Origin of the sequence: Streptomyces sp. NPDC018029 (assembly GCF_044327655.1) — a bacterium.
In the GTDB taxonomy this organism is placed as follows: domain Bacteria; phylum Actinomycetota; class Actinomycetes; order Streptomycetales; family Streptomycetaceae; genus Streptomyces.
Genome location: NZ_JBIRFV010000003.1, coordinates 394815 through 450240 on the forward strand (window position 1 = coordinate 394815; position 55426 = coordinate 450240).

Consider the following 55426-nt stretch of genomic DNA (forward strand, 5'->3'; position numbering starts at 1 on the left):
TCGGCGGTGAGCCGCTCGATGGTCCGCTTCGTGAACTCCAGGTTCTCCGCCTGGATGGCGATGTCGGCGGTGGTGCCGCCGATGCCCGCGGACGGCTGGTGCATCATGATCCGCGCGTTGGGCAGCGCGAACCGCTTCCCCGCGGTGCCGACGCTGAGCAGGAACTGCCCCATGCTGGCGGCGAATCCCATGGCGAGCGTGGCCACGTCGTTCGGGATGAGCCGCATGGTGTCGTAGATGGCGAGCCCGGCGGTGACGGACCCGCCCGGGCTGTTGATGTAGAGGGAGATGTCGGTCTTCGGATCCTCCGCCGACAGCAACAGCATCTGCGCGCACACGCGGTTGGCGGAGACCTCGTCGACCTGCGTCCCGAGGAACACGATCCGCTGATTGAGCAGTTGCGCGGCGAGATGGTCGTCGAACCGCGACGGAGCGGTGTCCCCATCCTCCCCCCGCGGCCGCGCCGAGTCCCAGCCACTGTCCCGTACAGACATCACGCCTCCCAGAAGTCCGGCGGCCCCGAGGCCGCGCCCTGACTTCACTGTTGACCGACGGGGACCCACCTGTCAGAAATCTCGGCCTGTGGCAGATTCGCTGAGGGCAGAGGAAGCCCGACCGTGGCAGCCACCGGCCTGGACGTAGAAAATAAAGGCTGTATAACGAAACCAAGCCTCCTGCGCGCAGGGTGACTGTCGCGCGACGTCGAGCGTCAAAGAGCTCGGTCGGGCCGGATGAGTCGGATATGGAAGCCAACTCACTTTTGCCACCGACCACTTAGTGCCGGACCGGCAGAGCGGAATGCGTACCCTTCGGCGCGGCCCGCCAAGTAACGTGCCGACCGCAACAGTTGTGCGACCGCACCGCCATAGCGGCGACAACTTGCCTTACATGGCGCCCATTTCGCAGGCGAGTGGCAGCGGAGTGCAGAGGTCCGACTTCAACCCCGAGCGGCACATGTCCGGTTATCTGCCCTAGATGGTGCTTTTATGATCATCAAGTCAGTCACTCCGACGCGAGGGGTGACCTGTTCCCGGCTTGCGTGTTCATGCGCCATGGCCAACCACAGGAAGAAGACGAATGAGATTCAGTGCAATCACCGGCAAGGCCGCGCTGGCGGCAGGAGTCGCCCTCTTGGCTGCGACCTCGGTAACGGGCTCCGCGCAGGCCGCAACTGATGCCCCGTTGGCTGCCGCGCGAAGTGGCCTTTCCTGTAAGACCAGCGCAGGTAAGACAGGCGGATGGGGTGAGTGCACTGGTAACGGCAAATGGCGTGCACGCGCTGATTGCGTGAGCGAGCCCGACGACTACTCGGACTGGATGCAGCAGAGTGGCGGCAGGCACCGCTTGTACGTCGGGTGCACCTTCAAGATTCGCGCCGTCTACATCCAGCAGTAGGAAAACGAAAACTCAGTAGGGGAGAGCAAGTTGAACAAGGTAGGAGCCCTCGGAGGGGCAGTAGGCGCCATGCTGGGAGCACTCGCGGTCGTGGCCGTTTCCACGGCCCAGGCCAGCGCCACCGACATTTCTTCGGGTATTGCTGCGCGTAGCTCTGGCTTCAGCTGCAAGAAGAGTGTGGGTAACACGGGCGGCTGGGCTCAGTGCACCGGAAAGGCCACATGGCGCATCGAATCGGATTGTGTGGCTCAGGCCGACCTGCGTAACGGGTGGTACGGCCAGTCTGGCGGGACCGTGCGCCGGGGTGCCCCGGAGTGCAGGTTCAGCATTCGTGGAATAACCGTAGAGACGCGATAGCAGCTACCTGACACTGATCCACAAGAGCGCCTTGGGGCGGCATCGAAGAGCCGCCCCGGGGCGGTCGGAGAAACGGCAATGACTGTAATTGAGCTTAGGAACCTGACCCAAGCTTACGGATCGCATATAGCGGTGCATCGCGTGAACCTCAGCCTTTCCACCGGCGCCTTCGGCCTTCTTGGCCCCAACGGAGCGGGAAAAACCTCCCTGCTCCGAACTCTCGCCACGAGATTGGCCCCGCGAGATGGTGAGCTGCTGTTCCGAGGAACTGACCTGCGCAGTCAGAAGGCACTACGCGCGGCACGTCGTGAGATCGGATTCCTTCCGCAGTCCTTCCGTTATCCGGGAGACTTCAGTGTCTATGAGTTCGTCTCCTACTGCGCGTGGCTGCGCGAGATACCTGACCGGCAGATAAAGCAGGCGACTTGCACTGCTCTGGAGCGCACAGGTATGTCGGACCATGCCAAGACGCCCATGAGAAAGCTCTCGGGCGGAATGCTCCGACGCGCCGGAATCGCTCAGGCAATAGCAGGAACGCCGGAACTGATCATTCTGGACGAGCCGACAACCGGGCTGGACCCCAGGCAGCGCACAGATTTCCGCAAGCTCATCCGTTACTTGAGCGATAGTTCGTGTGTTGTCCTGAGCACCCATATAGCGGAGGACGTCTCGCACACCTGTGCACGTGTCGGCGTACTGCATGAAGGAGCGCTGCTGTTCCAGGGGGAATCCGCGGAACTGGAAAGCCTGGCTGTGCCCGACAGCGAGGGGGACACTGAGTTCGAACGGGGATACATCTCCGTGATTGAAGGAAGGCGCGAAGCGTGACAGTCCTCTGGGCAGAGATCAGGCGAGGACTGCTATGGCGATGGTCCCCTCTGGTGGCCGTCACCTATTTCGGCATCCTCTACTTCTTCCTCGACTCATGGCGTGGCCTGTGGCCTGAAACGAGTGCAGCCGTCACGCAGCCGGTCGTCGTGCTTGTCGTCACGGGCACGATGGCGGCCGCCCACCGGGGGTTCAAAGCCTCTGAGGCGGAAAAGTCCGATATCTTCAGTGTGGCTGCTCGGCCGGTCGGGATGACTGACCTTATCCGAATCCTCGCGCTCTGCATTCAGATGGTTGGGCTCTATGCGGTCCTAGCCGCCATACCCTTTCTGCATACGGCGTTGTCAAGCCCTCCCGGTGCCCCCAGGATATCGTTCTGGGTAATCAGTGCTCTGGGTCTGGTATCTGTGGTAGGCCTGAGCTATACCGTTGGACGAGTAGCGGCAAGCCGATTTACACCCTTGATAATCGGTGTTCTCTCGTACTGTCTTATAGCAGTCATGCCGCAGTACTCGTCACTGGCCCTTTGGGTGCCTGCGCTGACGATTGTGGATCAAAGCGTGACTGCCTCGGCTTTGGCGGTGAAGGTCCTGCTGGCTGTCGCCGGAGTTCTTTCGGCGTGCACCAGCGCAGCCGCCCGTAATGGTCTCCGTGCTTTGCGTGGACGTACCGCAGGCAGTGAGCCCGTTTCAACAGCATCGCGACTCTCCGTATGCTCCTTCTTCGCTTCGATGGCTTGTTTCGTTCTCGGCGTCCCCATGGCGGCTGGAACAGACCTGCTGCAAGCACGTACGCCGGAAGCAGCAAACGTGGTGTGCGACAGCTCCAGTGGATCACACATCTGTTTCTGGAAGGATCATGCGTCATTCATTCCGCGGATAGCCGGCATGGCGCAGAGAATCCACAAGGTGACGGAAGGGCTCACGTCACAGAAAGCGGTTTACGTCGAAAAGGGCATCAATTCCCAGGATCAGGGCATCGAGGTCGGGTATGGCGGGTCTGCCATCTGGACCGGCCTGATAGACAGTTCCCTCCCTCGCTTTCGAGACTGCCCCGCGGAGTCGGAAACCCAACTCGAAAAGCGCCTTGCCGCCTCTACGCTTACGGCTGCATGGGTGGAAGCAAAAGTGCGAGGCGAGTCGGTGCTGCAAGGAGAGTATACGTACACGGGTTTTGACCCGACTCGTAGAGTGAGGAAGGTCCTGAGGATGAGCGAAGCAGACCAAAAGGCCCAGGTGGCGCGTTGGCTTGAGGTGACTTCCGCGAAGTGCGGCGAGAAATGATCTCTGGTCTCATCGAGGGGCGCAACGTCCGGGTCGGACGGTTTTTGGGCCTCCGCCTCAGAGCCAAGAGCGTGGGCGGGGCGATTGCCGTACTGGCGATTTCCTCATTGGGGATTGCAGTATGGGGGGCTACGGCCTTGTGCGTTCCTTCGTTCACCAAGGATTCTGGGCAGGCCACGACACTGGCGGAGTTTTTCCCGATCGTGACGGGCTCACTCGTTGCCTTCTCGTGCCGGTCCAGTATGGGTGACTTTGAGGATGTAGCGCCTCGTAGAAGAGTAAGAGTGCAGGGGGATTATCTTGCTCTCGCCTTTCTGGTAACGGCCTGCGTGCAGACGGTTGTGCTCATCTTGGGGGGTCAGGATATGGCAGCCACAGGATTCAGGAACTATCTTGGTTATTGCGGTGCTGCGCTTGCTTCGGTGACCTTCCTCGGGTCCGACAAGAGTTGGATACTTCCGCTGGGGCTGGCATTCCCGGCATTCTTTGTGGCCAGCTCGAGCGGAACTCTCCCAGGGGCCCTTTGGTCATGGCCTACGCTTCCGGTCGAGAATCGGACGTCGTGGGCCGTAGCTCTGCTCTGGGCCGTGCTCGGCGCTGCTTCCTTTCTATGCCGCACCAGTCTCCGCATGGCAAGAATGAATGTGCGATGATGGGGTGCGCAGGGCTTATGAAGGAGGAAGATTGAGTAAAAAGCTTTCACGCGGATGGCGCCTGGCGCTGGCTACCTTTGGCGTCACCTCGATCGTCGTTCTGGCTTTCGGCCCTAGTCCGCTCCCGTGGGAGAAGGACTCGAGCGGCACAGTCCAATGTGGCAGTCAGTCCTCGTGCAGCGACAGGTAGAGCGCCTCAACTCGATCTCGATTTTTCGTTACGGCTCATCAGTTCAACTGGTGGGTCGTTTCGGTTTGTTGGGGTGACCGCGGGCCGGGTTGGGGCCCGGGGGCGTCGAGGACGGCGCCCGTGCCGGGACGGGTCGAAGACGACGCGGACCGTCTCCGCATGACCGGCCAGGCCGGAGCACACCTCTTCGGGGGTTTACGGGGTGCCCGCACGGAGGGGCCGGGGGCCGTTAGGGTCGTGTCCTCGTGGAGTGGATATCGCCGGTAAGTACGTTGCTGGGCGCGGTGATCGGCGTCGGCGCGACGCTGCTCGCCGACCGGGCCCGGTGGCGGCGCGAGAGCGCGGACCGGGAGACGGCGACGCGGAGGCAGCTGTACGCGGAGTACACGGCGGCGCTCTCGCGCGTCCGCACGGCCCTGCACGAGTGCGCGCAGGGGGCCGTCGGCGCTACCCCGGGCAGCGAGGAGTACGCGCGTGAGGTCCGGGAGCGGTTTCTGGCGCCGGGTGCCTACGAGATCCGGCACCAGCTGGCGATCATCGCCCCGCGCGATGTCGTGGCTGCCGCCAGGTCGGCCTTCGTCGCGCTGCGGACGACGCGGGACCGCGTCCTCGACGGTGTGACGGCCGACAGCGAGAGCTACGCCGAGCTGGAGGCCGGGAACGACGCGGCGATCGCCGAGTTGCGGCGCGTGATGCGGCGGGACCTCGGGGTCGGTGACTGAGGGTCCTACCAGGTGTACACGTACCGGTTGGCGGGGTGGTCGAATGTGGCGGTCACTCCGTGGGGAGGCAGGGTGAACTCCTCTTCGAGCCACTGGATCACCGCCGCCGCGAGGCCCTCCGGCTGGTAGTCCGTTTCCGGGAACCAGACGTGGTGGACGGTGACCGTGGTGTGCAGGGGAGCGTGCCGGGCCGCCACCGCCGGGGCGGCCAGCGCCACGCCGTGGCGCAGCCACACCGCTTCCTCGGGAGCGAGCCGCCGGCCCGTGCGGTCGGCGGGCGGGTGGGTGAGGACGGGGGAGACGTCCAGCCACACATGCGCGCCGACGCGCTCCGCGTGCGCGGGTGGGACCGCTGCCAGCGAGGCGTCCGCCGTGAGGTCCACGGCGATGCCCCAGGCGGTCTTCAGCATGCGGTACTTGACCGTCCGCCCGGGGCGGCCCCGGCGGGGGAGCAAGGGGGCGGTCAGTTCTGGCTCGGCGCCGGGGCGATGCCCGTCGGGCACGCCCGTCCCCAGTTCGTCTCCGACGGCGCGTCCAGGACCGCGCCCGTGCCGCCGATCCCGCAGTACCCGTCGGGGTTCTTGTCCAGGTACTGCTGGTGGTACGGCTCGGCGGGCCAGAACGGGCGGGTGTCGGCCGGGAGGACCGTCGTCGTGATCGTGCCGTAGCCGGCGGTCGTCAGGACCTTCTGGTACGCCTCCAGGGACGCGGTCGCCGCCTCCTCCTGCGCGGGGGAGTGCGTGTAGATCGCGGAGCGGTACTGCGTGCCGACGTCGTTGCCCTGGCGGAAGCCCTGCGTGGGGTTGTGGGACTCCCAGAACAGCTTCAGGAGCGTGGCGTACGAGACCTTGGACGGGTCGAAGACGACGCGCACGGCCTCGGTGTGGCCGGTGAGGCCGGAGCACACCTCTTCGTAGGAGGGGTTTTCCGTGTAGCCGCCCTGGTAGCCGACGTACGTCGTCCAGACGCCCTCGGTCTGCCAGAACTTGCGCTCCGCGCCCCAGAAGCAGCCGAGCGCGAAGTCCGCGATCTCCAGGCCGTCGGGGTAGGGGCCGAGCAGCGGGTTGCCGAGCACCGTGTGGCGGGAGGGGACCTCGAATTCCGGGGTGGCCCGGCCCTTGAGGGCCTGCTCGGCGGTGGGGAGCTCGGGCGTGCGTCCGAAGATCATGCGGGTCTCCTCGTGGGTGACAGGGGTCTGCGGGGTGAACGTACGGAGGGGGCGGGGCATTCCGGTCGGTCGGTGCCCACCCCCTGCCCCCCGGCGCTCTCGTCAGTGCGGCAGCGTCGCCGGGCTGCCGCCGTTCGCCTCGTAGCCCGCGACGGCCAGGGCGCGGTAGACCGCGTAGTCCGACGCGGGGTCCTCGGACAGGGTCCAGGGCAGCGCGCCGATGTGGCCGTCCACGTGCACCAGCTGGTTCATGGCCTCCGCCCAGCGCTCGGAGCGGACCAGGAAGAAGACCAGGAGGTGGCGGACGTGCGCCAGCATCGGGTCGTCCGCGCGCGCGGAGTGCACCGCGAACAGCGCGCCCTCGACGGCCTTGGTGACGACCTCGCTCTCGTAGAACCCGCGGACGAGGTTGACCTCGGGCAGGTGCTCGTACACCGCGAAGAGGGGGAGCGCCGCGAGCAGGGAGCCGCGGGGCGCGCGGGCGGCCGCGGCCTCCGCGAAGTCGTTGGCGAGGTCGCGGGAGCCGTGCCACTTCTCGCACCAGTAGTGCAGCGCCGCCAGATGCGCGCCCATGTGCGCGGGCGCGCGGTCCAGGATCTTCAGCCACAGCTGCTCGAACTCCTCGCGGGGATACGCCAGTCCGCGCGCGATGGAGAGCTCGATGATGTACGGAACGGGGTCGCCGGGGGCGAGCAGCGCCGCCTGCGCGCACGCCTCCTTCGCCTCCTCCAGAATGATCCGGAATTCGTCCGTCCCCTGCACCGCCGTGCGCCACGCCTGCTGGACGAGGAACTCCGCGTGCACCGCGGCACCGCCCGCGTCCTTGGGCGCCTCGGCGCGCCACACCCGCAGCCACTGCCCGCCCGGGGTGTCGCTGACGCCGCCCGGCCGCCGCTGCAGCTCCAGCGAGGCCGCGCCCGCGAAGGCCTGCACGCGCTGCCAGCGCCGCTCGCCGTGCGTCTCCGTGCCGGCGAGGAGCTGTGAGGCGGCCTTCCACTCCTGCGTGCGCTGCACGAGGTCGAGCACTTCGAGGAGGTCGGCGTCCGGTCCCGGCATGCGGATGTCCAGCTCCTCCTGGCGCAGGAAGCCGTAGTTCGCCGGGTCCGCGGCGTCCGGCGAGCCGGGGGCCACCTGCCGGATCCCGCCGCGCCTGCGCAGCAGTACGGGCCCCAGGACCGCACCGATCATGATCACCGCGAACAGGAACCAGAGAATCTCCATGACACAAGCGAACCAGACGGGTCGGACAATTGGCCAACCTGCCGGGACGTACCCGGACCGACCCGGCAGAAGGGCCCCCGCGCGCACTACGCTCAGGCCGCATGAGTGACTCGCACAGCACGCAGAGCTTCGAGACCGTGGCCATCCACGCGGGCAACACCGCCGACCCCCTCACCGGCGCCGTCGTCCCGCCCATCTACCAGGTGTCGACCTACAAGCAGGACGGCGTGGGGGGCCTGCGCGGCGGCTATGAGTACAGCCGCAGCGCCAATCCCACGAGGACCGCCCTGGAGGAGAACCTGGCCGCGCTGGAGGGCGGCAGCCGCGGACTCGCCTTCGCGTCCGGCCTCGCCGCCGAGGACTGCCTTCTCCGTACGCTGCTCGGCCCGGGTGACCACGTCGTCATCCCCAACGACGCGTACGGCGGCACCTTCCGCCTCTTCGACAAGGTCGTCTCACGGTGGGGCGTGGAGTGGTCGGTGGCCGACACCTCCGACCCCGAGGCCGTGCGGGCAGCGCTGACCGACCGTACGAAGGCGATCTGGGTGGAGACCCCCTCCAACCCGCTGCTCGGCATCACCGACATCGCCGCGCTCGCGCAGATCGCCCGTGACGCCGGCGTGCGCCTCGTCGTCGACAACACCTTCGCGAGCCCCTACCTCCAGCAGCCGCTGGCGCTCGGCGCTGACGTCGTCGTGCACTCCATGACGAAGTACATGGGCGGCCACTCGGACGTCGTCGGCGGCGCGCTCGTCGTGAGCGACGCGGCGCTGGGCGAGGAGCTGGCGTACCACCAGAACGCGATGGGTGCCGTCGCGGGCCCCTTCGACGCCTGGCTGGTGCTGCGCGGCATCAAGACCCTCGCGGTGCGCATGGACCGGCACAGCGAGAACGCCACCAAGGTCACCGAGATGCTGACCCGGCACGCGCGCGTGAGCAGCGTCCTCTACCCGGGCCTTCCGGAGCACCCCGGCCACGAGATCGCCGCCAAGCAGATGCGGTCCTTCGGCGGCATGGTGTCGTTCCGTGTCCAGGGCGGCGAGGAGGCGGCCGTCGAGGTCTGCAACCGCGCCAAGCTGTTCACCCTCGGCGAGTCGCTTGGCGGCGTCGAGTCGCTGATCGAGCACCCGGGCCGCATGACGCACGCCTCGGTGGTCGGCTCGGCCCTGGAGGTCCCGGCGGACCTGGTGCGCCTCTCGGTGGGCATCGAGTCGGCGGACGACCTCATCGCCGACCTCCAGCAGGCGCTCGGCCAGTAAGCACCCGCCGGTCAGCCCCAGCGCGTCAGGGGTGGAGTCGTGTCCGACGGCGGCTCCACCCACGGCCGGGCCAGCGACGCCCACACGACGAACGCCACCGCGGCGGCGAACAGCAGGGTCCAGAACAGCCGCCGTGCCGCCCTGCGGCGCCGCAGGGCCCGGCTGCCCCGCCGCACCGCGTCGTCGTGGAGTTCGGGCGGCACGGAGGGCGCCGTGCCCTCCAGGAGGCGCCGGATGGCCTGCTCCTTGCGCTCGTACTGACTCATGAGGGCACCGCCCCGACCGGCGCCCCGGCCGGCGCGGGGCCGCGCGGCGGGTGCAGGACCGTCGCCGTCGCGCGGGCGCAGATCGCCGCGACCCGGTCGGCGGGCAGGCCGAGGAGCGCCGCCGTCTGTTCCTCGGCGACGCCCTCGTACATCCGCAGGACGAGAATCAGCCGCTCCTGGGGGCTGAGCCGGGCCAGGACCCCGCCGTGGCCGCGGTGGCGCCGCCAGGCGGCGCGGCCGAAGCGGAGGGCGACCTGCTGGCGGGTGCGGTCGTACGGATCCTCGCCGCGCAGCCGGTCCCACGACGCGTACGTGTGCGCGAGGGCGGCGGTCAGCAGGGCACGCGCGCGTGGGTTGTCGTCCGGGGGCTCGGCGGTGAGGAGCGTCGCGGCATGCAGGAGCCGCCCTGCCGCGCCCGCGACGAACGCCTCGAACTCCCGGGCACGGCGGGCGTTCCGCAACGCCTGCCGCTCTCGCACCGCGCCTCCCGGCCGGAGGCCACGAGCAAGCGGCCTCCGGTCTCATATGAGGCCAGACGCGGGTCCGGGGTCAAGACTCCGGAGTGGCCGGAACTTCTCCTCCGGGAGCCGGCTGTGACGTCTGCCGTGCCGAGAGGGCGGAATTGAAGCGTGTGAGGAGCGCGCAGAAGCTCTCGCGCTCCTGCGGCTCCCAGTCCTGCGTCAGCTCGGCCATCAGCTCGCGCCGCGAGGAGCGCACCTCGTCGAGCCTGGCCTGGCCGCGCGGGGAGAGCTGGAGCACCACGGCGCGGCCGTCCTCCGGGTGCGAGGTGCGCTTGACGAGCCCGGTGTCGACCAGCGGGGCGACCTGCCGGGTGACGGTCGAGGAGTCGATGCCCATGCTCGCCGCGAGCGCCTTGACGCCCATCGGGCCTTCTTTGTCGAGGCGGTTGAGCAGCAGATAGGCGGCGCGGTCCATGGAGTTGCGGACCTGTCCTACGCCGCCGAGGCGCGTCTGCTCCGCACGGCGGGCGAAGACCGCCACCTGGTGCTGCAGGCTGTCCAGGAGGGCGGGGTCGCTGGCGGTCGTCATGTCCGGAGTTGTGGGCATGGCCGGGGGCTCACTTCATGCGAGGGCAGTGGGTTGGGGGACAGGGTACGCGGCCGCGGCGCGTACCGTACCTGCGCTGCGCAAACCCACGCTCAGAACGGTCTCGTCCCTTGGTCGCCGCAGGAGGACCCGGACGCCGGCTGCAAGACTTGCCGTCATGAGCTACCGCACGCCCCACTCCTTGCCGACGGTCACCCTCGACGACGTGCGCGGCGCGCAGAAGATGCTCTCCGGAGTGGCCCGGATGACGGCCATGGAGGGCAGCAGGCACCTGTCGCAGCTGGTCGGGGCGCCGGTGCACCTCAAGTGCGAGAACCTCCAGCGGACCGGTTCCTTCAAGCTGCGCGGCGCGTACGTGCGGATCGCGGGCCTGCTCCCCGAGGAGCGCGCCGCCGGTGTCGTGGCCGCCAGCGCGGGCAACCACGCGCAGGGCGTGGCGCTGGCCTCCTCGCTCCTCGGCGTGCGCTCCACGGTCTTCATGCCGGCCGGTGCGCCGCTGCCCAAGGTCGCGGCGACGCGGGACTACGGAGCGGAGGTGCGGCTGCACGGCCAGGTGGTCGACGAGACGCTGGCCGCCGCGCAGGAGTACGCCCACGAGACGGGCGCCGTCTTCATCCACCCCTTCGACCACCCGGACATCATCGCTGGGCAGGGCACGGTCGGCCTGGAGGTCCTGGAGCAGTGCCCTGAGGTGCGCACCCTCGTCGTGGGCATCGGGGGCGGCGGCCTCGCGGCGGGCATCGCGGTCGCGGTCAAGGCGCTGCGCCCGGACGTGAAGCTGGTGGGCGTGCAGGCGGCGGGGGCCGCGGCCTATCCGCCCTCGCTTGCCGCGGGGCGCCCGGTGTCGATCGGCGACCCCGCGACGATGGCGGACGGCATCAAGGTCGGCCGCCCCGGCGACGTACCGTTCCAGCTGGTCGAGGAGCTGGTCGACGAGGTCGTCACGGTCTCCGAGGACGAGCTCTCCAGCGCCCTGCTGCTCTGCCTGGAGAGGGCCAAGATGGTGGTGGAGCCGGCCGGTGCGAGCCCGGTCGCGGCCCTGCTGAGCGACCCGAAGGCGTTCGAGGGGCCGGTGGTGGCGCTGCTGTCCGGCGGGAACGTGGACCCGCTCCTGATGCAGCGCATCCTGCGCCAGGGCATGGCCGCGGCGGGCCGCTACCTCTCGCTGCGGCTGCGCCTGACGGACCGCCCCGGCGCGCTCGCCACACTGCTCGGGGTGCTGTCGGAGGCGGACGCCAACGTCCTCGACGTGAGCCACGTGCGCACCGACCCCCGGCTCGGGATCACCGAGGCCGAGGTGGAGGTCCACCTGGAGACGAAGGGCCCCGAGCACTGCACCGAGGTGGGAGCGGCCCTGCGGGGGGCGGGTTACACGGTCATCGGCTGAAGCTCCCCCTCCGGGACCATCTTTCGAAAATGAGGTGAGCCGACGCGATGTATCGCGTTACGGTGTGCTCTGCGTCACCCGTCGTCGGGCGTACGAAGTCCGGCAAACCTAAGCTTTCCGTAGAAAGTCACCGGAAGTCACCCACACCAGGGGGAATCTCATGCCAGGCGCCATCTACGCCGAAGGTCTGGTGAAGACCTTCGGCGACGTACGTGCTCTGGACGGCGTCGATCTGGATGTCCCGGAAGGTACCGTGCTCGGCCTCCTGGGGCCGAACGGCGCGGGCAAGACCACGGCGGTCCGCTGCCTGACGACACTGCTCACCCCGGACAGCGGCAAGGCGGTCGTCGCGGGCATAGACGTCCTCAAGCATCCGAACGAAGTGCGGCGTTCGATCGGCCTGTCCGGCCAGTTCGCCGCCGTGGACGAGTATCTGACAGGCCGCGAGAACCTCCAGATGGTCGGCCAGCTCTATCAGATGAAGGCCAAGGAGGCGAAGGCAAGGGCGGGCGAACTGCTCGACCGGTTCAACCTCGCCGACGCCGCCGACCGCCCCTCCAAGACGTACTCCGGAGGCATGCGCCGCCGCCTCGACCTCGCCGCCGCGCTCGTCGTCTCGCCGCCCGTGATGTTCATGGACGAGCCGACCACCGGCCTGGACCCGCGCAACCGCCAGCAGCTGTGGGAGGTCATCCAGGAACTCGTCTCGGGCGGTACGACACTGCTCCTGACCACGCAGTACCTCGAAGAGGCCGACCACCTCGCGCACGACATCTGCGTCGTCGACCACGGCCGCGTCATCGCCCGCGGCACCTCCGACCAGCTCAAGGCCCAGACCGGCGGCGAGCGCGTCGAGGTCGTCGTGCACGACCGCGAGCACATCGCCACCGCCTCCGAGGTGCTGCGCGGCTTCGGCAAGGGCGAGGTCGCCGTCGCCGAGCACACCCGCAAGCTGACCGTCCCGGTCGCCGGTGGCGCCAAGCTCCTCGCCGAGGTCATCCGCGAGCTGGACACCCGCGGCATCGAGATCGACGACATCGGCCTGCGCCGCCCGACCCTCGACGACGTCTTCATCTCCCTCACCGGGCACGTCGCCGAGCTGGCCGACGAGGGCAACGGAAAGGAGACCGGCAAGTGAGCACCGTCACCGACACCGCGCGCACGGCGGCCCCCAGGCCCGCCGGCGGCATCGGCCAGTCCGTCAGGGACTCCCTGGTCGTCGCCAAGCGGAATCTGATCCGGATGTCGCGCATCCCGGAGATGGTCATCTTCGGCCTGATCCAGCCGATCATGTTCGTGGTGCTGTTCAGCTATGTGTTCGGCGGCTCCATGATGATCGGCAACAGCACCGATCCGGCGGACTACCGCAACTTCCTGATGGCGGGCATCTTCGCGCAGACCGTCACCTTCGCGACCGCGGGCGCGGGCGCCGGCATCGCCGACGACATGCACAAGGGCCTCATCGACCGCTTCCGCTCCCTGCCCATGGCGCGCGGCGCGGTCCTCACCGGCCGCACCATCGCCGACCTCGTGCAGACCGCGCTGACCCTCCTGGTCCTCGCGATCGTGGCGGTCCTCGTCGGCTGGCGCATCCACGAGGGGATCGGCAAGGCCCTCGGCGCCTTCGGCCTGCTGCTCCTCCTGGGGTACGCGTTCACCTGGGTCGGCGCGCTCATCGGTCTCTCGGTCCGCACTCCGGAGGCGGCGACTTCGGGTGGCCTGATCTGGCTCTTCCCGGTCACCTTCATCTCGAACGCGTTCGTGGACTCCAGCAAGATGACGCCCTGGCTGCGGCATGTCGCGGACTGGAACCCCTTCAGCGCGACCGTCCAGGCCTGCCGCGAGCTCTTCGGCAACCCCGGGGTGTCCCCGTCCGACGCCTGGCCGATGCAGCACCCGGTCTGGGCCTCGGTGATCTACTCGGTCCTGATCATCCTGATCTTCCGCACCCTGTCGGTCCGCAAGTACCGCTCGGCGACGGCCTGAGCGCACACGACCGAGCCCCCGGCACCTCGCTTCAGGGTGCCGGGGGCTCAGTCGTGTGCGGAGCTCTGGGAGCGCGCTAGGCCGCGTACGGCTTCGCGGCGAGGATCTTCACGGAGGCGAACTTGCCGTTCGGCAGTTCGTACTGCGCGTTCTCGCCGATCTTCTTGCCGTTCACGCCGGTGCCCAGCGGGGACTGCGGCGAGTACGTCTCGATGTCGCCGCTCGCGTACTCACGGGAGGCGAGCAGGAAGGTCAGCGTGTCGTCCTCGTCGCCGTCGAAGGCGATGGTGACGACCATGCCGGGCTCCACGACCCCGTCGTCGGCCGGCGCCTCGCCGACCCGTGCGGTCTCCAGGAGCTGGGTGAGCTGGCGGACGCGGAGCTCCTGCTTGCCCTGCTCCTCCTTGGCCGCGTGGTACCCGCCGTTCTCCCGCAGGTCGCCCTCCTCGCGCGCCGCGGCGATCTTGGCCGCGATCTCGGTGCGCGCAGGACCAGACAGGTACTCCAGCTCGGCCTTGAGCTGGTTGTACGCCTCCTGGGTCAGCCAGGTGACGTTCTCGCTGGTCTGGGTCACAGGTGCTCCTCGTAGGTACTGGGAATACAAAGCATCGCCCTACCCAGAAGGATGTTCCTTCACGGGTGGGCGAAACCACGAGCCTAACAATTCAGGCGCCCAAGGGGGAGGACATAAGCCATCAGATTTGCGTCAACGCAGGTGAGCGCGGTAAACGCCGGAATGTCGGCCGATGTCAGTCGGAGTGGCAGCCCAGCAGCTCGACGCTGGTGGCCCTACTTGTCGTACGCAGAGTGACGACCTTGTCGATACGGTCCGTGCGCTGGTCGAAGCGGAAGTCCGCGCGGCCGACCTCGGCGCCGGACTCCGCCTGCGAGCGCAGGGTGCAGTAGCCCCGGGCGTCCGTGTCCTTGCGGACTTCCAGATGAGCCTCGACGGACCGGTCGGACACGACGTCGAACTTGATGACCTCGGCGCTGACCTTCGTACCGTTGACGTAGTCGTAGCCGAACCAGCCGACGACACCGAGCAGCAGCACGCCGAGCACCGAGCCGACGATCTTCAGCTTGCGGTCGGCGGCCTCGTCGGCCGTGCGGGAGCGGCCGTACCGCCCCTCGGGAACACCCTTGGAGGAGCCCTCGGAAGGCCCTTCGGGGAGCTTCGAGCCCACCGCCGCCATGATCGTCCTCCAGGAACAGTGGATGCCGGAATTTTCCGCCCCCCGGTTCCGTCACTATAGAAGCCTCCCGCCCGCCACCCGACCGCCGCCCCTCATCGACGCCCCTGCGGGGCGGCACCTGTTCAACGCGCCGGATCACCGAGGGCGCCCGATTACTTGAGGATCGAGTCTTGACTGAGCAGCTTCGACTGATGGCCGTGCACGCCCACCCCGACGACGAGTCGAGCAAGGGCGCGGCCACCATGGCCAAGTACGTGTCCGAGGGGGTGGACGTGCTCGTCGTGACCTGCACGGGCGGGGAGCGCGGCGACATCCTCAACCCCAAGCTCCAGGGTGACACCTACATCCAGGAGAACATCCACGAGGTGCGCAAGAAGGAGATGGACGAGGCGCGCGAGATCCTCGGCGTCAAGCAGGAATGGCTCGGCTTCGTCGACTCGGGGCTCCCCGAGGGCGACCCGCTGCCGCCGCTGCCCGAGGGCTGCTTCGCCCTGGAGGACGTCGACAAGGCCGCCGGTGAGCTGGTGCGCCAGATCCGCGCCTTCCGTCCGCAGGTCATCACGACGTACGACGAGAACGGCGGATATCCGCACCCCGACCACATCATGACCCACAAGATCACGATGGTGGCCTTCGACGGTGCCGCGGACGCCGAGAAGTACCCGGAGAGCGAGTTCGGCCCGGTCTTCCAGCCACAGAAGCTCTACTACAACCAGGGCTTCAACCGCCCGCGCACCGAGGCGCTGCACCACGCGATGCTCGACCGCGGCCTGGAGTCGCCGTACGGGGACTGGCTGAAGCGCTGGGACGAGTTCGAGCGGGTCGAGCGCACGCTGACCACGCACGTTCCGTGCGCCGACTTCTTCGAGATCCGTGACAAGGCCCTGATCGCGCACGCCACGCAGATCGACCCCGACGGCGGATGGTTCCGGGTGCCGATGGAGATCCAGAAGGAGGTCTGGCCCACGGAGGAGTACGAGCTCGCGAAGTCGCTCGTCGATACATCCCTCCCCGAGGACGACCTCTTTGCGGGCATCCGCGACAATGCCTAGCGTGAACGCACATCTGGCAATGACGCATCTCGTCCCTCTTGCCAAGGAGGTCGACGACGACAAGGTGACTCCGGGTGTCCTGGGCTTCATCGTCTTCGCGGTGATGGCCCTGGCCGTCTGGGGCCTGATGAAGTCGATGAACCGGCACATGCGGAAGGTCGACTTCAAGGAGCCGGCGGAGACGGAGTCCGCGGAGAAGGAGCCGGTCGGCGCGGCGGCGGGCGAGGACGCGGGCGCCGTGCGGCGGGAGTCCGACAGCGGGAAGTAGAGAAGTGCCCCGTCGTGTCAGCGCGCGACGGGGCGGTGGGCTACTTCGAGACGCAGGTGTTGCCGGCCGCCGGGTTGAGGAGGCCGATGACGTTCACGGTGTTGCCGCACGCGTTGACGGACAGGTCGACGGGCACCTGGACGACATTGCCGCTGAGGACGCCGGGGGAGTTCTTGGCCTTGCCGTGGGCGACTGCGCCGGGCGAGGAGTCGGCGGTGGCGGCGCCGGCGCCGCCGATGACGGTGGCCGTGACGAGGGCCGCGGTGATGAGGATCGAGCGCGTGCGCATGGGTGCCTCTCTGCACAGAAGAACGGACCCCACAGACCTCACCGGACCGGCCCGCGGGCAAAACGATCGTGGGCCGTATGCCGGAGCAGAGCCGCCCGTCCGTGGGCACCGGCGGCGAGCGGTCCCCCCATCTCCTCAGTGATCGAGTACGTGCCGCCGGGCGGCTTCTCCAGTGGCGGGGCGCATGAAGCGTGCATAGAACGGGATACACGCTCACGCGCGGGGCGAGGACGTCCCGCTGAAATGGAGAAGAGAAGATGGCCGCTGAGTCATTCTCTGCCGCCGCTGGGGATTCTTCCGGTACCGGCGAACCTCTGGTTTCGACGTCGGTTCACTGGGGCACCGCGCAGCTCGGCGCCCCACCGCGTGACCAGCCCGCCCCGTGGCCCCGGACGGCAGACCCCACAGCCGAACCGACACCCGACCCGACCGTGGACGGAGCCGTCGAGCTCGACCGCGACGTCGTCCCCCCGGACCCGCCCCCGTACGACGTCGACGACGGACCCCCGGCCCAGGTGGTGCCGGAGACCGACGAGGGCGCGGTCGCGGACCTCATACGCGTCGCCGTGGTGTCCAGGCCGCTGGACGATGTCGTCGACCTCGTCACCCGCCTGGAGCAGTCGCCGACCGGCATGCCGACCGCGGCCTCGGTGCTCCGCCTGGCCGCCGTCGCCCGGTCCGTCGACGACGTCACCCGCCTGGTGGAGCTGCTCGGTCCGCCCGAGCACCCCGCCGAGCCCATGAACCAGGCCATCCGGCACGCCGCCGAGGAACGCCCCATTCCGGAGGTGAGCCGGCTCGTCCACCTGCTGTCCCGGCCCCCGCACGATCCGCACAGCGGCGCCGAGGTGGTGCACGCCGCCGGTACGACCAGGTCCGTCGAGGAGCTGATGCAGCTGATCGGCAACCTGAAGGAGCACAGGAACGCCGACGCCGAGGCCGACGCCGAAGCGGCCGCAGAAGCCGCGGCCGCCGGAACCGCGGGCACGGCGGCCACGTCGTCCGACGAAGCCGTCCGGCCCTCGCCCGGCACGGTCCCCGGCGCGGCACCGCTCGCCGCGCGGGACAGCGCACGCCTCGTCTGGCTGCGCCGCGCGGCAGGCGTGCTCCTGCTGCTCTGTGCGGCCGCTCATTTCCCGCTGAACTGGTCGGACGCGCCGAGCCTCGGCCTGCCGGCCGCGATCGCCGTCTCCGCGGTCTGCGCGGCGGCGGGCGTGGCCCTGTTCCTGAGCGGGTCTCCGCTCGTGGCCGTGGCGAGCACCCTCGTCGCGGGCGGGCTGACGCTCGGCCATCTCGTGGACGGCCGGGTCGACTCCACGACCCTCAGGTACGTCCTGCGGCCCGACGGGGTCACCGCACCCCTCCCGACCCTGTCGGCGGCGGTCGCGACGCTGGCCTCCCTGCTGGTCGTGGCGCTCACCGTCGCCGCCCTCAGGGCCGCCGCCGGACGGTACCCGGCGCCGCCCCGATGACCGGCGGCCGATGACCGGCACGTGACAGGCAAGAAGGAAGGCCCCGCACCGGCGGGGCCTTCCTCATGTGTGCGCCGACCGTCAGTTGGTCTTGCAGTGGTTGCCGGTCGCGGGGTTGAGCACTCCGACGATGTCGATCGTGTTGCCGCAGATCGGGACGTCGACGTCGACCGGGACCTGGACCGCGTTTCCGCTGATGATGCCGGGGGAGTTGGAGACCTCCGCGTTGACCGGGTCGGGGTCGGCGACGGCCGCGCCGGCACCGCCGATCACGGTGACGGCGGCGAAGGCGGCTGTGGTGAGGATGGAGCGAGTACGCATGAATACCTCTTCGTAGGAGGAGAAGCGGACTCTGCGAGCGTCACCCGGGCCGGTTCACGGCGACAGCGGTCGTAGGCCGACAGTAGGAATAATGACCTCTTTCGTGTCATTTCGGCTGAAGTCCGATTCTGCAGCGTCGGCTCAGCTCGGCCGGGGCACGTCGACCCCCATCACCTCCCGCGCATGCCGGCTCGGCACCATGCCGAGCCGCCACGCCTGCCAGCCCGTCTCCAGCTCGGCGCCCCGCTCCAGGAGCAGGCCGTACGCCTGGACGTACTCGGCGAGCTTGCCGTCCCGGGTCGGATGGCCGGCCCGGGTCAGCTGGCCGAGCTCCTCCTGGGCGACCGCCGTGCCGATCTCCCAGCCGCCCGGCGAGGCGTACGGCAGCAGGGTGCAGCGCAGGAAACGGGCCCAGTCGCCGCCGCGCCGGTCGCCGTAGGAGGCGAAGAGCTCGATGGCCTCGTCGCACAGGGCGAGCGCCTGCTGGCTGCGGTTGTTGCCCGCGTCGACGACGACCAGCTCCAGACACGTCCAGGCCTCGCCGTGCGCGACGCCGATGCGCTGGAAGTCGGCGCGGGCGTCCACGAGGAGCTGGCGGGCGAAGCCGGAATTGCGCAGGGAGCCCGTCTGGGCGGCCCGCTGGTCGCGGGTGACGCGCGCGGAGTGGTGCCGGGCGCACGCCAGGCCGTACACGTCCCGCATCCGGGAGAACATCGTGCGGGCCCGCTCCAGCTCCCGCACCGCCTGGTCCAGGCTGCCGGTCTCCTCCAGGGCCTGGCCGAGGTAGTACAGCGACCAGGCCTCACCGCGCGCGTCATCGTTGTCGCGGTGCCGGGACACCGCGTGGCGCAGCCCGTCGACGGCGGGGGACGGGTCGCCGTCCACCAGGCGGGCCCGCGCCAGCTGCGTGAGCGCCCAGGCCTCGCCGCGCGCGTCACGCGTGCGGCCGTACAGGTCGAGGGCGGTCCGCAGCTCGCCCTCCGCGCGCGGCACGTCACCCATGCGCAGGCAGAGCTGGCCGAGCTGGAAGTGCGTCCAGGCCTCGCCGTGCACAGAGCCGCTGTCACGGTGCAGCGCGAGCGCCGTCTCCAGCATGCCGAGGGCGTGCGCCAGGTGGGCGCGGTCCCGCTCGACGGCGGCCAGCGCGTGCAGCGTCCAGGCGCGGTCGCCCGCCAGCTCGTCGGCGGCCTGCAGGTCGAGGGCCTCCGTGAGGCGGGCCGCCGCCTCCGTCAGGTTGCCCTGGTGGTGCAGGGTGATGCCGAGGGAGCCGAGGGCGCGGGCGGCGGCCGCGTCCTGGTGGGCCTCGAAGTACAGGTCGACGACGGAGTTCAGCGTCGTGCGGGACTGGTCGAGCTCGCCGAGCTGACGGGCCGCGATGCCCGTGCGCCACTGCACGCTGCGGCCGAGCAGGCCCTGGTCGATGGCCTGCGTCAGTTCGTTGATCTCACCGAGGCGGTAGAGGTCGCCGCGCAGCAGGCAGTAGTCGCACAGCGCGCCGAGGAGGTTGAGCACGGCCCGCTGGTCGACGCCCTCCGCGTGCCGCAGGGACGCCGTGATGAACGTCGACTCGTCGTCGAGCCAGCGCAGGGCCGCGTCGAGCGAGGCGAAACCGTGCTGCCCGAACTGGTTGGCGCGCGTGGACGTCTTGCCGTCGACCAGCCGGATCACCGTGTCGGCCAGCTCTCCATAGCTGGCGATGAGGCGCTCCTGCGCGGCGGTGCGCTCGGCGGCCTCCTCCTCGTCCAGGAGGCGGGCCCTGGCGAAGGAGCGGACGAGGTCGTGCAGGCGGTAGCGGCAGGCCGGGGCCTCGGGGGCCTCACCGGTCCCGTTCCGGGGGCGGGGGCGGTCGAGCAGGCCCGCGCGGGACAGCGCGGTCAGCTGCCGGGCCGCCTCTTCCTCGTCCGTGCCGAGCAGCGCCGCCGCGGCGGCCGTGCCCAGCGAGGCGCGCCCGGCGAGCGCGAGCCGGCGCAGCAGCCGCCGGGCCGGTTCCGGCTGGTCGGAGTAGCGCAGCCACAGGACACGCTCGACAGGACCGACCTTGTCGGCGGGGCCGTACGCCGACAGGTCGGCGGCCAGCTGACGCGGCGTCCGCGGACCGAGCGAGGAGCCGGCGGCGCGCAGCGCCAGCGGCAGCCCGCCGCACAACTCCCGCACCGCGTCCGCCGATTCGGCATCGTAGGGCCCGGAGAGGTCCTCCGCGGACTCGCGGAGCAGCTCCTCGGCGCCCGCCTCGTCCAGCGCGTCGACCGGCAGCCGGTGCACCCAGGCGGGCAGGTCCGCGGGCAGCTCCAGCGGCTCCCGGGCGGTGACGAGGACGAGGCTGTCCGAGCGCTCCGGGACCAGCGTGCGGACCTGCTCGGCGTCGCCGGCGTCGTCGAGGACGATCGTCACCGCGACGCCCGTCAGATACTGGTGGTAGAGCTCGCTGAGCCGCTTGAGCTGCTGCTCCTGCGAGGACCGCTCCCGGAACAGCAGCTGCTCGCGCGGGGCGCCCAACCGGTTCAGCAGATGCATCAGGGCGTCGCGCGTGGACATCGGGGACTCCTGCGGGCTGTCGCCGCGCAGGTCCACCACGCAGGCGCCGCGGAACTGGTCCCGCAGGTCGTGCGCCGCCCGCACCGCCAGCGAGGTCCGCCCGGAGCCCGGCGCGCCGTGCAGCACGACGACCGTGGGCCGGGTGTCGGTGCTGGCGCGCGCCGCGTGCACCCACCGCGCGATCTGCCCCAGCTCGGCCCGCCGGCCCACGAAGGGCGCCGCGGTCTCCGGGAGTTGCGCGAAGGACTGCTGCAGCACGCTGCGCCGCCGGGCCGCCGCGCTCTTGTCCGTGCCGCGCAGCTGGGGCGCCGACTTCTTCGCCGCGTGCGAGCCGGTCGATGCGGCGAGGACCCGCTGCTGGTCGAGGAAGGGCCGGATGCCGCGCACCTCCAGGGCCGTCAGCCACTGCAGCCGCAGCTGCTCGGGCCCGCCGGGCCTGCTGAGCTCACCCGCGCGGCGGCTCGCCGCGGGCACGTGGGAGGCCGTCACCTTCACGACCGTCGCCGCCGCGCCCGCCACGGCGACGACCGCGCCGGTCCCGAGCGCCGTGCCGACGCTCGTGCCGAACGACAGGTCGGACACCCCCGCCGCGAGCGCCGCAACCACCGCCACGAGCAGCGGAGTTCCGGCGCCCTCCTTCGCGTACCGCTGCGCGAAGGTGAGCCGGCCCGCCTCCGCCTCGTCGAGCGCTCCGGTGTACGCCGTGTACTCCTCGGCGGCCGTCTGCGCCATGGCGTCCAGCGCGCCGCGCGCCCGCGAGAGCAGTACGCTCCCGTCGACGCGCCCGCCCGACCGCCGGACCTCCTCCTCCACGGCCCGTGCCAACAGCCGCTCGGCCTCGGCCCGATGGCTGTCCCGCATATGGGTTCCCCCTCCGAGAGCAACAGTTGCCTGCGGTCACAAGTGTCCTGCGTACGGGGCCCCGGCGCGAGGGCGTCCGCCGATCGGGGCCCGGTGTGCGCGAGGATGGGCACCATGCCGAACCGACTGGCCCATGAGACGTCCCCCTATCTCCTTCAGCACGCCGACAACCCCGTCGACTGGTGGCCCTGGTCGGCCGAGGCCTTCGAGGAGGCGCGCGAGCGTGGAGTGCCGGTGCTGCTGAGCGTGGGCTACAGCAGCTGCCACTGGTGCCACGTCATGGCGCACGAGTCCTTCGAGGACGAGGCGACGGCCGCGCTCATGAACGAGAAGTTCGTGAACATCAAGGTCGACCGGGAGGAGCGGCCCGACGTCGACGCCGTCTACATGGAGGCCGTGCAGGCCGCGACGGGCCAGGGCGGCTGGCCCATGACCGTCTTCCTCACCGCCGACGCCGAGCCCTTCTACTTCGGCACGTACTTCCCGCCGGAGCCGCGGCACGGCATGCCGTCGTTCCCGCAGGTCCTCGACGGCGTCCACCGGGCGTGGACGGACCGGCGCGGCGAGGTCGCCGAGGTCGCCGGGAAGATCGTGCGGGACCTCGGGGAGCGGCAGCTCACCCACGGCTCGGGCGAGAAGCCCGGCGAGGACGAGCTCGCGCAGGCGCTGCTCGGCCTGACCCGGGACTACGACGCGACACACGGCGGGTTCGGCGGCGCGCCGAAGTTCCCGCCGTCCATGGCGGTCGAGTTCCTGCTGCGGCACTACGGCCGCACGGGCGCGGAGGGCGCGCTGCAGATGGCCGCCGACACGTGCGAGCGGATGGCGCGCGGCGGCATCTACGACCAGCTCGGCGGCGGCTTCGCGCGCTACTCCGTGGACCGCGAGTGGGTCGTGCCGCACTTCGAGAAGATGCTGTACGACAACGCGCTGCTGTGCCGCGCCTACGCCCACCTGTGGCGGGCCACCGGCTCCGAGCTCGCGCGCCGGGTCGCCCTGGAGACCGCGGACTTCATGGTCCGCGAACTCCGCACGAACGAGGGCGGTTTCGCCTCCGCGCTCGACGCGGACAGCGCGGACCCGGCGACGGGCGCGCATGTCGAGGGCGCGTACTACGTGTGGACGCCGGGGCAGCTGCGGGAGGTCCTCGGGGAGGACGACGCGGAGCTGGCGATGAGCTGCTTCGGTGTGACGGAGGAGGGCACGTTCGAGAAGGGCGCGTCGGTCCTCCAACTCCCGGTCCAGGACGGCCTGGTGGCGGACGCCTCCCGTCTCGCCTCCATCCGGGAGCGGCTGCTCGCGGCGCGCGCCGAGCGGCCCGCGCCCGGCCGGGACGACAAGGTGGTCGCCGCCTGGAACGGCCTCGCGATCGTCGCGCTCGCGGAGGTCGGCGCGTACTTCGACCGGCCCGACCTGATCGCGGCCGCCGTCGGCGCGGGCGATCTTCTCGTACGGCTCCACATGGACCCGCGCGCACGGATCGCCCGCACCTCCAAGGACGGCCAGGTGGGGGCCAACGCGGGCGTCCTCGAGGACTACGCGGACGTCGCGGAGGGCTTCCTCGCGCTGGCCGGGGTCACCGGTGAGGGGGTCTGGCTGGAGTTCGCCGGTTTCCTCCTCGACCACGTCCTCGCGCAGTTCGTGGACGAGGAGAGCGGCGCGCTGTACGACACGGCGGCGGACGCGGAGCGGCTCATCCGGCGCCCGCAGGACCCCACGGACAACGCGGCGCCGTCCGGGTGGACGGCCGCCGCGGGCGCGCTCCTGTCCTACGCGGCCCACACCGGCGCCGAGCCGCACCGCACCGCCGCGGAGCGGGCCCTCGGCATCGTCAAGGCGCTTGGCCCCCGCGTGCCGCGCTTCATCGGCCACGGTCTCGCGGTCGCCGAGGCGGCGCTGGACGGGCCGCGCGAGGTGGCCGTCGTGGGCGACGTCCTCGGCGACCTGCACCGCACGGCGCTGCTCGGCACCGCGCCCGGCGCCGTCGTCGCGGCCGGCCCGGCGGGCAGCACGGAACTCCCCCTGCTCGCGGACCGCCCCCTGGTCGACGGCCGCCCGACGGCGTACGTCTGCCGCGGCTTCGTCTGCACGGCCCCGACGACGGACCCGGCGGAACTGGCGGGGCTGCTCTCCTAGACCGCCGTCACGCACGAGGCAGCCGCCCGGACCGCCGAGCTGTACGCGGATCCGGTCCGGGGGTGCTGCCTAAGCCGTCCGCGCCGCGGACCGGTGCTCCGGTGTGCCGAATTCCGCCATCGCCCGCTCCACGATGTCCTCCAGGCGGTCGTGGTGGGCGCCCCGCCAGAACACGCGGTCGCAGCTCTCGCACTGGGCGAAGACGTCGTACGTGCCGCGGGTGCCGCCCTCCAGGAGGTCCGCGACCTCCTCCTTCGTGGCCGACCGGAGCGTGCCGTTGCACGCGCTGCAGCGGGTCCAGGGGCGCAGCTCGGGGGCGAAGCGGCCGAGGACGTCGCGGAGTTGGTCGTCGGGGCGGTCGCTGTAGACGTACGCCCCGGCCCACAGCTCGCGGCGGCGCAGCAGCCCGCGGTCGCGGCTCAGCAGCACGCGCCGTTCGGCCGCCGAGCGCGCGGCGAGGGCCGGGTCGCCGATGTCCGTGCTCTCGTACGCCGCGTCGACGCCGAGCAGCCGCAAGCGGCGGGCCAGCGTGCCGAGATGGACGTCGAGGAGGAAGCGGAGCGGGGCGCCCGGCACCGGCTGGGGGCGCGTCACCGCGCGCACGGTGACCGTCTCGCCCGCCGCGGGCACGTGTCCGGCGGCGACCCCGCGGCCGTCCACCACGAGCGCGCCGACCTCCGTCAGCGGGACGCCGAGCGACTCGACGACGTGCCCGAGCGTGGACACCCCGTCCGTGACGGCCGCGGTGGGTCCGCCCCGGCGTGTCTGCGGGACGAAAATCCCCAGCTCGGGGGCGAAACTGATGGAGATCTCCGGACCGTTCATGCCGTCAGGATGGCATGCCGGGCCGGGCGTCACCGGGAATTTCCCGCCTCAGGGAACCCGTGCGCCAACATGTCGAGGGTCCGGTCCACGAGTACGGTCAGGTCGTCCTTGTGGTCGTGCTCCGCCCAGTACGCGGCGGTCTCGGTGAGCGCGCCGATCAGCCCCATCGCGAAGGTCCGCACCTCCAGCTCGTCCGCGTCCCGGCCGGTGCGCTCCGCGATGACGCGGCGCAGGATGCCGCCGGTGACCGACATGCTCTCCAGCATCCGGGAGCGCACGGCGGGCACCTCGATCATCAGCTTCGTCCGCAGCCGCGACACCTCGGGCTCCTCCGCGTGACCGAGGCCGACGGCCCGTCGCAGCACGTGCCGCAGGGACTCCACGATCGGTTCGTCGGCGGGACGCTCCCGCAGCTCCTGCTCCAGGAGCGGGTCGAACTCGTCGGTGAGGACGATGTCCTCCTTGGTCGGGAAGTAGCGGAAGACGGTGGAGGGGGAGACCTCCGCCGCCTCCGCGATCTGCTCGACCGTCGTCGCCTCGTACCCCTGGGCCCGGATCAGCCGGTACGTCGCCTCACGGATCGCGAGGCGGGTCTTGAGCTTCTTGCGCTCACGGAGCCCCGGCCGGGGGGCGCCCGTGGGGGCGGAGATACGTGCGGCCGTCATGACCTCATTGTCGGGCATCGGCCCCGGTCCTGGGCAGGAGCGCGGCGACGAACAGCGCGGTCACCAGGGCGGCGACTCCGCTGACCAGCAGGACGAGGCTCATGCCGTGGAGGTACGCGGAGTTCGCGGACTCGATGAGTCCCGGCGCCCCGGTCCGTTCCGCGACCCCGTGCGCGGCGACCACCGAGTCCCCGGCGGCGTCGGCCGCGGGCCCCGGCAGGCCGCCGGTGTCGAGCCGGTCGGTGTAGACCCCGGCGAGCAGCGAGCCGAGCAGCGCGATCCCGAGGGCGCCGCCCACCTGTCGTACCGTCATGAGCAGCCCCGAGCCGGAGCCCGCGCGCTCCACGGGCAGCGCGCCGAGCGCCGAGTCCATGGCCGGCACGATCGCGCAGCCGAAGCCGAGGCCGGCGATCGAGAGCCACAGCGCGGTGAAGCCGTAACCGCTGTCGACGTCCGTGCGGCTGCCCAGTATCGCGGCGAAGGCGAGGACGACGAGCCCGCCGCTGATCACCGCCCGCGCCCCGAAGCGCCGGACGACCGGCTCCGCGCCCTTCGCGGCGACGAGGAGACCGCCCATCATCGGCAGCATCCGCACACCGGTGCCGAAGGCGTCGTTGCCGAGGACGGCCTGGAGGTACTGCGGCAGCACGAACATCAGGCCGGACAGCACGAACATCACCAGCGTCGCCGCCATCGTGTTCAGGAAGAAGCCACGGTTGCGCAGCAGCGACATGTCGAGCATGGGCCGCGTCATCCTGCGCTCCCGCAGCACGAGCGCGGCCACGAGGAGGGCGGCGCCGGCCAGCGTCGCGACGACCAGCGGGTCGCCCCAGCCGCGCCCCGGCGCCTCGATGACGCCGTAGACGAGGGCGCCGAGGCCGGCGGCGGTCAGGGCGGTGGAGACGACGTCGACCTTCGGGGCGGCGGGGTCGCTGGTCTCGGGGAGCAGGAACAGGCAGGCGGTGAGGCCGATCGCGACCATGGGGACGTTGATCAGGAAGATCGAGCCCCACCAGAAGTGGTCGAGGAGCCAGCCGCCGACGATCGGCCCGAGCGGCGCGCCGAGCGCGGAGGCGGCCGAGACGATGCCGACGGCCTTTGTCCGCTCGCCGGGCTCGAAGAGGGCGGGCAGCACGGCCATGGCGAGCGGCATGACGAGGGCGCCGCCCACGCCCATGACGGCACGGGCCACGACGATCAGTGAGACGTCGTCGGCGAGCGTGCCGATCAGCGAGCCGGCCAGGAAGATCCCGAGCCCGGTCATCAGCATCCTGCGACGTCCGAAGCGGTCGCCGAGGAGTCCGGCGGGGAGCATGAGGGCGGCGAAGACGACCACGTAGGCGTCCGCCATCCACTGCTGCTCGCCCGTGCTCGCGCCGAGCTGCTCGGCCATCGTCGGCAGCGCGACGTTGAGGATCGTCATGTCGAAGCCGAGCACGAGCATGCTCGCGACCAGGGCGGCGAGGGCCCACCAGCGGCGCGGGTCCTGCCGCACGGCAGCGGTATCAGTGACAGTCACCATGAAATGAGAGTAACTCTCAAAAGAAGTGCACTGTCAACATCGGGAACCGTCCCGGGCATGAAAAAAGTGGCCGCGACTCGGAAGTCGCGGCCACTGAAAGGGAGAGGGGGAGCGTCAGCCGTGCTGGTAGGCCACCAGGGAGATGCCCACGTAGTGCACGGCGAAGGCCGCCAGGGTCAGCGAGTGGAAGACCTCGTGGAAGCCGAAGAAGCGGGGGGAGGGGTTCGGGCGCTTGATGCCGTAGATCACGCCGCCCACGCTGTAGAGCACGCCGCCGACGATGACCAGGACGAGCACCGCCACGCCGCCCGTGCGCATGAAGTCCGGCAGGAAGAAGACGGCGGCCCAGCCCATCGCGATGTAGCACGGGGTGTAGAGCCAGCGCGGGGCGCCGACCCAGAAGACCCGGAAGGCGATGCCGGCGACGGCCGCCCCCCAGATGCCCCACATCAGCCACCGCCCCTTCGCGTCGGGGAGCAGCAGCAGGGTCAGCGGGGTGTAGGTGCCCGCGATGATCAGGAAGATGTTGGCGTGGTCGAGCCGGCGCAGGACGCCGTCGGCTCTCGGGCTCCAGTTGCCCCGGTGGTAGAGCGCGCTCACGCCGAACAGCAGACACGCGGTCAGGGCGAAGATGCCGCAGGCGAGGCGGCCGCGGGAGGAGTCCGCGAGCGCGGTGAGCACCAGGCCCGCGACCACCACCGCGGGGAACATGCCCGCGTGCAGCCAGCCGCGCATCTTCGGCTTCACGGGGAGCGGCATGGAGTCCGGGGACGGGGCGAGGGAGGGGTTGTCGGAGCCTGCCGAGGGGTCGTCCGCGGGCTGCGGGATCGCTTCGGGGACGTGAGCGGTCATGTGCCGCATCGTACCTACGGGCCCGTAAGTCCGGAATCAAGCGGTGGCTTCTCGGCCAGAGAGGGACGGTTCCGCGCCAGAAGGGGACGGTTCCGCGTCAGAAGGGACGGAACCGCGCCCTCGCACCCGTACCCGTACAAGTGGCGATGCTCACGCCGCTCAGGTGTGAAGCCCTCTGGACAGATGCGCGCGAGCGTCGGATGATCAAATGAGTGCGGTCGGCACCGGATGAGCGCCAAAGTACGTCCACGTGAAGCGTCCGGGTCGCAGCCCCCACGGGGCATACATCCTGAAAACCCCTCGATTAGGAGCAATCGTGGCGCGCGACATCGCGGCTCCCCTGTCCTTGGGCACTGCCCCGACCAACCACCGGGAGCTCGTCTCCTGGGTCAACGAGATCGCCGAACTGACGCAGCCCGACCGCGTCGTCTGGTGCGACGGATCCGAGGCCGAGTACGAGCGCCTGTGCGAGGAGCTCGTCGCCAAGGGCACGTTCAAGAAGCTCGACCCGACTCTGCGCCCGAACTCGTACTACGCGGCCTCCGACCCGACCGACGTCGCGCGCGTCGAGGACCGCACCTTCATCTGCTCCGAGAAGGAGGAGGACGCGGGCCCGACCAACCACTGGAAGGCCCCCGCGGAGATGCGGGAGATCTTCCGCGGCAAGGACGAGCAGGGCGGTGTCTTCCGCGGCTCCATGCGCGGCCGCACCATGTACGTCGTGCCCTTCTGCATGGGCCCGGTCGGCTCGCCGCTGTCCGCGATCGGCGTCGAGATCACCGACTCGGCGTACGTCGCCGTGTCCATGCGCACCATGACCCGGATGGGTCAGCACGTCCTGGACGAGCTCGGCGACGACGGCTTCTTCGTGAAGGCCGTCCACACGCTCGGCGCGCCCCTCCAGGAGGGCGAGGCCGACGTCCCGTGGCCCTGCAACACCACGAAGTACATCTCGCACTTCCCCGAGGACCGCGAGATCTGGTCGTACGGCTCCGGCTACGGCGGCAACGCCCTGCTCGGCAAGAAGTGCTACGCCCTGCGCATCGCCTCCGTCATGGCCCGCGACGAGGGCTGGCTCGCCGAGCACATGCTGATCCTGAAGCTCACGCCCCCGCAGGGCGAGAGCAAGTACGTCGCGGCCGCCTTCCCGTCCGCCTGCGGCAAGACGAACCTCGCCATGCTGGAGCCCACGATCTCCGGCTGGACCGTCGAGACCATCGGCGACGACATCGCCTGGATGCGCTTCGGCGAGGACGGCCGGCTCTACGCGATCAACCCCGAGGCCGGCTTCTTCGGCGTCGCGCCCGGCACCGGCGAGCACACCAACGCCAACGCCATGAAGACGCTGTGGGGCAACTCCGTCTTCACGAACGTCGCGCTGACGGACGACGGCGACGTGTGGTGGGAGGGGATGACGGAGGAGACCCCGGCGCACCTCACGGACTGGAAGGGCAACGACTGGACGCCGGAGTCCGCCCGCGAAGCAAATGGATACCGTCCGGCCGCGCACCCCAACGCCCGCTTCACCACCCCGGCCTCGCAGTGCCCGATCATCGCGCCCGAGTGGGAGGACCCCAAGGGCGTGCCGATCTCGGCGATCCTCTTCGGCGGCCGGCGTGCCAGCGCGGTGCCGCTGGTGACGGAGTCCTTCAACTGGCAGCACGGCGTCTTCCTCGGCGCGAACGTCGCCTCCGAGAAGACCGCCGCCGCCGAGGGCAAGGTCGGCGAGCTGCGCCGCGACCCCTTCGCCATGCTGCCGTTCTGCGGCTACAACATGGGCGACTACATGGCGCACTGGGTCAAGGTCGGCGCGGACAAGGACCAGTCCAAGCTGCCGAAGATCTACTACGTGAACTGGTTCCGGAAGAACGCGGACGGCAAGTTCGTGTGGCCCGGCTTCGGTGAGAACTCCCGCGTCCTGAAGTGGATCGTGGAGCGCCTCGACGGGAAGGCCGAGGGCGTCGAGACCCCCATCGGCATCCTGCCGACGGTCGACTCGCTGGACACCGACGGCCTCGACCTCGCCAAGGACGACCTGGAGTTCCTGCTCACGGTCGACAAGGAGGTCTGGCGCGAGGAGGCCTCCCTGGTCCCCGAGCACCTCAACACCTTCGGCGACCACACGCCCAAGGAGCTGTGGGACGAGTACCACGCGCTGGTGGAGCGCCTCGGCTGACGTTCCGCTTGACGTCTCCCGCGCATCCCGGAGGGGCCCCGCACAACGGCGTGCGGGGCCCCTCCGCGTGTCCGCACGCGCCCCCGCCCACCGGTCCTCGCAACTTATACACCTTGCCTTCACACGGATCTCACATGTTTCAATGACCCCCACGGGGGCCGGTGATCGTCACGGGCCGTCAAAACAGCCTGTGGGGGGCCAAGTTGAAGAAGACTCAGCGGTTGAGACGCGTGACGGGTGCGGCGGTCGTGGCGGCGCTCGGCTCGGCGGGGCTCGTCGCGGCGGGCACGCCCGCGGCGCACGCCGCCACCGCGTCGGACGAGGTCGTGAAGCTGCCGATCTCCTCGTACTCGGCGATCGCCGTGGACTCCGCGCACGAGCGGGTCTACGTCTCGGACAACAACCGCGGCAACTGGGACAACAAGGGCGTCATCGCCGTCTACGACTTCGAGGGGCACCTCGTCTCCAAGATGACCACGGACACCCGCGTGTCGGGCCTCGCCCTGAGCGCGGACGGCAACACGCTCTACACCGGCGAGCGCGCCAGGATCGTGACGTACGACGCGACCACGCTCAAGCCGACCGTGGTCTCCAACGCGTACGAGGAGACCTGCGGCCGCGAGGTGGCCGTCACCGGCGACAAGGCCTGGTGGACGACCCAGTCAGGCTCCTACGTGTCCGACTGCCCCGAGACGCGGAGCGACCTGGACGGCCTGGTCGGCGGCGTCCACGGCCGGACCGGCTGGAACGCCAAGGGCAGGCTCGCCCTGGAGGCCGCCCCGGGCGACACGAAGCGGTTCTTCATGGGCCAGGAGCCCAGCTCCACGGAGAAGGACCCGTTCCTGGCCGCCTTCGACGCCGAGGGCGACAATCCCGTGCGCGACGCCGTGCGCCGCTTCGGCGACAGCGAGGGCAAGGGGGCGCTGCGGCTGAAGGATCTGGCGGTCAGCGCCGACGGCAAGCGGGTGGCGGTCGCGGACGCCGCGTACGGCACCCGGCTCCTGAACGCCGGTGACCTGTCGGACGCCGGCACGCCCTACCAGGCGCTGCCGGAGGGGGCCACGTCCTCCGCGGTGGCGTTCAGCGGCGACGGGAAGTACGTGGCGCGCGGTGCGGCCGCCGCCGGGAGTACCGCCGATCTGCTGGTGCAGCCCGCCGATCCGGCGGACGGGGTGACGCCGTTCGAGTTCGCCTTCGAGGGGCCGCTCGACGGTGACCGTGTCGTGCCGCGCGGTCTCGACTGGTCGAAGGACGGGAAGCGGCTGTTCGCCGTCACCGCCAACGCCGCGGGCCACGAATACTGGCTGCACATCATCCAGCCGCCCGCCGCGCAGTACGACTCGCGCTTCACCGGCACGCTCGGCACCACACCGTCGAAGCCCGTGGTCGGTGAACCCCTCGGCATCCGGGGCAGGCTGGAGCTCGACGGGCCCGCGCCCGCGGAGCCCGTGAAGGTCGCCGCGGTCCGCAAGGACGCCGACGGCACGCAGGAGGTGGCGGCGGCCAAGGTCGCGGCCGACGGCAGCTTCACCGTCCTCGACGTGCCGGACCGGCTCGGCGAGGCGACGTACACGCTGCGGTTCCTCGGCGACGTCACCCACCGCCCGGCCGAGGACGTCACGGTCACGGTGGACGTGGCCAAGGCCCCGACGGCGGTCGAGCTGACCGCGCCCGCCGAGGCGACCCGTGCGGGCGGCGTGGAGATCACCGGCAGGCTGACCGGGCAGGGCCGCGCGCTGCCGTCCGGGATCAGCCTGAAGGTGACGCGGACCGACCGCTTCGGCACGACGGGTGAGCTGACGTCCGCGCCGGTCGCGGCCGACGGCACGTTCAAGCTCAGGGACCTGCCGAGCAAGCGGGGCAGGACGGTCTACGAGGTGAGCTACGGGGGCGACGCGCTGCACGAGGGCTCGGCCGCCCGGGCCACCGTGAGGATCACCGGCTAGGCGGCGGGTACTCCCAGCCGCCGCCAGGTTGGTGGCGCCCGGTCCGCGGCCTTCCCGGCCGCGGACCGGGGCCGATCAGGGGGCGCCGACCAGGCGCGTGGCGTCCGCGTGGGCGTCCATGCGCCCGGCGGCCAGGATCGCCGCCGCGGTGTCGGCGCGGGAGGCCGCCACGACCAGGGCGCGGCCCGCGAGGGCGTGGGCGCGCTGGTGCAGGGCGGAGAGGTGGGGTTCGTGGATTGCGGCTGCGACCGCGGACCTGGGCGGGAGCGTGCCGCCGCGCAGGCGCGCCACCTGGTGCGCCAGTTGCTCGGCGGCGTCGTCCAGGTCGGCGGACGGGGTCAGGGCGCGCAGCTCGTCCGTGACCGCGAGCAGGGCGGCGAGGTGTCCGGCGAGCTGGATGTCCAGCTCCTCCTCGCGGGAGCGGTGGGGGTAGCCCGCGTCGTCGGCCATGGAGTGGACCGACTTGGTGCGGATCGGCTCATACATGGGACGGCCTCCAGACGGTTGCTTGAAAGCCATCCTAGCTTAGATCCTGTCTAAAGTTGAGTCGGTCCCAATACCGGTGGGTCACGGCTGGCTGTAGCCGTCCAGGAAGCTGCCGATCCGGGTGACCGCCTCCGCGAGATCCGGCGCGCTCGGCAGCGTCACGACGCGGAAGTGATCGGGCTCGGGCCAGTTGAAGCCCGTGCCGTGCACGACCATGATCTTCTCGGCCCGCAGCAGGTCGAGGACCAGCTGCCGGTCGTCCTTGATCTTGAAGACCTTCGGGTCGAGCCGCGGGAAGAGGTAGAGCGACCCCTTCGGCTTCACGCAGCTCACGCCGGGGATCTGCGTCAGCAGGTCGTACGCGGTGTCGCGCTGCTCCAGGAGCCGGCCGCCCGGCAGGACGAGGTCGTTGATCGTCTGCCGTCCGCTCAGCGCGGCGACGACGCCGTGCTGGCCCGGCATGTTCGCGCAGAGGCGCATGTTGGCGAGGATCGTCAGGCCCTCGATGTACGAGGAGGCGTGCGCCTTCGGGCCCGAGATCGCCACCCAGCCGACACGGTAGCCCGCCACGCGGTACGCCTTCGACATGCCGTTGAACGTGAGGGTCAGCAGGTCGGGGGCGATGGCGGCGGTCGGCGTGTGTGTCGCGCCGTCGTACAGGATCTTGTCGTAGATCTCGTCCGAGCAGACCAGGAGGTTGTGCCGACGGGCGATGTCGGTGAGGCCGCGGAGCATCGCCTCGTCGTAGACCGCGCCGGTCGGGTTGTTCGGGTTGATGATCACGAGCGCCTTGGTGCGGTCGGTGATCTTGCGCTCGATGTCGACGAGGTCCGGCATCCAGTCCGACTGCTCGTCGCAGCGGTAGTGCACGGCGGTGCCGCCGGAGAGCGAGACGGCCGCGGTCCACAGCGGATAGTCCGGCGCCGGTACGAGGACCTCGTCGCCGTCGTCGAGCAGGCCCTGCATGGCCATCACGATGAGCTCGGAGACGCCGTTGCCGATGAAGACGTGCTCGACGTCGGTCTCGATGCCCAGGGTCTGGTTGTGCATGACGACCGCGCGGCGGGCGGCCAGGAGGCCCTTCGCGTCGCCGTAGCCGTGTGCGTCGCCGACGTTGCGCAGGATGTCCTCCAGGATCTCCGGCGGGCACTCGAAGCCGAAGGCCGCGGGGTTGCCGGTGTTGAGCTTGAGGATGCGGTGCCCGGCCGCCTCCAGCCGCATCGCCTCCTCCAGCACGGGGCCGCGGATCTCGTAACAGACGTTGGAGAGCTTCGTCGACTGGATGACCTGCATGTCCGCGAGCTTACGGCCGGGTAGGACGTGCCGCTTCGTGTTTTCGGACACAAGAGGGGCGCGCGGGGGCGCTGGGGGAGCGTCCTGTCAGCGGTCGGTTGTGTCCGTTCGCGGTCTTGTCCTCGCGGCCCGGGACCTCAACAATGCGCATGACAAAACCGAAAGAACTTCGGTCACTCAGTCATTCAGAGGGGACCCCCCACATGAAGAAGCCTCTCGTCGGTGTGTGCTTCGCCGCTCTGATACTCGGAGCGACGGCGGCACCAGCGGCGGCCGTCGGCAACGAACCACCCGCCGCACCGAAGGCCGCGGCCGAGGTCAAGGCCAAGGCCAAGGCCGTCAACTTCGCGGGCACGGTGGCGCTCAGCAACTGCTCCGGATCCGTGGTCCGCGTGCCCTCCTCGCAGCCCGGCGACCCGGCGCTCGTCCTGTCCAACGGGCACTGCCTGGAGGGCGGCTTCCCCGCGCCGGGCCAGGTCATCGTCAACAAGGCGTCGTCCCGCAGCTTCACCCTGCTCAACGCCTCCGGAGGCAACGCGGGAACGGTCCGGGCCAGCAAGATCGCGTACGGCACGATGACCGACACGGACATGTCGCTCTACCAACTCACCAGCACCTACCGGGACATCGAGAGCCGGTACGGCATCAAGGCGCTGGAGCTGAACGCGGCGCGGCCCGAGCAGGGCCGGGCGATCACCGTCGCGTCCGGCTACTGGAAGAGGCTGTACAAGTGCAACATCGACGGCTTCGCCTACCGCCTCAAGGAGGGGAGCTGGACCTGGAAGGACTCCGTCCGCTACACCCCCGCCTGTCAGACGATCGGCGGCACCTCGGGCTCCCCGGTGATCGACGACGCGACCGGCAAGGTCGTCGCCGTGAACAACACCGGCAACGAGAGCGGCGGCAGGTGCACGGACAACAACCCGTGCGAGGTCGACGAGAACGGCAACGTCACGGTCCGCGAGGGCATCAACTACGCCCAGCAGACCTACTGGATCGTGCCCTGCGTCGGCGCGGGCAACAAGATCGACCTGAGCCGCGCGGGCTGTCAGCTGCCGAAGCCCGCCGGGCTCAAGTAGCCGCAGTCATGGGCTGAGCCACCGCGGCCGCGGGTGCCGCCCGGAAGCCCCGTTCACCGGGATTTCCGGGCGGCACCCGTGCGTCAGGCCCTCAGGCGGCCGGCGCCAGCTCGGCCCGGCCGAACAGCAGGGCGTAGCCGGCCGGCAGCAGGCAGAGCAGGCGGTCGACGAGGTCCGCGTCGACCGTCTGCGCCACGGCGGTGAGGACGGAGCTGACGTCCCATCGGGCGGTCGCCGGCGTGGCGCCCTCCAGGTTCAGCGCCACGCTCTCGACGAACTCCGCGGCCGTGAGGGGCCGCACGGCGGGAATCCGGTCGGCGATCAGCCTCGCCGCCTCCGGGGGCAACTGCCGCGCCAGGTCGACGCGTTCGTCCCCGATGACGTGGCCGCCGAGGGCGGCCAGCACGACGCGCGTCACGCGCTCGGCCTCCGCGGCGCTCGCGTACTGGCCGGTTTCCCTTACCGTCTCGATGAGTTCGCTCCACCCCATCGTGCCCTTCTCCTCCGTTTCGTCGAATCGTTCGCGTCGGCCGTGCGGTCAGCTGTCGATCTGCTTGCGGTCACTGCCGCCGCTGATGTGGATCTTCCGCGGCTTGGCCCGCTCGGCCACCGGGATGCGGAGCGTCAGGACACCGGCCTCGTACGAGGCGTCGATCCGCTCCGTGTCCAGGGTGTCGCCGAGGAACAGCTGGCGGGAGTAGCTGCCGGTGGCCCGCTCGGCCGCGATCATCTCCACGCCCTCGGGGGCGGGGGAGCGGCGCTCGGCCCGTACGTTCAGCACGTGGCGCTCGACGTCCAGGTCGATCGACTCGGGGTCGACGCCCGGCAGGTCGAAGTGGACCACGAACTCGTCGCCCTGGCGGTAGGCGTCCATCTGCATCCCGGCCGGGCGGGCGCTGGTGAAGACCTGCTGGGCGAGACGGTCGAACTCGCGGAAGGGGTCGGTACGCATGAGCATCACGGGTCACTCCTCTCTTCGGGTGCTGGGTGCGATGCCCTACGGATTTCTATATAGCCCGAAGGAGAAAAATTGACAAGCCCCGACTCAGGTCTGGCTCTGAGGCGGGGCTTGTCGGCAGGAGCGGTCGTGGGTTTCGGATCGGCTGTGGGAGGGGCCGGTCAGCTGTCGGAGTAGCTGAGGTCTCCCACGGTCCAGGCGCTCACGTCCCGGAGGGCGATGCGGTACATCCCGCCGGTCTCGGGCAGGCCCACGCTGCCCTGGAGGATCCGGGCGAGGTGGAAGTGCAGGTGGGTGGGCGGCTCGGTGTCCCGCGGCGGGCCGGAATCCGCTTCCGGGGCCACGAACGCGGAGGCGAAGGGGGCCAGCCGGTCGGAGTCCTTCAGGACTTCGGCGACACGGCGCCGCCACAGGGCTTCGGGGGCCAGTCGTCCGGTGATGACCGCGCCGGCGACGACCACGGTGAGGGACATCTGATTGCTGTGCTCGGACTCCACCAGGGCGGCGATGTCAACGAGCAGCTCGTCAGGCTTCGACATGACTGGTCAGCCTACCGACGTGGCGGGGCCGGTGGGTGCTCGGATACCTCCCCCTCCGCTTCCGAAAATCTATCGCGGCTGGAATAGACATGCGGAAGTCCCGTTGTTAGAGTTCTTGGCATAGCCATACGAAGAGCAGTGCCCGTCCGTTCAGCCGGGCGCCCATGCGGTAACAGATGTCCGGCCCGCGGGGCCGGTAGATGGCGTGAAAACCCCTCGGGGCCTGGTGCTGTACGGCACCAGGCCCCTCGACGCGTTCCAGAAGAGGTGCAAATGCCCCCAGAGAACCCCTCGCACGGCAACGACAGGTTCGACGACGACGACTACCCCGCCTACACGATGGGCCGGGCCGCCGAGATGATCGGCGCCACGCCCGGCTTCCTCCGGGCGGTCGGCGAGGCCCGCCTGATCACGCCGCTGCGGTCCGAGGGCGGCCACCGTCGCTACTCGCGCTATCAGCTGCGGGTCGCGGCGCGCGCCCGCGAGCTCGTCGACCAGGGCACGCCGATCGAGGCGGCCTGCCGCATCGTCATCCTCGAGGACCAGCTGGAGGACGCGCTGCGGATGAACGAGGAGCTGCGCCGTCCCGCCGGATCCGAGTCCGAGGGGGCGCCCGCGTCCTGAGGCCGGGCCGTCTCCCCGGCCTTCGCCCGCCAAACGCTGTCTCGCGCCGACCGCATATCTGTGACGGCAAATGGAGAATTTCGCGTGATGCGCGATGAAGGTTTATCAGCCGACCGGCGAGCGATATGGAAAACCATGCGCCGGGCGCGATGCCGTGCTACTGTCGTTATCAGTTGCAGTTGTGGTTTCCAGAGACTCCAAGTGCTCCCGTCGGCTTTATGTGCCGGTTGGGGCACTTTGTATTGCCGGTCATTTCCGGACGGGGTAATCATCGCGGCGACGCGGAGTCCGCACAGTGTGGACTCCACAGGGCACTGCCCCGAAGGAGATATGACATGGCTACTGGCACCGTGAAGTGGTTCAACGCGGAAAAGGGCTTCGGCTTCATCGAGCAGGACGGCGGCGGCGCCGACGTCTTCGCTCACTACTCGAACATCGCCACCCAGGGCTTCCGCGAGCTGCAGGAGGGCCAGAAGGTGAACTTCGACGTCACGCAGGGCCAGAAGGGCCCGCAGGCCGAGAACATCGTTCCCGCCTGACGCTGACGCTCACGCGCACTTCGTAGCTGGGGCCCGCACCTTGGGTGCGGGCCCCAGCTCGTTGCGTTTCCGGGGAGTACGCCTCCCCGAAAGACTGATGGTTTGAGGTTCTAAGCGGTCGGCACCCCGGTGGTCCCATCGGAGAGTGCGACGCTTTTCACCGGTCGAACCCGGAATTAAACACCGGCGGCCGGGAATGTTTTTTCATTTGCCCCGGCCGTTCCAGCGATTCTCGGCACCGGTCGGTGCCTCTGAGAATTCCTCGATACGCGCCGCATCGAGGAAGGTTCTTCATGAACCGCTCAAGTCGCACAAACAGCCGACGCCCGGACAACCGTGCCCAGGGACGAGGCCGCCGCCCCGCCGCGCTCCAGGGGGAGTTCGCGCTGCCGGTCACCGTCACCCCGGCCCTGCCCCCCGTCGAGGACTTCGCCGCGCTCGGCCTGCCCGCCGGCGTGCTGCAGACCCTCACCGGACTCGGCGTCACCACCCCCTTCCCCATCCAGGCCGCCACGCTGCCGAACTCCCTCGCGGGCCGGGACGTCCTCGGCCGCGGACGCACCGGATCGGGCAAGACCCTCGCCTTCGGCCTCGCGGTGCTCACCCGCACGGCGGGCCTGCGCGCCGAGCCGCGCCGCCCTATCGCCCTGATCCTCGTCCCCACCCGCGAGCTCGCCCAGCAGGTGACGGACGCCCTCACCCCGTACGCCAGATCGGTGAAGCTGCGCCTCGCCACCGTGGTCGGCGGCATGTCGATCGGCCGGCAGGCCGGCGCGCTGCGCGCCGGGGCCGAGGTCGTCGTCGCGACGCCGGGACGGCTCAAGGACCTCATCGAACGGCGCGACTGCCACCTGGACCAGGTCGCCGTCACCGTCCTCGACGAAGCCGACCAGATGGCCGACATGGGCTTCCTGCCGCAGGTCACCGAGCTCCTCGACCAGGTGCGGCCCGACGGGCAGCGGATGCTGTTCTCGGCCACCCTGGACCGCAACGTCGACCTCCTGGTCCGCCGCTACCTCAGCGACCCCGTCGTCCACTCGGTCGACCCCTCGGCCGGCGCGGTCACGACGATGGAGCACCACGTGCTGCACGTCCAGGGCGCCGACAAGTACGCCACCACCACGGAGATCGCCGCCCGCGACGGCCGGGTGATCCTCTTCCTGGACACCAAGCACGCGGTCGACCGGCTCACCACGCACCTGTTGAACAGCGGCGTGCGCGCGGCGGCCCTGCACGGCGGCAAGTCCCAGCCCCAGCGCACCCGCACGCTCGCCCAGTTCAAATCCGGCCAGGTCACCGCGCTCGTCGCCACGAACGTCGCGGCGCGCGGCATCCACGTCGACGACCTCGACCTCGTCGTCAACGTCGACCCGCCCGCCGACCACAAGGACTACCTGCACCGCGGCGGCCGCACCGCCCGCGCCGGCGGCTCGGGCAGCGTCGTCACCCTGGTCACCTCGGCGCAGCGGCGCGACATGAACCGGCTGCTCGCCGTCGCCGGCATCCGGCCGCACACCACGCAAGTGGCCTCCGGCGAGCCGGAGTTGGCGCGCATCACCGGCGCCCAGGCCCCCTCGGGCACCCCGGTGACCATCCCGGCACCGCCCAAGGCGGCCGCCGAACGCGGCGGCTCCTCCGCCCGCGGCCGCCGCCCCCGCGACGGCCGCGCGCGCCGCGCCTACGCCGCCCGCACGCGGACCGACTCCGCAGCCTGAACCCGGACCCGGGCCTGCCCCGCAGGCCCGGAGCCCCGTTCGACTCACTCACCGGCCCTCTCCCTCTGTGAGGCACCATGCGCTGTGTCATCGCCCGCTTCCCCTTCGACCTCTTCAAGAGCGAGGTGGAAGCGGCCATGAAGGGCGTCAAGCCCGAACCCGTCACGGGCGAGTCCGTGATCATCGGCCGCCGCCACTACCCCGTCAAGCAGGTGGGTGAAGTGATCACCCGGCAGGACCGCCGCGACTTCTCGGCGGCCGAGGTCACCAGGGCACTGACGGGCCTCGGCTTCACCTGCCGCCCCGCTCCCGCCCCGGCCGCCCCCGAGCCGGTCGAGACGGCCTGGCCCACGACCATCGTCTGACGGGCCGGATCACCCGGGCGCGGCGTGCGGCGCACGCCGCGTCGCGAGTGCCGCCGCGCCCGGCAGCCAGCCGAGGAGCAGCCCCCACAGGGCGCCGAACAGCGCACCTGTCACCGGCAGCAGCAGCCAGCCCAGGGTGTCCGCCTCGATCATGCGGGCCGCGACCAGGCCACGCCACGCGCCCGCCACCGCCGCGCCCGCGATGAGCGCCGTCCAGCCCGCGAGCAGCCGGCGCCCCCTGCCCGCACCGGGCCGCACGCGCAGGTGACGGCGCATGCGCGCGGCGGCCACCGCGACCAGGAGCAGGGCGGCGAAGTTCTCGCAGAGCTGCCAGGACCAGTCCGTCGCGCCCAGCGGTGTCGCCCGCAGGCCCGGCAGCGCGAAGGGCACGCCGAGCGCGCTCGGCACGACCGAAAGACCCGCCCGCGCCGTGAACGCGGTGAGCAGCGTGGCGCTGCCGTGCGCCAGGACGAGCAGCAGACAGACGCAGCCCACCACGGCCGTGGCGTCCGCCCGGGCCCGCAACGCGTCGATCGTCGTCCGCATGGCGCGCCACTGTAGGCCGCCCCGGCCGCCGTGGACAGGGGCCGGTCCAAAGAAAGTGAACAATGCTCAGGTCTGTTGCGGCGGGGGTCGCGCGACCTACCATCCCGGCCATGAAGTCCCTTGCGGCGTGGCGCACTTGGGCGGTCGGCGCGGTCGTGCTCGCCGTCGCCGCCGCGCTGCTGGTCGCCGTCGGCCCGGAGGGCGCGGGGGCGGGGCGCGCCGACACCGCGACCGGCCACCGGTGGATCACCGACCGGCAGGGGCGCGCCCTGGTCCTGCGCGGGCTGTCCACGGCGAGCAGCGCCAAGCAGGCGGCGGACGGCATGCCGTGGATCGCGGAGAAGGACGTCGCACGTGAACGGCGCGAGCTGGGCACGAATTTCGTCCGCTTCCTCCTCCAGTGGCGCAAGGTCGAGCCGGCTCCGGGGACGTACGACAGGACGTATCTGAAGCGGGTCACCGAGCGGGTGCGGTGGTACGGCGAGCGCGGCTACCACGTGCTGCTCGACATGCACCAGGACCTGTACGGCCCGCGCGTCGGCGGCAACGGCGCCCCCGCGTGGGCCACGGAGACGGACGGGCTGACGTCCGCCCCCACCGACCCCTGGGAACTCGGCTACGCCGAGCCCGGGACCGTCCGCGCCTTCGACCGTTTCTGGGGGACGGTCGAAGGCGGCGGGCGCGATCTGCGGAAGCACTACGTCGGCGCCCTGCGGGAGGTGGCCAGGCACTTCGCCGACGACGACGCCGTCATCGGGTACGACCTGATGAACGAGCCGTGGGGCGGCAGCGTGCAGGGCCCCGCGTTCGAATCGGGGCCGCTGGCCCGGCTCTACCAGGACGGCATCGACGCCATCCGCACCGTCGACCGCGACCACTGGCTCTTCGTCGAACCGTCCGCCATCGGCGCCAACTGGGGCTTCGCCACCGGCCTGCCGCGCCTCGACGACCCGCGGGGCGACGGCGACGCGGCGCGCATCGCGTACGCGCCCCACCTTTATCCCCTCCCCATGGACCTCGGCGGCGGCTACACCGGCGACACCAAGGGGCAGGTCGACGCGTCCCTGCGGGCCTGGCGCGAGCAGACGGAGAAGACCGCGCGGCGGCTCGGGGCGCCCGTGGTCATCGGCGAGTTCGGGCTCGACGTGGGGCTGCCGGGGGCCATGGAGTACGTCGAGAAGGTGCAGCGGACGGCCGACGGGATGGGGGCGGGGTTCGCGTACTGGTCCAACGACCCCGGGACGTGGGCGCCTTGGGACGCGGAGATGCGGCCGACCGCGCTGCTGCCCGTGCTCGACCGGCCCTACCCGCGGGCCGTCGCGGGGGACCCGGTCGCGTACCGGTGGGACGAGGCGCGCAAGACGCTGACGGTGAGCTGGCGGGGGAAGGCGGGCGTGCGGGGCGGCACGGAGGTGTATCTGCCGGCGCGGCACTTCCCCGCGGGGGCGCGGGTGGAGGGCGGCGAACAGCAGTCGTGGAGCGCCGAATCCCGCACCCTGACGCTCCGTACGGGTCCGGGTGCCCACTCTGTCCGCATCACACCGCGTGGGTGAAATGGAAGAGTTCCACCCCTTGTCCGGCTGCACAGGGACCCCAAGAATGCCGTCTGACAATCACACGACAGGCGTACGTCACGAGGGGGGCTCCACAGATGGGCAAGAAGAGCAACGTGGTCGCGGGCGGACTGCTCGCCCTGGCGCTGACCGGGGCGAGCGCGATACCCGCGTTCGCGGGGAACACCGGGGGGAACGACCGGTCGGCCCAGCAGGCGCAGGGCAAGTCCAAGGCGAAGCCGGTCGACTTCGCGGGGACGGTGGCGCTCAGCAACTGTTCCGGCTCCGTCGTCCGCACGCCCAAGTCGAAGGCGAGCGACCCGGCGCTCGTCCTCACCAACGGCCACTGCCTGGAGACCGGTTTCCCCGCCGCCGGTGAGGTCGTCGTGGACCGTCCTTCCACCCGCACCTTCAAGCTGCTCGACGCGGAGGCGGACGACGTCGCCACGCTCAAGGCGTCCAGGATCGCCTACGCGACCATGACGGACACCGACATCACCCTCTACCGGCTCACCAGCAGCTACCGCGACATCACGAGGAAGTACGGCATCAAGCCGCTGGAGCTGGAGGACGACCACCCGGTGAAGGGGCGGGCCATCACGGTGGTCTCCGGGTACTGGAAGAAGACCTACAGCTGCAACATCGACGGATTCGTGTACCGCATGAAGGAGGGGGAGTGGACCTGGAAGGACTCCGTCCGCTACACCCCCGCCTGCCAGACCATCGGCGGCACGTCCGGCTCGCCGGTGATCGACCACAAGACCGGCAAGGTCACCGCGGTCAACAACACGGGCAACGAGGACGGCGAGCGCTGCACCGTCAACAACCCCTGTGAGATCGACCGCAAGGGCAACGTGACCGTGCGCAAGGGCATCAACTACGCCCAGCAGACGTACGGAATCGTGCCGTGCGTCGGCAAGGGCAGCAAGATCGACCTGGGCCGCAAGGGCTGCAAGCTGCCCCGTCCTGCCTGACGCGTCACGGCGTCCGGCGCACGGCGCGTCCCGCGAGGACGTCCGTGCGCCGGCCGTCCCGCATCACGAACCGGCCGTCGATCAGGACGTGCGGAATGCCGGTCGGATACGTCCGCGGAGCCTCGAACGTCGACCCCGCCGCGACCGTCTCCGGGTCGAAGAGCACCAGGTCGGCGCGGTAGCCCTCGCGGACGACACCCCGGTCGGGGAGCCGGAGGCGCGCGGCGGGCCGCGACGTGAGGTGGGCGACGGTCTCTTCGAGCGACATGACGCCGAGCTCCCGCGCGTACCGCCTGAGATACTGCGGGAACGTGCCGTACGCGCGCGGGTGCGGCTTGAAGCCCTGCAGAATGCCGTCGCTGCCGCCCGTGTGCACACGGTGCCGCATGATCGCTTGGACGTTCTCCTCATGGCCGACGTGCTGAAGGATCGTCGAGCCCAGGTTGTCGTTGATGAGCAGCCGCCGCGCGGTGATCCAGGGTGCCTCGCCGCGTGCGTCGGCGGACTGCTGGATCGTCTTCCCGACGCAGGACGCGAGCCCCGGGTCGCTCACTCCGGAGATCTCGATGGTGTCCCACTCGATGGGTACGCCGTGACAGCCGTCGGCGCCGATGACCTCCATGTGGTGGCGGATCTTCTCGGCGGTCGCGTCGTCCCGGAGCCGGGCGAGGATCGCGTCGGGCCCGCCCTCGCTCGCCCAGCTCGGCAGCATGGCGACGAGGGTCGTGCAGCCGGGGGTGTACGGGTACGTGTCGAGGGTGATGTCCGCGCCGTCCGCGAGCGCCTCGTCGAGGAGGGCGAGCAGATCCGGCGCCTTCCCCTTGTTCACGCCGAAGTTCATGGTGGCGTGGGCCAGATGGAGGGGGCAGCGCGCGGTCCGGGTGAGGTTCACCATCTCCTCGTACGCCTGGAGGGCGCCGGCGCCGTAACTGCGGTGATGGGGGCAGTAGTAGCCGCCATGGGCCGCCACGACTCCGCAGAGTTCAGTCAGCTCGGAGTCGTCGGCGTACATGCCGGGGGTGTAGGTGAGGCCGGACGACATCCCGACCGCGCCCTCGCTCATCCCTTCCGCCACGAGCTGCTTCATCCGCTCCAGCTCGGCGGGGGTCGCCGGGCGGTCGTCCCAGCCCAGCGCGTACATGCGGACGGTGCCCTGGGGGATGAGGTACGCGGCGTTGACGGCGGTGCCCCGGCCGCCGTGGGCGGAGTCGAGGGCGTCGAGATAGCCGCCGACGGTGCGCCATGAGAAATCGATGTCGCTGCCGTCACCGTTCCAGCCGGTGATGGCCTGACGGACCTGGGCGAGCGTGCGGTCGTCCACGGGGGCATAGCTCAGGCCGTCCTGCCCGATGACCTCCAGGGTGACGCCCTGGGCGGCCTTCGCGGTGTGTTCCGGGTCGCGGAGGAGGGCGAGGTCGCTGTGGGCGTGCATGTCGATGAAGCCGGGCGCCAGCGCGAGTCCCTGCGCGTCGAGGGTGGCCTGCCCTGCCGGGCGGGGCCCTGTCGCCTCCCCCTCCCGGTGGATCTCGACGATCCTTCCGTCCTGTACGCCGACGTCGGCGCGGTAGGAGGCACCTCCGGTGCCGTCTATGACGCGTGCGTCCCGGATCACCAGGTCCATGGGGTGCCTTTCCTCTGCGTTGCGTTCGGCTGCGGCTGCTCGGTGGTGCACCCGGCCTCCGGCCGGGTCTTCTTGTTTCCCACCCGCACCACCCGTGCGACTTTCGTCGCCGGGTGCGGGTGGCCCCAGTGGTTCCACCCCACCGCCGGCGGCGAACGGTGGCTCCTACTCGGGCTGGGCGATGCGGGGCAAACGGGCGGGTGGGTGACTGGCTCCTACTCCCGCTCTGCGGTGCGGGGCAAACGGGTGGGTGGGTGGGAGACATCCGCCGCGAAGCGGCGGGCCAGGGTCGCCCACCCACGGCCGGCAGGTGGCTGGCTCCTACTCCGGCTGGGCGGTGCGGGGCAAACGGGTGGGTGGGTGGGAGACATCCGCCGCGAAGCGGCGGGCCAGGACACCCCCCCAAGACGCCCCCGTCAGAAAAACGTGCGGATGTAGGAGACGACCACCCCATCCCCCTCCACCACCGGAATCAACTGCCACTTGTCGAACACCGTGCACGGGTGCGAAAGCCCCATCCCGAGCCAGTCGCCCACGGCAAGGTCCGCCGACGGCGAGGTCCGCAGCCACCCGTGCTGGTCGGAGAGACCGGTGACGGTGACCCCGGTCGCGGGGCGCTCCACCCCGTCCCGGCGGACGACCTGCGCAACGGGCAGGTCCAGGTCGTACGCCGCGTCCCGCTTGCCCGCGTTGGTGAACGCCTGCTCCGCGGAGGGCCTCGACACGACCTGCGCCCAGAGCCGGAAGGCGGGCTCAAGCGCACCCTCCTCCGGGACGCGGTTGAAGGGCGTGAGATGCCGGTAGTGACCGTCGTCATGGGAGACGTACGCACCGGAGCGCAGCAACTTCAGGACGGGCAGCGACAGTTCGGGGATCTCCGCGAAGACCGACGCCACCGCGTCGAACCACGCGCTGCCGCCCGCGCTGACCACGACCTCCGGCAGGTCCGCGAACCGCCCCGCCTTGTCGAGGTCGACGAGGAGTGCGACGAGCCGGCGCAGCCACGCCGTGACCGCCTCGGTCGACGCGTCCGGCACCTCGCCCTCGTACCCGGCGACGCCCACGAGCCGCAGCGTGTCCGCGGCCGCGACGGCGTTGGCGATCTCGAAGCACTCCGCCTCGGTCCGCACACCCGTGCGCGCCCCGTCGCCCGCGGCCAGCTCGATGACCACGTCCACCGGGCGGCTCGCGCCCGCCTCGCCGAGGGCGGCGTGCATCAGTTCGACGCCGCGTACGGAGTCGACGTAACAGATGAAGCGGAAGGCGGGGTCGGAGTCGAGCTCGCCCGCCACCCACCGCAGCGCGGCCGCGTCGACCAGCTCGTTCGCGAGGAAGATCCGTGGGGTGCCGAACGCCCGTGCCACGCGCACCTGGTGGGGGACGGCCAGCGTGATGCCCCACGCCCCGCGCTCCAGCTGGCGGGCGAAGAGCTGGGGGGCCATGGACGTCTTGCCGTGCGGCGCGAAGGCGAGGCCGTGGCGCTCGGCGTACGTCTCCATGAGGGCGAGGTTGTGCTCCAGGCGCTCGGCGGAGAGGGCGAGGACCGGGGTGGTGAAGCCGCCGGTGAAGAGGTTCCTGCGCTGGGCCGCGAGCTCGCCGACGGTGAGACCCGCCGCGTCCGGCGGCAGTCCCTTGAAGCGGTGGTCGACCCGCTCGTCCGCGAGCGCGGCCAGCGCGTCGGCGGACCGGTCGCCGGCGGTTTCGAGGGCGGTGTCGACGGCGTCGTCGGCGGCCATGGGCGCCTCCTCCAGAGGTGCGTTGCAGCATGTGCAACAGTGATTGCGTATGTCGCTTACCGCTGTCTAACATCCGAGCCAACGCCGGGTCAACGGATCCGGAGAGTCGGTTGAGGGGCTGGAAGATCGTGACCGCACAGGCAGCCGCACGGCCCGCCGTGGAGACGACCGAGCGCGGGGCGGTGGACGTCGTGGCGCTCGGCGAGTCCATGGTCACCTTCCTGCCCGCCCGGCCGGGACGCCTCGCCGACGTGCCCTCCTTCGACCGCGGGATCGGCGGCGCCGAGTCCAACGTCGTGTGCGCACTCGCCGCCGCCGGGCACACCGCCCGCTGGGTCAGCCGCGTCGGCACCGACGGCTTCGGCGACCACCTCGTCGAGACGATCGCCCGCTATGGAGTGGACACCTCCGCCGTGGGCCGCGACCCGCACCGCCCCACCGGCATCTACTTCCGCACCGCCGACGACCGCGACACCGACACCCACGAGGTCGTCTACTACCGCGCGGGCTCCGCCGCCTCCGCCATGTCACCCGGCTCCGTCGACGAGGACGCCCTCACCGCCGCCCGCATCCTGCACCTGTCGGGCATCACGCCCGCGCTCTCCGCCGACTGCCTGGATCTCGTACGCCACCTATGCACCCGGCGAGCCGACCGCGGCCCGCTCGTCTCCTTCGACGTCAACCACCGCCCGGGACTGTGGAAGGGCGCCCCGGAAGGACCCGAGGTCCTGCTCGACCTCGCACGCGGCGCCGACCTCGTCTTCGTCGGCGAGGACGAGGCCGCGACGGCCTGGGGCGTGACCGGGGGCCCGGACGCGATCCGCGCCGCCCTGCCCGAGCCCGCCACCCTCGTCGTCAAGCAGGGCAGCCGCGGCGCGACCGTCTTCCGGCACGGCGAGGACCCCGTCTTCCAGGCCGCCCTGAGCGTGGACGTCGTCGCCCCCGTCGGCGCCGGAGACGCCTTCGCCGCCGGCTTCCTCTCCGCCACCCTGCGCGGGCTGCCCCCCGCACATCGCCTGCGCCACGGCCACCTGATGGCCGCCGCCGCCCTCACCGTCCCCGGTGACCTCGCCCCTCCACCCGCCCGCGCACACGCCGACCGCCTCGCCGCCCTGGACGACGCCGCCTGGGAGACACTTCGTCTCGGCCCCGGCTGGACGGCTCACGCCCCGGAGGACACCGAGGCCGACGAGGAGGTACGTAACCCATGAGCCAGACCGTCGACCGCGCGCTCTCGATCCTGCCGCTGCTCGCCGAGGGCCCCGCCGACCTGGGCCAGGTCGCCGACCGGCTCGGCGTCCACAAGTCCACGGCGCTCCGGCTCCTGCGCACCCTCCACGAGCACGGTCTCGTCTTCCGCCAGACCGACCAGCGCTACCGCCTCGGCGCGCGCCTCTTCGCGCTCGCCCAGGAGGCCGTCGAGAACCTCGACGTGCGCGAGATCGCCCACCCCCACCTCCTCGCCCTCAACGAGAAGTGCGGCCACACGGTCCACCTCGCCGTCTACGAGGACGGGGAGGTCCTCTACATCGACAAGGTCGAGAGCCGCTATCCGGTGCGGATGTACTCCCGCATCGGCAAGCCGGTGGCCATCACCGTCGCCGCCGTGGCGAAGCTGCTGCTCTCCGACTTCCCGGAAGCCGAGCGCCGCGCGATCGCGGAGAAGCTCGACTACCCCACCTACACGTCCCGTTCGACACCCAACGCCGCTGCCTTCCTCCGGGAGCTGGACAAGGTGCGCGAACAGGGCTGGGCCACCGACCTCGGTGGCCACGAGGAGTCCATCAACTGCATCGGGGCCCCCATCCGCGGCGCGGACGGGCGTGTCGTCGCCGCCATGTCGGTCTCCGCGCCGAACGTCGTCGTCACGGCCGAGGAACTCCTCACCCTCCTCCCGCTGGTGCGCCGCACGGCGGACGCCATCAGCCGGGAGTACTCCGGCGCCGCGCCCGATGCGAAAACCGTCCCTCTCAAGGAAGCCTGATCAGCGAATGACCGAGAAGACCGCACTCACCCCGGCCACCCACACCACCCCGCCCGCGAAGTTCTCCCACGGCGTGAAGAAGGGCAACATCCTCCAGGTCGCCGGGCAGGTCGGCTTCCTGCCCGCCGAGGAGGGCAAGGCCCCCACCCCCGCGGGCCCGACCCTGCGCGAGCAGACCCTCCAGACGTTCGCCAACGTCAAGGCGATCCTCGAAGAGGGCGGCGCCACCTGGGACGACGTGATGATGATGCGCGTCTACCTCACGGACGTGGACCACTTCGCGGAGATGAACGAGATCTACAACGCGTACTTCGAGGAGCAGGGCCTGAAGGCCCCCGCCTCCGCCCGCACCACCGTCTACGTGGGCCTGCCCAAGGGCCTGCTCATCGAGATCGACGCCCTCGCCGTCCTGAGCTGACCCACATCACCATCCTGCAAGCCGTACGTCGTCACGGCACGGCGCCTCACCCGCACGAGGCGCCGTGCCGCGATCCCCCCTGCTCCGAAAGCCCCATGCACTTACGAGGTCAACGATGTCCCCGTCCCACACCGCCGTGCTCGCGGCCGCCCCCGCCGTCGAGGCACCACCTCACACCGGCGGTCTCCTCGCCCTGATCGACGGCACCGCAGGCCTGCTGACCGTCGCCGCGCTCGGCATCCTGCTGCTGCTCTTCCTGATCATCAAGGTCAGGCTGCAGCCCTTCGTGGCGCTCCTCGCGGTCTCCATAGCCGTCGGCCTCGCGGCCGGCCTCTCCGTCACCGAACTCTTCGGCACCGTCCAGAAGTCCGACGCCGTCTCGGTCATCGAGTCGGGCATGGGCGGCATCCTCGGCCATGTGGCGATCATCATCGGCCTCGGCACGATGCTCGGCGCGATCCTCGAAGTCTCCGGCGGCGCCGAGGTACTGGCCTCCCGCCTGCTCGGCCTCTTCGGCGAGAAGCGCGCCCCGCTTGCCATGGGCCTGACGGGTCTGATCTTCGGCATCCCCGTCTTCTTCGACGTCGGCATCTTCGTCCTCGCGCCGATCGTCTACGCCGCCGCCAAGCGCAGCGGCAAGTCGATCCTCCTCTACTGCCTCCCCCTGCTCGCGGGTCTCTCCATGACCCACGCGTTCCTGCCCCCGCACCCCGGCCCCGTGGCCGCCGCCGGTCTGCTGAAGGTGGACCTCGGCTGGGTCATCCTGATGGGCATCGTCTGCGGCATTCCCGCGGTGCTCGCCGCCTGGGTGTTCTCCGCGTGGGTCGGCAAGCGCATCTTCGTGCCCGTCCCGCAGGACATGGTCGAGGCCGCCGAGGAGGCGAAGGCGGCGGTCGTCGCCGAGCAGCGTGCCGCCGGGGTGGAGCCGCGCGAGAAGCCGGTGCCGCTGGGCATGGTCTTCGCGATCATCGGCACGCCGCTGCTCCTGATCCTCCTCGCCACGTTCTCCTCCATCGCCTTCGACCCCTCGACGTTCCGCTCGGTCATCGAGTTCTTCGGCAGCCCGTTCGTGGCCCTGACGATCGCGCTCCTGATGGCGTACTACCTGCTCGGCATCCGGCGCGGCTGGTCCCGCAAGTCCCTCGAAACGGTGTCGACCGCGTCCCTCAAGCCGGTCGGCAACATCCTGCTCGTGGTCGGCGCCGGCGGGATCTTCGGCGCCGTACTGAAGGCCAGCGGCGTCGCCAAGGCCCTCTCGGACACCTTCCAGGACGTGGGCCTGCCCATCATCGTCCTCGCCTACCTGCTCTCCCTGGTGCTGCGCGTCGCCCAGGGCTCGGCGACGGTCGCGATCGTCACGACGGCCGGCATCGTCGCCCCGCTCCTCGCCGAGGGCGACCACTCCCAGGCCTTCGTCGCCCTGGTCATCATGGCGATCTCGGCGGGCTCCATCTTCGCCTCGCACGTCAACGACGGCGGCTTCTGGATGGTCGCGAAGTACTTCGGCATCAGCGAGCGGGACACGCTGAAGACGTGGACAGTGCTGGAGTCGGTGCTGTCGGTGGCGGGGTTCGCGGTGGCGGCGCTGGTCAGCCTGTTCGTGTAGCGCGTACGTGGATGGGGGGCGCCCGGCAGTGCTGCCGGACGTCCCCTCTGTTCGCTAGAGGAGGTGGTCGGCCTTGCCCGCTTTGATGTCGTGGATGAGGGTGCGGGGCGGGGACTTCGGTGGGCCGGTGTCGTTGATGCGCGCCGGGGCCGTCCGGTTTTTTGCGGAGTGTGGCGGTTCCGGGCCGGCAGTAAAGGGCGGCTCCCTGCGGTCGCGTCGGCTGCGCCGATTCCGCTCCGCTCCACCCTTGACTCCCGCCCCTCCACCGCACGTTGACTTCGACCCGGACGGCCAGGGGCGGGGCCGACGGGGACTGTCCGTCGGGCCCTTCTCTTTCGTCGCCGGGTGCGGACCGGCCCAGCGTATGTAGCCGTCACCGTCACGGCGGGCACGGGCCAGCTCCGGCTTCGCCGGTCTCGGGTCATCGGCTTTCGCTGCCGGGTGCGGTCCGGTCCAACGTGGCGCACCCGGCGTGCCCAACGTGCCGGGCGTCGGCGGGCATGCGGGCTGCCGGTCGGGGACCTACTTTGGAAAAGTTGTGAATGGCTCGGGCGCGCGCCCCCCTGCCACGTCCCGCGCGCCGTCATGCATGGCCGTTTATTGGCTGCGGGGGTGTGGCGAGTTGGCATGCCAGGGGGCGCGTTGGCTGTTCGAGGGGGGCGCACGGCCTCCCCATTCGCAACTTCGCGAAAGTTGGTCCCCGACAGGCGGCCTTCGCCTTCCGGCCGGGGCGGCGCATTGGTCGTGAGGAGGGGGCGCACGGCCTCCCCATTCGCAACTTTGCCGAAGTAGGTGCCCGGGAGGGGCAGGGGCCCGGGTCTGTTCAGCGCCCTTGACCGTGACGGGCACACACGATGGACCGGTCCGCACCCGGCAGCGAAAGCCGATGGCCCGAGCGGCGAGGCCGTGGCCGCCTCGACGGTGACGTCCAGGCACGTTGGGCCGGTCCGCACCCGGCGGTGAAAGAGAAGGGCCCCACCCACAGTCCCTGTCGGCCCCACCCCTGGCCGTCCGGGTCAAAGTCAACGTGCGGTGGAGGGGCGGGAGTCAAGGGTGGAGCGGAGCGGAATCGGCGTAGCCGACGCGACCGCAGGGAGCGCCCTTTACTGCCGGCCCGGAGGCGCCACACTCCGCAAAAAACCGGACGGCCCCGGTGCCCGTCAACGACACCGGCCCACCGAAGCCTCCGGGGACTCCGGTGGGCCGTGAGTGTCAGGCCGTGCAGTACTGCTGTTCCTTGCCGATCGAGCGGTACATGCAGTCCGAATTCTCCAGGAGTTGCAGGACCGCGTCCCGGTTGCGGGACGTCTCCCGCTCGATCACCTCGTCGGGCGGGTAGAAACCGCCGCCGCCGGCGGACGACGGGTACATCTCGAAGGTGTAGCTGAAGATCTTCTGGCTGCCCCACAGCCAGTCGTTGATCGACCCGTCCGTGATGTAGAGGTCACTGGACTGCTGTGGCGTGTAGCCGTTGCTCGCGGCCATCTTCCGGCCGACGGCGGCGTGCGCGTCACGGTCGTCCTGGGTGAGGCCGGGACCCGTGTCGCTGTACGTGTAGCCGTACGGCCACAGGACCAGTTCGCTGTACGTGTGGAAGTCGATGGAGGCCCTGAGCTGCTGCTTGCCTCCGACGACGCGGCTGCGGACGAAGTTGGAGACGACCTTCACCTCGGGGGCCGACTCGGCGCTCGGGCCGCGGTACGTCTCGGACCCCGTGCTGCCCGAGGAGCCGCCGCAGCAGCCCCACCGGTAGGCCCAGTTGCGGTTCAGGTCGGTGCCGACGTTCGAGGAACCGGCGTTGGGCTGGCGGTTCTTGCGCCAGCTGCGGTAGGAGCCGGTCGCGATGTCGTACTCGCCGCCGTCCGGGTTCACGTCCGGCACGATCCAGATCTCGCGCTCGTCGACCATCTTCTTGACCCGGGCGTCGGTGGCGTAGTCGTCGCCGAGTTCGCGCAGCAGGTAGAGCGCCATCTCCACCGTCAGGTGCTCGCGCGCGTGCTGGTGGTGGGTGAAGAGGACCTCGGGCTCGGCCTCGTCGGTGCCGACGTTATCGCTGATCTTGATGGCGACGATGTCCCGGCCCTGGTAGGACTTGCCGATCACCCGCTTGCTCATGAGGTTCGGGTGGGCCGCGATGCGCTGGTCGATCTCCGCGGTCATCTCCGCGTAGTTGTGGTAGCGCGAGTCGGCGGGCGGGAAGTCCTTGGCCTCCACCGGATTTCCGTTCGTCCGCTTCGGGGGCCCGGCCAGCGGCCTCAGTTCGTAGCCGGCCCTGCGGAGCGCCGCGGCCTCGGCGGCGTCCGCCGAGACGACCACCGCGTGGGCGTCCACCTCGTCGATGGCGACGCCGGTGCGGGCGAGCGCGGTGCGCGCGGCGCGGTCGTCGCGCAGCGGGATCTCGTACTGGCGTGTTTCCTCGTCGGCGGCCGTCGCCGCGCTGCGCGGGGCCTGGCCGGCGTCGCCCGACGAGGCGTTGGCGGTGAGGGGGGCCGCGAGGGCGAGAGCGAGCAGGGCCGCGAGGGCGGCGGATCTCCTGCCGCGTATGCGGAGTCGCATGAAGTCTCCTCAGGGGTGGGGGGGTGTTCAGTGCGACGTGCGGGGCGCCACGTCGGGGTGCGACGTGCGGTGCGGGTGCGTCGTGCGGGTCCGACGTGCGGGTGCGTCGTGTGAGTGCGACGTGCGGGTGCGTCGTCCGAGTGCGTCGTGCGGGGTGACGCGCGGGCCCATCGTGCGCGCGTGGCATGCCTCCGTCAACGCTGTCTTTGGCCAATCCGTGGGGGCGCGCGCCCCTCCGGCGCGAAACCGGAGAGGGCACGGCCGCGCGACGACCCCTTGTGCCCCGGCCGTCCATGCGCTTTCTTGATCGCATGGCTGAAACCACAGGCAGCGCCACCGGCACGGGCGACGCGGCACCGCGGCCGCGCAAGTCGAGCTGGAAGTACATCGGCCCCGGCATCGTCGTCGCGGCGACCGGCGTCGGCGCGGGCGACCTCGTAGCGACCCTCATCGCGGGCAGCAACTTCGGCTACACGCTGCTGTGGGCCGCCGTCATCGGCTGCGTCGTCAAGATCTCGCTCGCCGAGGCGGCGGGGCGCTGGCATCTGGCCACCGGCCGCACCCTCTTCGACGGCTGGGCGAGCCTCGGCCGCTGGACGACGTGGTTCTTCGTCGTCTACGTCGTGATCTGGGGGTACGTCTACGGCGCCGCCGCCATGTCGTCGTCCGGGCTGCCCCTCCAGGCGCTCTTCCCCGACGTCATGGAGCTCAAGTGGTGGGGCATCCTCACCGGGCTCGTCGGCCTGGTCTTCGTCTGGTTCAACAAGTACGCCGTCTTCGAGAAGGTCATGACGGTGCTCGTCGGCATCATGTTCGTCGTCACCGTCTATCTCGCCATCCGCGTCACCCCGCACCTCGGCGACGCCTTCGCGGGCCTGCTGCCCGTCCTGCCCGACGAGAAGGACTCCGTCCTCAACACGCTCGGCCTGATCGGCGGCGTCGGCGGCACCATCACCCTCGCCGCGTACGGCTACTGGGTCAACGCCAAGGGCTGGACCAACACCGGCTGGATGAAGGTGATGCGGCTCGACAACCGCGTCGCCTACATCACCACCGGCATCTTCGTCGTCTCCATGCTCTTCGTCGGCGCCGAGCTCCTGCACTCGGCGAACGTCGCCATCGCGAGCGGCGACAAGGGACTCGTCCAGCTCTCCGACATCCTGGAGAAGGAGTACGGGAACGCCACGGCCAAGCTGTTCCTTGTCGGCTTCTTCGCCACCTCGTTCACCTCGCTGATCGGTGTGTGGCACGGCGTGAGCCTGATGTTCGCGGACTTCGTGGAGCGCTACCGCAAGCAGCGCGTCGGCGCCGACAGCCAGGCGCTGACCGGCGAGGAGGTGGCGTCCGGCAGCCACGAGAAGTCCGTGCCGTTCCGCGCGTACCTGCTGTGGCTGACGTTCCCGCCGATGATCCTGCTCTTCCAGGGGCAGCCGTTCCGGCTCATCATCATCTACGGCGTCCTGGGCGCGGCCTTCATGCCGTTCCTCGCGCTCACCCTGGTCTGGCTCCTCAACTCCACGCGCACCCCGCGGGAGTGGCGCAACGGCTGGCTCAGCAACGGCATGCTGACCGTCGCGGGCCTGCTCTTCCTGGTGCTGTGCGTCAAGCAGATCACCGATCAGGACTGGGGCAGCTTCTTCTAACCGGAGCAGCTTCTCCCGCCCTGCCGCCCGACCGGAACGGCCCACCTCCACATGAACAGTGGGAAGTTGGGTGTTGGGGCGACCATGACGTGGATATGGTGCTGAGGCAGGAGTGCACGAGGACCGGGGGTGTACGCGTTGCCGACCGCCATAGCCGTCACCGGACCCGACCTCGTGCTGCCGTCACCCGACCGGCACACCCCGTCGGCCGCCGTCCTCCAGTCGGCCGTGCAGTCCCCGCGGACGTACTCGCTCGATCAGGCGCTCACCGAGATGCACACCCTGATCGAGCACCACGGATACGTGATCGCCCTCTGCCCGTCCTCCGCGCCCGCGTCCGTCGCCCAGCGTCTGCACGCGGTCCGCTCGGTCCTGGAGAGCGACCGCATCGCCGTCGTCCGCTCCGACCTGCCGCCGCTCGGGCTCGCCGTCCTCGCCCTCCAGCTGCGGCAGCTGTCGATCTGCGACTTCAGCCCCGGCGTCCTGGCCTCGGCCGCCCGCCTCCTGTCCCACTACATCTACGCCGGCGCCCTGCTCGGCTCCGTCGCCAAGCTCGACCGCGTGCCCGTCAGTCTCCAGTCGCACGCCAAGTCCTGGCTGCCGGGCGCCCAGTTCGCGGTCCTCGCCACACCGCGGCCCGAGCTGACGAAGGTGTCGGGCGGTGACGGAACGGACCTGCCGGGGCCGGGGTTCGCCACGCGGCTGCTCTACGCCCCCGGCAAGCTGGCGCCCGGCTGGGTGACCGACGCCCTCGCCCCCGCCTGGCACGCCCAGGAGGTCACCGAGGCACGGCTGCCCGGCGAGTCCGCGCGCTGGTGGGCGACCGGCAGACTCGTCGAGTTCGCCGCCGCCATCCCCGACATCTCCGTCCTCTACCAACTGGTGTCGTCCGTCCGCCGCGACGACTGCCACTGGTGCGGCCTCGAACTCATCGGCGACCGCTGCGCGTTCTGCGCCGCCCCGCTGCCACCGCCCTCCGAACGCCCCTCGCAGCGCACTCTCGCGCACGGCGTGACCGCCCTGCCGCGCGGCGCGACCTAGGCCAGGACCGACCGCCCCTCCCGCACCTCGTACGCGACCGACGACCGCACGTGCGCCACCCCGCTCACTGTCCGTAGCCAACCGCATCGATCGAGGTAGTCCGGCCCATGAACTCTCGCCAGCGCCGCGGTGTCATCCTGCTGATCCTGTCGGTCCTGTGCGCGGTCGGCGCGTTCGCCGGTGTCCTCTCGGTGATCCGCGACGCGAACTCGAAGGTCGGCCCCGAGGTGCCCGCGTACAAGCTCAAAGGGGAC

52 protein-coding genes (2 of these 52 only partly in view) are annotated in these 55426 nt (G+C 70.6%); 27 read left to right on the plus strand and 25 right to left on the minus strand.

Annotated features, from left to right (window positions below; all coding sequences use genetic code 11):
• On the minus strand, window positions 1-494 hold the 5' portion of the coding sequence (locus ACH4D5_RS10450; protein WP_398300605.1) for a ClpP family protease. It extends 163 nt beyond the left edge of the window; 494 of the gene's 657 nt are visible here — the first part of the coding sequence; the start codon lies at window positions 492-494; its stop codon lies beyond the left edge, outside the window.
• 1336 nt (window positions 495-1830) lie between these two features.
• Here ACH4D5_RS10450 and ACH4D5_RS10455 point away from each other — a divergent pair.
• The 3 genes from ACH4D5_RS10455 (at window position 1831) to ACH4D5_RS10465 (ending at window position 5428) form a co-directional block, all read left to right on the plus strand.
• Window positions 1831-2580: an ATP-binding cassette domain-containing protein gene (locus ACH4D5_RS10455; protein WP_398300607.1), complete on the plus strand. Its 750-nt coding sequence runs from the start codon at window positions 1831-1833 to the stop codon at window positions 2578-2580.
• Between the two features lie 53 nt (window positions 2581-2633).
• A complete protein-coding gene (locus tag ACH4D5_RS10460) occupies window positions 2634-3863 on the plus strand; it encodes a hypothetical protein (protein WP_398300609.1) in 1230 nt (409 codons plus the stop codon).
• 1088 nt (window positions 3864-4951) lie between these two features.
• Window positions 4952-5428, plus strand: coding sequence for a hypothetical protein (locus tag ACH4D5_RS10465; protein ID WP_398300610.1), 477 nt, complete (start codon window positions 4952-4954; stop codon window positions 5426-5428).
• A 5-nt stretch (window positions 5429-5433) separates the two neighbouring features.
• Here ACH4D5_RS10465 and ACH4D5_RS10470 read toward each other — a convergent pair whose 3' ends face one another.
• From ACH4D5_RS10470 to ACH4D5_RS10480, 3 genes are all read right to left on the minus strand, one after another.
• Window positions 5434-5838, minus strand: a complete 405-nt coding sequence (locus ACH4D5_RS10470) for a hypothetical protein (protein ID WP_398300612.1) — start codon at window positions 5836-5838, stop codon at window positions 5434-5436.
• Between the two features lie 53 nt (window positions 5839-5891).
• Window positions 5892-6596: a peptide-methionine (S)-S-oxide reductase MsrA gene (gene msrA, locus ACH4D5_RS10475; RefSeq protein ID WP_398300613.1), complete on the minus strand. Its 705-nt coding sequence runs from the start codon at window positions 6594-6596 to the stop codon at window positions 5892-5894.
• Between the two features lie 102 nt (window positions 6597-6698).
• Window positions 6699-7817 (minus strand): hypothetical protein, encoded by a 1119-nt coding sequence (locus ACH4D5_RS10480; protein ID WP_398300615.1) that lies wholly within the window; start codon window positions 7815-7817, stop codon window positions 6699-6701.
• Between the two features lie 101 nt (window positions 7818-7918).
• Here ACH4D5_RS10480 and ACH4D5_RS10485 point away from each other — a divergent pair, with 101 nt between their 5' ends.
• The gene (locus ACH4D5_RS10485) at window positions 7919-9076 is read left to right on the plus strand and encodes a cystathionine gamma-synthase (protein WP_398300617.1); all 1158 of its coding nucleotides are present in this window, start codon (window positions 7919-7921) and stop codon (window positions 9074-9076) included.
• A gap of 11 nt (window positions 9077-9087) precedes the next feature.
• On the opposite strand, the gene ACH4D5_RS10490 is transcribed toward ACH4D5_RS10485, so the two are convergent.
• The 3 genes from ACH4D5_RS10490 to ACH4D5_RS10500 all read right to left on the minus strand — a co-directional run bounded on the left by ACH4D5_RS10490 (window position 9088) and on the right by ACH4D5_RS10500 (window position 10410).
• Window positions 9088-9342, minus strand: coding sequence for a hypothetical protein (locus ACH4D5_RS10490; RefSeq protein ID WP_398300619.1), 255 nt, complete (start codon window positions 9340-9342; stop codon window positions 9088-9090).
• A complete protein-coding gene (locus tag ACH4D5_RS10495) occupies window positions 9339-9821 on the minus strand; it encodes a sigma factor-like helix-turn-helix DNA-binding protein (protein WP_398300621.1) in 483 nt (160 codons plus the stop codon). The genes ACH4D5_RS10490 and ACH4D5_RS10495 overlap by 4 nt, the downstream gene beginning before the upstream one ends.
• Window positions 9822-9891: 70 nt before the next feature.
• Window positions 9892-10410, minus strand: coding sequence for a MarR family winged helix-turn-helix transcriptional regulator (locus ACH4D5_RS10500; protein ID WP_398300623.1), 519 nt, complete (start codon window positions 10408-10410; stop codon window positions 9892-9894).
• Between the two features lie 157 nt (window positions 10411-10567).
• On the opposite strand from ACH4D5_RS10500, the gene ilvA reads away from it, so the two are divergent.
• The 3 genes from ilvA to ACH4D5_RS10515 all read left to right on the plus strand — a co-directional run bounded on the left by ilvA (window position 10568) and on the right by ACH4D5_RS10515 (window position 13783).
• Window positions 10568-11797, plus strand: a complete 1230-nt coding sequence (gene ilvA / locus ACH4D5_RS10505) for a threonine ammonia-lyase (RefSeq protein WP_398300625.1) — start codon at window positions 10568-10570, stop codon at window positions 11795-11797.
• Between the two features lie 160 nt (window positions 11798-11957).
• On the plus strand, window positions 11958-12935 hold the full coding sequence (locus ACH4D5_RS10510; RefSeq protein WP_398300627.1) for an ATP-binding cassette domain-containing protein: 978 nt from the start codon (window positions 11958-11960) through the stop codon (window positions 12933-12935).
• Window positions 12932-13783 (plus strand): ABC transporter permease, encoded by an 852-nt coding sequence (locus tag ACH4D5_RS10515; protein ID WP_398300629.1) that lies wholly within the window; start codon window positions 12932-12934, stop codon window positions 13781-13783. The genes ACH4D5_RS10510 and ACH4D5_RS10515 overlap by 4 nt, the downstream gene beginning before the upstream one ends.
• A gap of 76 nt (window positions 13784-13859) precedes the next feature.
• Here ACH4D5_RS10515 and greA read toward each other — a convergent pair whose 3' ends face one another.
• Both greA and ACH4D5_RS10525 read right to left on the minus strand, forming a co-directional pair.
• Window positions 13860-14357, minus strand: a complete 498-nt coding sequence (gene greA / locus ACH4D5_RS10520) for a transcription elongation factor GreA (RefSeq protein ID WP_398300631.1) — start codon at window positions 14355-14357, stop codon at window positions 13860-13862.
• 175 nt (window positions 14358-14532) lie between these two features.
• Window positions 14533-14976 (minus strand): DUF4307 domain-containing protein, encoded by a 444-nt coding sequence (locus ACH4D5_RS10525; RefSeq protein ID WP_398300632.1) that lies wholly within the window; start codon window positions 14974-14976, stop codon window positions 14533-14535.
• 170 nt (window positions 14977-15146) lie between these two features.
• On the opposite strand from ACH4D5_RS10525, the gene mca reads away from it, so the two are divergent.
• Window positions 15147-16028: a mycothiol conjugate amidase Mca gene (gene mca / locus ACH4D5_RS10530; RefSeq protein WP_398300634.1), complete on the plus strand. Its 882-nt coding sequence runs from the start codon at window positions 15147-15149 to the stop codon at window positions 16026-16028.
• A gap of 19 nt (window positions 16029-16047) precedes the next feature.
• Entirely contained in the window at window positions 16048-16296 is a 249-nt protein-coding gene (locus ACH4D5_RS10535) for a hypothetical protein (RefSeq protein WP_398301417.1), read from the plus strand.
• 40 nt (window positions 16297-16336) lie between these two features.
• Here ACH4D5_RS10535 and ACH4D5_RS10540 read toward each other — a convergent pair whose 3' ends face one another.
• Complete coding sequence (locus ACH4D5_RS10540; protein ID WP_398300636.1) at window positions 16337-16585, minus strand: chaplin; 249 nt, start codon at window positions 16583-16585, stop codon at window positions 16337-16339.
• A 431-nt stretch (window positions 16586-17016) separates the two neighbouring features.
• Between ACH4D5_RS10540 and ACH4D5_RS10545 the strand changes: the two genes are divergently transcribed.
• A complete protein-coding gene (locus ACH4D5_RS10545; RefSeq protein ID WP_398300638.1) occupies window positions 17017-18057 on the plus strand; it encodes a hypothetical protein in 1041 nt (346 codons plus the stop codon).
• A gap of 81 nt (window positions 18058-18138) precedes the next feature.
• On the opposite strand, the gene ACH4D5_RS10550 is transcribed toward ACH4D5_RS10545, so the two are convergent.
• Both ACH4D5_RS10550 and ACH4D5_RS10555 read right to left on the minus strand, forming a co-directional pair.
• Window positions 18139-18378 (minus strand): chaplin family protein, encoded by a 240-nt coding sequence (locus ACH4D5_RS10550; protein ID WP_398300640.1) that lies wholly within the window; start codon window positions 18376-18378, stop codon window positions 18139-18141.
• A gap of 141 nt (window positions 18379-18519) precedes the next feature.
• Window positions 18520-21774 (minus strand): tetratricopeptide repeat protein, encoded by a 3255-nt coding sequence (locus ACH4D5_RS10555; protein ID WP_398300642.1) that lies wholly within the window; start codon window positions 21772-21774, stop codon window positions 18520-18522.
• 114 nt (window positions 21775-21888) lie between these two features.
• Here ACH4D5_RS10555 and ACH4D5_RS10560 point away from each other — a divergent pair, with 114 nt between their 5' ends.
• A complete protein-coding gene (locus ACH4D5_RS10560) occupies window positions 21889-23910 on the plus strand; it encodes a thioredoxin domain-containing protein (protein WP_398300644.1) in 2022 nt (673 codons plus the stop codon).
• Between the two features lie 69 nt (window positions 23911-23979).
• Here the strand turns inward: ACH4D5_RS10560 and ACH4D5_RS10565 are convergent, their stop codons facing one another.
• From ACH4D5_RS10565 to ACH4D5_RS10580, 4 genes are all read right to left on the minus strand, one after another.
• Window positions 23980-24735: a Mut7-C RNAse domain-containing protein gene (locus ACH4D5_RS10565; protein ID WP_398300646.1), complete on the minus strand. Its 756-nt coding sequence runs from the start codon at window positions 24733-24735 to the stop codon at window positions 23980-23982.
• A 29-nt stretch (window positions 24736-24764) separates the two neighbouring features.
• Window positions 24765-25400: a TetR/AcrR family transcriptional regulator gene (locus ACH4D5_RS10570; protein ID WP_398300648.1), complete on the minus strand. Its 636-nt coding sequence runs from the start codon at window positions 25398-25400 to the stop codon at window positions 24765-24767.
• A 4-nt stretch (window positions 25401-25404) separates the two neighbouring features.
• Window positions 25405-26922, minus strand: coding sequence for an MFS transporter (locus tag ACH4D5_RS10575; protein ID WP_398300650.1), 1518 nt, complete (start codon window positions 26920-26922; stop codon window positions 25405-25407).
• A 114-nt stretch (window positions 26923-27036) separates the two neighbouring features.
• The gene (locus tag ACH4D5_RS10580; RefSeq protein ID WP_398300652.1) at window positions 27037-27774 is read right to left on the minus strand and encodes a hemolysin III family protein; all 738 of its coding nucleotides are present in this window, start codon (window positions 27772-27774) and stop codon (window positions 27037-27039) included.
• A gap of 316 nt (window positions 27775-28090) precedes the next feature.
• Between ACH4D5_RS10580 and ACH4D5_RS10585 the strand changes: the two genes are divergently transcribed.
• Window positions 28091-29950 carry a phosphoenolpyruvate carboxykinase (GTP) gene (locus ACH4D5_RS10585; RefSeq protein ID WP_398300654.1) on the plus strand — a complete coding sequence of 620 codons (1860 nt, stop codon included), beginning with the start codon at window positions 28091-28093 and terminating at the stop codon, window positions 29948-29950.
• Between the two features lie 230 nt (window positions 29951-30180).
• On the plus strand, window positions 30181-31896 hold the full coding sequence (locus ACH4D5_RS10590) for an Ig-like domain repeat protein (RefSeq protein ID WP_398301419.1): 1716 nt from the start codon (window positions 30181-30183) through the stop codon (window positions 31894-31896).
• Between the two features lie 75 nt (window positions 31897-31971).
• Here the strand turns inward: ACH4D5_RS10590 and ACH4D5_RS10595 are convergent, their stop codons facing one another.
• Window positions 31972-32382, minus strand: a complete 411-nt coding sequence (locus tag ACH4D5_RS10595; protein WP_398300656.1) for a hypothetical protein — start codon at window positions 32380-32382, stop codon at window positions 31972-31974.
• An 81-nt stretch (window positions 32383-32463) separates the two neighbouring features.
• On the minus strand, window positions 32464-33675 hold the full coding sequence (locus ACH4D5_RS10600) for a pyridoxal phosphate-dependent aminotransferase (RefSeq protein WP_398300658.1): 1212 nt from the start codon (window positions 33673-33675) through the stop codon (window positions 32464-32466).
• 203 nt (window positions 33676-33878) lie between these two features.
• On the opposite strand from ACH4D5_RS10600, the gene ACH4D5_RS10605 reads away from it, so the two are divergent.
• Window positions 33879-34754, plus strand: coding sequence for a serine protease (locus ACH4D5_RS10605; protein ID WP_398300660.1), 876 nt, complete (start codon window positions 33879-33881; stop codon window positions 34752-34754).
• A gap of 91 nt (window positions 34755-34845) precedes the next feature.
• On the opposite strand, the gene ACH4D5_RS10610 is transcribed toward ACH4D5_RS10605, so the two are convergent.
• The 3 genes from ACH4D5_RS10610 to ACH4D5_RS10620 all read right to left on the minus strand — a co-directional run bounded on the left by ACH4D5_RS10610 (window position 34846) and on the right by ACH4D5_RS10620 (window position 36251).
• The gene (locus tag ACH4D5_RS10610) at window positions 34846-35244 is read right to left on the minus strand and encodes a DUF2267 domain-containing protein (RefSeq protein ID WP_398300662.1); all 399 of its coding nucleotides are present in this window, start codon (window positions 35242-35244) and stop codon (window positions 34846-34848) included.
• Window positions 35245-35292: 48 nt separating this feature from the next.
• Window positions 35293-35712 (minus strand): Hsp20/alpha crystallin family protein, encoded by a 420-nt coding sequence (locus tag ACH4D5_RS10615; protein WP_398301421.1) that lies wholly within the window; start codon window positions 35710-35712, stop codon window positions 35293-35295.
• A gap of 161 nt (window positions 35713-35873) precedes the next feature.
• Complete coding sequence (locus ACH4D5_RS10620; protein WP_398300664.1) at window positions 35874-36251, minus strand: hypothetical protein; 378 nt, start codon at window positions 36249-36251, stop codon at window positions 35874-35876.
• A 273-nt stretch (window positions 36252-36524) separates the two neighbouring features.
• Between ACH4D5_RS10620 and ACH4D5_RS10625 the strand changes: the two genes are divergently transcribed.
• The 4 genes from ACH4D5_RS10625 (at window position 36525) to ACH4D5_RS10640 (ending at window position 39494) form a co-directional block, all read left to right on the plus strand.
• Window positions 36525-36875, plus strand: a complete 351-nt coding sequence (locus ACH4D5_RS10625; protein ID WP_398300666.1) for a MerR family transcriptional regulator — start codon at window positions 36525-36527, stop codon at window positions 36873-36875.
• 335 nt (window positions 36876-37210) lie between these two features.
• Window positions 37211-37414, plus strand: a complete 204-nt coding sequence (locus ACH4D5_RS10630; RefSeq protein ID WP_046930152.1) for a cold-shock protein — start codon at window positions 37211-37213, stop codon at window positions 37412-37414.
• 293 nt (window positions 37415-37707) lie between these two features.
• Complete coding sequence (locus ACH4D5_RS10635) at window positions 37708-39129, plus strand: DEAD/DEAH box helicase (RefSeq protein WP_398300668.1); 1422 nt, start codon at window positions 37708-37710, stop codon at window positions 39127-39129.
• A gap of 77 nt (window positions 39130-39206) precedes the next feature.
• Entirely contained in the window at window positions 39207-39494 is a 288-nt protein-coding gene (locus tag ACH4D5_RS10640) for an SCO5918 family protein (RefSeq protein WP_398300670.1), read from the plus strand.
• Window positions 39495-39503: 9 nt separating this feature from the next.
• Here ACH4D5_RS10640 and ACH4D5_RS10645 read toward each other — a convergent pair whose 3' ends face one another.
• Entirely contained in the window at window positions 39504-40040 is a 537-nt protein-coding gene (locus ACH4D5_RS10645; protein WP_398300672.1) for a hypothetical protein, read from the minus strand.
• Window positions 40041-40150: 110 nt separating this feature from the next.
• On the opposite strand from ACH4D5_RS10645, the gene ACH4D5_RS10650 reads away from it, so the two are divergent.
• Both ACH4D5_RS10650 and ACH4D5_RS10655 read left to right on the plus strand, forming a co-directional pair.
• Window positions 40151-41593: a cellulase family glycosylhydrolase gene (locus ACH4D5_RS10650; RefSeq protein ID WP_398300674.1), complete on the plus strand. Its 1443-nt coding sequence runs from the start codon at window positions 40151-40153 to the stop codon at window positions 41591-41593.
• A 98-nt stretch (window positions 41594-41691) separates the two neighbouring features.
• Window positions 41692-42567: a trypsin-like serine peptidase gene (locus ACH4D5_RS10655; RefSeq protein ID WP_398300676.1), complete on the plus strand. Its 876-nt coding sequence runs from the start codon at window positions 41692-41694 to the stop codon at window positions 42565-42567.
• A 4-nt stretch (window positions 42568-42571) separates the two neighbouring features.
• On the opposite strand, the gene ACH4D5_RS10660 is transcribed toward ACH4D5_RS10655, so the two are convergent.
• Window positions 42572-44239 carry an amidohydrolase family protein gene (locus ACH4D5_RS10660; RefSeq protein WP_398300678.1) on the minus strand — a complete coding sequence of 556 codons (1668 nt, stop codon included), beginning with the start codon at window positions 44237-44239 and terminating at the stop codon, window positions 42572-42574.
• A 365-nt stretch (window positions 44240-44604) separates the two neighbouring features.
• Complete coding sequence (locus ACH4D5_RS10665) at window positions 44605-45924, minus strand: amino acid deaminase (RefSeq protein WP_398300680.1); 1320 nt, start codon at window positions 45922-45924, stop codon at window positions 44605-44607.
• A 128-nt stretch (window positions 45925-46052) separates the two neighbouring features.
• On the opposite strand from ACH4D5_RS10665, the gene ACH4D5_RS10670 reads away from it, so the two are divergent.
• From ACH4D5_RS10670 to ACH4D5_RS10685, 4 genes are all read left to right on the plus strand, one after another.
• Window positions 46053-47135 carry a sugar kinase gene (locus ACH4D5_RS10670; RefSeq protein ID WP_398300682.1) on the plus strand — a complete coding sequence of 361 codons (1083 nt, stop codon included), beginning with the start codon at window positions 46053-46055 and terminating at the stop codon, window positions 47133-47135.
• Window positions 47132-47908 carry an IclR family transcriptional regulator gene (locus ACH4D5_RS10675; RefSeq protein ID WP_362996219.1) on the plus strand — a complete coding sequence of 259 codons (777 nt, stop codon included), beginning with the start codon at window positions 47132-47134 and terminating at the stop codon, window positions 47906-47908. Before ACH4D5_RS10670 ends, ACH4D5_RS10675 begins: the two co-directional genes overlap by 4 nt.
• 7 nt (window positions 47909-47915) lie before the next feature.
• A complete protein-coding gene (locus tag ACH4D5_RS10680; RefSeq protein WP_361055398.1) occupies window positions 47916-48326 on the plus strand; it encodes a RidA family protein in 411 nt (136 codons plus the stop codon).
• A gap of 115 nt (window positions 48327-48441) precedes the next feature.
• Complete coding sequence (locus ACH4D5_RS10685) at window positions 48442-49932, plus strand: GntP family permease (RefSeq protein ID WP_398300685.1); 1491 nt, start codon at window positions 48442-48444, stop codon at window positions 49930-49932.
• A gap of 1212 nt (window positions 49933-51144) precedes the next feature.
• On the opposite strand, the gene ACH4D5_RS10690 is transcribed toward ACH4D5_RS10685, so the two are convergent.
• Window positions 51145-52488: a M14 family metallopeptidase gene (locus ACH4D5_RS10690; protein ID WP_398300687.1), complete on the minus strand. Its 1344-nt coding sequence runs from the start codon at window positions 52486-52488 to the stop codon at window positions 51145-51147.
• A 311-nt stretch (window positions 52489-52799) separates the two neighbouring features.
• Here ACH4D5_RS10690 and ACH4D5_RS10695 point away from each other — a divergent pair, with 311 nt between their 5' ends.
• The 3 genes from ACH4D5_RS10695 to cpaB form a co-directional block, all read left to right on the plus strand.
• Window positions 52800-54131 (plus strand): Nramp family divalent metal transporter, encoded by a 1332-nt coding sequence (locus ACH4D5_RS10695; protein ID WP_398300689.1) that lies wholly within the window; start codon window positions 52800-52802, stop codon window positions 54129-54131.
• A gap of 129 nt (window positions 54132-54260) precedes the next feature.
• A complete protein-coding gene (locus ACH4D5_RS10700; RefSeq protein WP_398300691.1) occupies window positions 54261-55172 on the plus strand; it encodes a hypothetical protein in 912 nt (303 codons plus the stop codon).
• Between the two features lie 107 nt (window positions 55173-55279).
• A protein-coding gene (gene cpaB / locus ACH4D5_RS10705; RefSeq protein WP_398300693.1) for a Flp pilus assembly protein CpaB crosses the window boundary here: on the plus strand, window positions 55280-55426 show its 5' end (the start). 564 nt of this gene lie beyond the right edge of the window; 147 of the gene's 711 nt are visible here — the first part of the coding sequence; it begins with the start codon at window positions 55280-55282; its stop codon lies off the right edge, out of view.

Excerpts from the sequence above, each read along its gene's own strand:
- ACH4D5_RS10455 (WP_398300607.1), top strand. The coding sequence starts at position 1,831 with ATGACTGTAATTGAGCTTAGGAACCTGACCCAAGCTTACGGATCGCAT.
- ACH4D5_RS10470 (WP_398300612.1), bottom strand. The coding sequence starts at position 5,838 with ATGCTGAAGACCGCCTGGGGCATCGCCGTGGACCTCACGGCGGACGCC.
- msrA (WP_398300613.1), bottom strand. The coding sequence starts at position 6,596 with ATGATCTTCGGACGCACGCCCGAGCTCCCCACCGCCGAGCAGGCCCTC.
- ACH4D5_RS10480 (WP_398300615.1), bottom strand. The coding sequence starts at position 7,817 with ATGGAGATTCTCTGGTTCCTGTTCGCGGTGATCATGATCGGTGCGGTC.
- ACH4D5_RS10485 (WP_398300617.1), top strand. The coding sequence starts at position 7,919 with ATGAGTGACTCGCACAGCACGCAGAGCTTCGAGACCGTGGCCATCCAC.
- ACH4D5_RS10490 (WP_398300619.1), bottom strand. The coding sequence starts at position 9,342 with ATGAGTCAGTACGAGCGCAAGGAGCAGGCCATCCGGCGCCTCCTGGAG.
- ACH4D5_RS10500 (WP_398300623.1), bottom strand. The coding sequence starts at position 10,410 with ATGCCCACAACTCCGGACATGACGACCGCCAGCGACCCCGCCCTCCTG.
- ilvA (WP_398300625.1), top strand. The coding sequence starts at position 10,568 with ATGAGCTACCGCACGCCCCACTCCTTGCCGACGGTCACCCTCGACGAC.
- ACH4D5_RS10510 (WP_398300627.1), top strand. The coding sequence starts at position 11,958 with ATGCCAGGCGCCATCTACGCCGAAGGTCTGGTGAAGACCTTCGGCGAC.
- ACH4D5_RS10525 (WP_398300632.1), bottom strand. The coding sequence starts at position 14,976 with ATGGCGGCGGTGGGCTCGAAGCTCCCCGAAGGGCCTTCCGAGGGCTCC.
- ACH4D5_RS10535 (WP_398301417.1), top strand. The coding sequence starts at position 16,048 with ATGACGCATCTCGTCCCTCTTGCCAAGGAGGTCGACGACGACAAGGTG.
- ACH4D5_RS10540 (WP_398300636.1), bottom strand. The coding sequence starts at position 16,585 with ATGCGCACGCGCTCGATCCTCATCACCGCGGCCCTCGTCACGGCCACC.
- ACH4D5_RS10550 (WP_398300640.1), bottom strand. The coding sequence starts at position 18,378 with ATGCGTACTCGCTCCATCCTCACCACAGCCGCCTTCGCCGCCGTCACC.
- ACH4D5_RS10555 (WP_398300642.1), bottom strand. The coding sequence starts at position 21,774 with ATGCGGGACAGCCATCGGGCCGAGGCCGAGCGGCTGTTGGCACGGGCC.
- ACH4D5_RS10560 (WP_398300644.1), top strand. The coding sequence starts at position 21,889 with ATGCCGAACCGACTGGCCCATGAGACGTCCCCCTATCTCCTTCAGCAC.
- ACH4D5_RS10565 (WP_398300646.1), bottom strand. The coding sequence starts at position 24,735 with ATGAACGGTCCGGAGATCTCCATCAGTTTCGCCCCCGAGCTGGGGATT.
- ACH4D5_RS10570 (WP_398300648.1), bottom strand. The coding sequence starts at position 25,400 with ATGACGGCCGCACGTATCTCCGCCCCCACGGGCGCCCCCCGGCCGGGG.
- ACH4D5_RS10575 (WP_398300650.1), bottom strand. The coding sequence starts at position 26,922 with ATGGTGACTGTCACTGATACCGCTGCCGTGCGGCAGGACCCGCGCCGC.
- ACH4D5_RS10580 (WP_398300652.1), bottom strand. The coding sequence starts at position 27,774 with ATGACCGCTCACGTCCCCGAAGCGATCCCGCAGCCCGCGGACGACCCC.
- ACH4D5_RS10595 (WP_398300656.1), bottom strand. The coding sequence starts at position 32,382 with ATGTATGAGCCGATCCGCACCAAGTCGGTCCACTCCATGGCCGACGAC.
- ACH4D5_RS10600 (WP_398300658.1), bottom strand. The coding sequence starts at position 33,675 with ATGCAGGTCATCCAGTCGACGAAGCTCTCCAACGTCTGTTACGAGATC.
- ACH4D5_RS10605 (WP_398300660.1), top strand. The coding sequence starts at position 33,879 with ATGAAGAAGCCTCTCGTCGGTGTGTGCTTCGCCGCTCTGATACTCGGA.
- ACH4D5_RS10610 (WP_398300662.1), bottom strand. The coding sequence starts at position 35,244 with ATGGGGTGGAGCGAACTCATCGAGACGGTAAGGGAAACCGGCCAGTAC.
- ACH4D5_RS10615 (WP_398301421.1), bottom strand. The coding sequence starts at position 35,712 with ATGCTCATGCGTACCGACCCCTTCCGCGAGTTCGACCGTCTCGCCCAG.
- ACH4D5_RS10620 (WP_398300664.1), bottom strand. The coding sequence starts at position 36,251 with ATGTCGAAGCCTGACGAGCTGCTCGTTGACATCGCCGCCCTGGTGGAG.
- ACH4D5_RS10625 (WP_398300666.1), top strand. The coding sequence starts at position 36,525 with ATGCCCCCAGAGAACCCCTCGCACGGCAACGACAGGTTCGACGACGAC.
- ACH4D5_RS10630 (WP_046930152.1), top strand. The coding sequence starts at position 37,211 with ATGGCTACTGGCACCGTGAAGTGGTTCAACGCGGAAAAGGGCTTCGGC.
- ACH4D5_RS10635 (WP_398300668.1), top strand. The coding sequence starts at position 37,708 with ATGAACCGCTCAAGTCGCACAAACAGCCGACGCCCGGACAACCGTGCC.
- ACH4D5_RS10640 (WP_398300670.1), top strand. The coding sequence starts at position 39,207 with ATGCGCTGTGTCATCGCCCGCTTCCCCTTCGACCTCTTCAAGAGCGAG.
- ACH4D5_RS10645 (WP_398300672.1), bottom strand. The coding sequence starts at position 40,040 with ATGCGGACGACGATCGACGCGTTGCGGGCCCGGGCGGACGCCACGGCC.
- ACH4D5_RS10650 (WP_398300674.1), top strand. The coding sequence starts at position 40,151 with ATGAAGTCCCTTGCGGCGTGGCGCACTTGGGCGGTCGGCGCGGTCGTG.
- ACH4D5_RS10655 (WP_398300676.1), top strand. The coding sequence starts at position 41,692 with ATGGGCAAGAAGAGCAACGTGGTCGCGGGCGGACTGCTCGCCCTGGCG.
- ACH4D5_RS10665 (WP_398300680.1), bottom strand. The coding sequence starts at position 45,924 with ATGGCCGCCGACGACGCCGTCGACACCGCCCTCGAAACCGCCGGCGAC.
- ACH4D5_RS10675 (WP_362996219.1), top strand. The coding sequence starts at position 47,132 with ATGAGCCAGACCGTCGACCGCGCGCTCTCGATCCTGCCGCTGCTCGCC.
- ACH4D5_RS10680 (WP_361055398.1), top strand. The coding sequence starts at position 47,916 with ATGACCGAGAAGACCGCACTCACCCCGGCCACCCACACCACCCCGCCC.
- ACH4D5_RS10685 (WP_398300685.1), top strand. The coding sequence starts at position 48,442 with ATGTCCCCGTCCCACACCGCCGTGCTCGCGGCCGCCCCCGCCGTCGAG.
- ACH4D5_RS10690 (WP_398300687.1), bottom strand. The coding sequence starts at position 52,488 with ATGCGACTCCGCATACGCGGCAGGAGATCCGCCGCCCTCGCGGCCCTG.
- ACH4D5_RS10695 (WP_398300689.1), top strand. The coding sequence starts at position 52,800 with ATGGCTGAAACCACAGGCAGCGCCACCGGCACGGGCGACGCGGCACCG.